This window comes from Oceanococcus sp. HetDA_MAG_MS8, from assembly GCA_019192445.1.
GTDB lineage: Bacteria > Pseudomonadota > Gammaproteobacteria > Nevskiales > Oceanococcaceae > MS8.
Genome location: JAHCMK010000002.1, coordinates 461373 through 518069 on the forward strand (window position 1 = coordinate 461373; position 56697 = coordinate 518069).

The 56697-nt window shown below is 58.9% G+C and carries 55 protein-coding genes (2 of these 55 running past the window's edge); 27 read left to right on the forward strand and 28 right to left on the reverse strand.

What is annotated here, in order from left to right:
* Positions 1-264, forward strand: the 3' end of a protein-coding gene (gene lptA / locus KI787_04910; GenBank protein MBV6629278.1) for a lipopolysaccharide transport periplasmic protein LptA. The gene continues 270 nt to the left of window position 1, outside the view; the window shows 264 of its 534 coding nt (coding positions 271-534); the start codon falls outside the window, past its left edge; the stop codon is at positions 262-264.
* On the forward strand, positions 261-983 hold the full coding sequence (lptB, locus tag KI787_04915) for an LPS export ABC transporter ATP-binding protein (protein MBV6629279.1): 723 nt from the start codon (positions 261-263) through the stop codon (positions 981-983). The genes lptA and lptB overlap by 4 nt, the downstream gene beginning before the upstream one ends.
* A gap of 55 nt (positions 984-1038) precedes the next feature.
* Here the strand turns inward: lptB and KI787_04920 are convergent, their stop codons facing one another.
* The 3 genes from KI787_04920 to KI787_04930 are packed head-to-tail and all read right to left on the reverse strand — an operon-like array spanning position 1039 to position 3006.
* The gene (locus KI787_04920; protein MBV6629280.1) at positions 1039-2031 is read right to left on the reverse strand and encodes an NAD(P)-dependent glycerol-3-phosphate dehydrogenase; all 993 of its coding nucleotides are present in this window, start codon (positions 2029-2031) and stop codon (positions 1039-1041) included.
* A gap of 10 nt (positions 2032-2041) precedes the next feature.
* A complete protein-coding gene (gene secB / locus KI787_04925) occupies positions 2042-2554 on the reverse strand; it encodes a protein-export chaperone SecB (protein MBV6629281.1) in 513 nt (170 codons plus the stop codon).
* Positions 2551-3006, reverse strand: a complete 456-nt coding sequence (locus KI787_04930) for a rhodanese-like domain-containing protein (protein MBV6629282.1) — start codon at positions 3004-3006, stop codon at positions 2551-2553. The genes secB and KI787_04930 overlap by 4 nt, the downstream gene beginning before the upstream one ends.
* Here KI787_04930 and KI787_04935 point away from each other — a divergent pair.
* The 8 genes from KI787_04935 (at position 3005) to KI787_04970 (ending at position 10483) form a co-directional block, all read left to right on the forward strand.
* Positions 3005-4183, forward strand: coding sequence for a peptidoglycan DD-metalloendopeptidase family protein (locus KI787_04935; protein MBV6629283.1), 1179 nt, complete (start codon positions 3005-3007; stop codon positions 4181-4183). The genes KI787_04930 and KI787_04935 overlap by 2 nt on opposite strands.
* Positions 4184-4425: 242 nt before the next feature.
* A complete protein-coding gene (locus tag KI787_04940) occupies positions 4426-5766 on the forward strand; it encodes a S41 family peptidase (protein MBV6629284.1) in 1341 nt (446 codons plus the stop codon).
* Between the two features lie 145 nt (positions 5767-5911).
* A complete protein-coding gene (gene apaG / locus KI787_04945) occupies positions 5912-6295 on the forward strand; it encodes a Co2+/Mg2+ efflux protein ApaG (protein MBV6629285.1) in 384 nt (127 codons plus the stop codon).
* Positions 6296-6698: 403 nt separating this feature from the next.
* Positions 6699-7211: a hypothetical protein gene (locus tag KI787_04950; GenBank protein MBV6629286.1), complete on the forward strand. Its 513-nt coding sequence runs from the start codon at positions 6699-6701 to the stop codon at positions 7209-7211.
* A gap of 79 nt (positions 7212-7290) precedes the next feature.
* Complete coding sequence (locus KI787_04955) at positions 7291-8091, forward strand: hypothetical protein (protein MBV6629287.1); 801 nt, start codon at positions 7291-7293, stop codon at positions 8089-8091.
* 67 nt (positions 8092-8158) lie between these two features.
* Positions 8159-9307 carry a RelA/SpoT domain-containing protein gene (locus KI787_04960; protein ID MBV6629288.1) on the forward strand — a complete coding sequence of 383 codons (1149 nt, stop codon included), beginning with the start codon at positions 8159-8161 and terminating at the stop codon, positions 9305-9307.
* A gap of 548 nt (positions 9308-9855) precedes the next feature.
* A complete protein-coding gene (locus tag KI787_04965) occupies positions 9856-10116 on the forward strand; it encodes an AbrB/MazE/SpoVT family DNA-binding domain-containing protein (protein ID MBV6629289.1) in 261 nt (86 codons plus the stop codon).
* The gene (locus KI787_04970; protein MBV6629290.1) at positions 10103-10483 is read left to right on the forward strand and encodes a type II toxin-antitoxin system VapC family toxin; all 381 of its coding nucleotides are present in this window, start codon (positions 10103-10105) and stop codon (positions 10481-10483) included. Before KI787_04965 ends, KI787_04970 begins: the two co-directional genes overlap by 14 nt.
* 109 nt (positions 10484-10592) lie before the next feature.
* On the opposite strand, the gene KI787_04975 is transcribed toward KI787_04970, so the two are convergent.
* The 7 genes from KI787_04975 to KI787_05005 form a co-directional block, all read right to left on the reverse strand.
* Positions 10593-10814 carry a toxin-antitoxin system HicB family antitoxin gene (locus tag KI787_04975; GenBank protein MBV6629291.1) on the reverse strand — a complete coding sequence of 74 codons (222 nt, stop codon included), beginning with the start codon at positions 10812-10814 and terminating at the stop codon, positions 10593-10595.
* Positions 10815-10958: 144 nt separating this feature from the next.
* Entirely contained in the window at positions 10959-11834 is an 876-nt protein-coding gene (locus tag KI787_04980; GenBank protein ID MBV6629292.1) for a DMT family transporter, read from the reverse strand.
* A gap of 89 nt (positions 11835-11923) precedes the next feature.
* Entirely contained in the window at positions 11924-13555 is a 1632-nt protein-coding gene (gene ubiB / locus KI787_04985; GenBank protein MBV6629293.1) for a ubiquinone biosynthesis regulatory protein kinase UbiB, read from the reverse strand.
* On the reverse strand, positions 13556-14146 hold the full coding sequence (locus KI787_04990; protein ID MBV6629294.1) for a hypothetical protein: 591 nt from the start codon (positions 14144-14146) through the stop codon (positions 13556-13558).
* Complete coding sequence (gene ubiE, locus KI787_04995; GenBank protein MBV6629295.1) at positions 14143-14889, reverse strand: bifunctional demethylmenaquinone methyltransferase/2-methoxy-6-polyprenyl-1,4-benzoquinol methylase UbiE; 747 nt, start codon at positions 14887-14889, stop codon at positions 14143-14145. The genes KI787_04990 and ubiE overlap by 4 nt, the downstream gene beginning before the upstream one ends.
* A 22-nt stretch (positions 14890-14911) precedes the next feature.
* Complete coding sequence (locus tag KI787_05000) at positions 14912-15487, reverse strand: hypothetical protein (protein MBV6629296.1); 576 nt, start codon at positions 15485-15487, stop codon at positions 14912-14914.
* Positions 15488-15559: 72 nt separating this feature from the next.
* Positions 15560-17140 (reverse strand): Ppx/GppA family phosphatase, encoded by a 1581-nt coding sequence (locus tag KI787_05005; GenBank protein ID MBV6629297.1) that lies wholly within the window; start codon positions 17138-17140, stop codon positions 15560-15562.
* A gap of 77 nt (positions 17141-17217) precedes the next feature.
* Here KI787_05005 and KI787_05010 point away from each other — a divergent pair, with 77 nt between their 5' ends.
* From KI787_05010 to KI787_05025, 4 genes are all read left to right on the forward strand, one after another.
* The gene (locus KI787_05010; protein MBV6629298.1) at positions 17218-17535 is read left to right on the forward strand and encodes a cytochrome c; all 318 of its coding nucleotides are present in this window, start codon (positions 17218-17220) and stop codon (positions 17533-17535) included.
* Positions 17536-17552: 17 nt separating this feature from the next.
* Positions 17553-17888: a cytochrome c gene (locus KI787_05015; protein ID MBV6629299.1), complete on the forward strand. Its 336-nt coding sequence runs from the start codon at positions 17553-17555 to the stop codon at positions 17886-17888.
* Between the two features lie 222 nt (positions 17889-18110).
* Complete coding sequence (locus KI787_05020; GenBank protein MBV6629300.1) at positions 18111-21203, forward strand: efflux RND transporter permease subunit; 3093 nt, start codon at positions 18111-18113, stop codon at positions 21201-21203.
* 2 nt (positions 21204-21205) lie between these two features.
* Positions 21206-22297, forward strand: coding sequence for an efflux RND transporter periplasmic adaptor subunit (locus tag KI787_05025; protein ID MBV6629301.1), 1092 nt, complete (start codon positions 21206-21208; stop codon positions 22295-22297).
* Positions 22298-22363: 66 nt separating this feature from the next.
* Here KI787_05025 and KI787_05030 read toward each other — a convergent pair whose 3' ends face one another.
* Both KI787_05030 and KI787_05035 read right to left on the reverse strand, forming a co-directional pair.
* Positions 22364-23515, reverse strand: a complete 1152-nt coding sequence (locus KI787_05030) for an FAD-dependent oxidoreductase (GenBank protein ID MBV6629302.1) — start codon at positions 23513-23515, stop codon at positions 22364-22366.
* Entirely contained in the window at positions 23512-23685 is a 174-nt protein-coding gene (locus KI787_05035) for a rubredoxin (GenBank protein MBV6629303.1), read from the reverse strand. Before KI787_05035 ends, KI787_05030 begins: the two co-directional genes overlap by 4 nt.
* A gap of 166 nt (positions 23686-23851) precedes the next feature.
* Between KI787_05035 and KI787_05040 the strand changes: the two genes are divergently transcribed.
* The 5 genes from KI787_05040 (at position 23852) to KI787_05060 (ending at position 29018) form a co-directional block, all read left to right on the forward strand.
* A complete protein-coding gene (locus KI787_05040; GenBank protein ID MBV6629304.1) occupies positions 23852-24886 on the forward strand; it encodes a homocysteine S-methyltransferase family protein in 1035 nt (344 codons plus the stop codon).
* 89 nt (positions 24887-24975) lie between these two features.
* A complete protein-coding gene (locus KI787_05045; protein MBV6629305.1) occupies positions 24976-25362 on the forward strand; it encodes a GxxExxY protein in 387 nt (128 codons plus the stop codon).
* A 223-nt stretch (positions 25363-25585) separates the two neighbouring features.
* Positions 25586-28240, forward strand: coding sequence for a methionine synthase (metH, locus tag KI787_05050; protein ID MBV6629306.1), 2655 nt, complete (start codon positions 25586-25588; stop codon positions 28238-28240).
* A gap of 100 nt (positions 28241-28340) precedes the next feature.
* Positions 28341-28577, forward strand: coding sequence for a hypothetical protein (locus KI787_05055; GenBank protein ID MBV6629307.1), 237 nt, complete (start codon positions 28341-28343; stop codon positions 28575-28577).
* 6 nt (positions 28578-28583) lie between these two features.
* Positions 28584-29018 carry a hypothetical protein gene (locus KI787_05060; GenBank protein ID MBV6629308.1) on the forward strand — a complete coding sequence of 145 codons (435 nt, stop codon included), beginning with the start codon at positions 28584-28586 and terminating at the stop codon, positions 29016-29018.
* Here the strand turns inward: KI787_05060 and KI787_05065 are convergent.
* The gene (locus KI787_05065; protein ID MBV6629309.1) at positions 28975-30324 is read right to left on the reverse strand and encodes a paraquat-inducible protein A; all 1350 of its coding nucleotides are present in this window, start codon (positions 30322-30324) and stop codon (positions 28975-28977) included. The two genes, KI787_05060 and KI787_05065, sit on opposite strands and share 44 nt — an antisense overlap.
* Before the next feature lie 88 nt (positions 30325-30412).
* Positions 30413-31213, reverse strand: a complete 801-nt coding sequence (locus tag KI787_05070; GenBank protein ID MBV6629310.1) for a crotonase/enoyl-CoA hydratase family protein — start codon at positions 31211-31213, stop codon at positions 30413-30415.
* A gap of 95 nt (positions 31214-31308) precedes the next feature.
* On the opposite strand from KI787_05070, the gene KI787_05075 reads away from it, so the two are divergent.
* The 3 genes from KI787_05075 to KI787_05085 all read left to right on the forward strand — a co-directional run bounded on the left by KI787_05075 (position 31309) and on the right by KI787_05085 (position 34924).
* The gene (locus tag KI787_05075) at positions 31309-32313 is read left to right on the forward strand and encodes a ketoacyl-ACP synthase III (protein ID MBV6629311.1); all 1005 of its coding nucleotides are present in this window, start codon (positions 31309-31311) and stop codon (positions 32311-32313) included.
* Positions 32314-32441: 128 nt separating this feature from the next.
* On the forward strand, positions 32442-33374 hold the full coding sequence (locus tag KI787_05080; GenBank protein ID MBV6629312.1) for an SDR family NAD(P)-dependent oxidoreductase: 933 nt from the start codon (positions 32442-32444) through the stop codon (positions 33372-33374).
* 365 nt (positions 33375-33739) lie between these two features.
* On the forward strand, positions 33740-34924 hold the full coding sequence (locus KI787_05085) for an ATP-binding protein (GenBank protein MBV6629313.1): 1185 nt from the start codon (positions 33740-33742) through the stop codon (positions 34922-34924).
* Positions 34925-35511: 587 nt separating this feature from the next.
* Here KI787_05085 and KI787_05090 read toward each other — a convergent pair.
* The 4 genes from KI787_05090 to glnA all read right to left on the reverse strand — a co-directional run bounded on the left by KI787_05090 (position 35512) and on the right by glnA (position 41703).
* Positions 35512-37269: an acyl-CoA dehydrogenase C-terminal domain-containing protein gene (locus KI787_05090; protein ID MBV6629314.1), complete on the reverse strand. Its 1758-nt coding sequence runs from the start codon at positions 37267-37269 to the stop codon at positions 35512-35514.
* Between the two features lie 373 nt (positions 37270-37642).
* The gene (gene ntrC / locus KI787_05095) at positions 37643-39118 is read right to left on the reverse strand and encodes a nitrogen regulation protein NR(I) (protein MBV6629315.1); all 1476 of its coding nucleotides are present in this window, start codon (positions 39116-39118) and stop codon (positions 37643-37645) included.
* Positions 39115-40188: a PAS domain-containing sensor histidine kinase gene (locus KI787_05100; GenBank protein MBV6629316.1), complete on the reverse strand. Its 1074-nt coding sequence runs from the start codon at positions 40186-40188 to the stop codon at positions 39115-39117. Before KI787_05100 ends, ntrC begins: the two co-directional genes overlap by 4 nt.
* Before the next feature lie 105 nt (positions 40189-40293).
* A complete protein-coding gene (gene glnA / locus KI787_05105; GenBank protein MBV6629317.1) occupies positions 40294-41703 on the reverse strand; it encodes a glutamate--ammonia ligase in 1410 nt (469 codons plus the stop codon).
* 291 nt (positions 41704-41994) lie between these two features.
* Here glnA and glyQ point away from each other — a divergent pair, with 291 nt between their 5' ends.
* The 5 genes from glyQ to KI787_05130 are packed head-to-tail and all read left to right on the forward strand — an operon-like array spanning position 41995 to position 47323.
* Complete coding sequence (gene glyQ, locus KI787_05110; GenBank protein MBV6629318.1) at positions 41995-42894, forward strand: glycine--tRNA ligase subunit alpha; 900 nt, start codon at positions 41995-41997, stop codon at positions 42892-42894.
* Entirely contained in the window at positions 42895-44934 is a 2040-nt protein-coding gene (glyS, locus tag KI787_05115; GenBank protein ID MBV6629319.1) for a glycine--tRNA ligase subunit beta, read from the forward strand. It abuts the gene before it with no gap.
* Between the two features lie 28 nt (positions 44935-44962).
* Positions 44963-45787, forward strand: a complete 825-nt coding sequence (locus KI787_05120; protein MBV6629320.1) for a glutaminyl-peptide cyclotransferase — start codon at positions 44963-44965, stop codon at positions 45785-45787.
* A gap of 60 nt (positions 45788-45847) precedes the next feature.
* The gene (locus KI787_05125; GenBank protein MBV6629321.1) at positions 45848-47023 is read left to right on the forward strand and encodes a Na/Pi symporter; all 1176 of its coding nucleotides are present in this window, start codon (positions 45848-45850) and stop codon (positions 47021-47023) included.
* A 15-nt stretch (positions 47024-47038) separates the two neighbouring features.
* Positions 47039-47323, forward strand: a complete 285-nt coding sequence (locus KI787_05130; GenBank protein MBV6629322.1) for a hypothetical protein — start codon at positions 47039-47041, stop codon at positions 47321-47323.
* Positions 47324-47362: 39 nt separating this feature from the next.
* Here the strand turns inward: KI787_05130 and KI787_05135 are convergent, their stop codons facing one another.
* The 10 genes from KI787_05135 to metK form a co-directional block, all read right to left on the reverse strand.
* The gene (locus KI787_05135) at positions 47363-47767 is read right to left on the reverse strand and encodes a GFA family protein (GenBank protein ID MBV6629323.1); all 405 of its coding nucleotides are present in this window, start codon (positions 47765-47767) and stop codon (positions 47363-47365) included.
* Positions 47764-48171, reverse strand: coding sequence for a hypothetical protein (locus KI787_05140; protein ID MBV6629324.1), 408 nt, complete (start codon positions 48169-48171; stop codon positions 47764-47766). Before KI787_05140 ends, KI787_05135 begins: the two co-directional genes overlap by 4 nt.
* 50 nt (positions 48172-48221) lie before the next feature.
* Positions 48222-48848, reverse strand: coding sequence for a YdeI/OmpD-associated family protein (locus KI787_05145; GenBank protein ID MBV6629325.1), 627 nt, complete (start codon positions 48846-48848; stop codon positions 48222-48224).
* Between the two features lie 136 nt (positions 48849-48984).
* Complete coding sequence (locus KI787_05150) at positions 48985-49329, reverse strand: DUF1428 domain-containing protein (protein MBV6629326.1); 345 nt, start codon at positions 49327-49329, stop codon at positions 48985-48987.
* 201 nt (positions 49330-49530) lie between these two features.
* Positions 49531-50979, reverse strand: a complete 1449-nt coding sequence (locus KI787_05155; GenBank protein ID MBV6629327.1) for an aldehyde dehydrogenase family protein — start codon at positions 50977-50979, stop codon at positions 49531-49533.
* Between the two features lie 118 nt (positions 50980-51097).
* Positions 51098-52090 carry a YhdH/YhfP family quinone oxidoreductase gene (locus tag KI787_05160; GenBank protein MBV6629328.1) on the reverse strand — a complete coding sequence of 331 codons (993 nt, stop codon included), beginning with the start codon at positions 52088-52090 and terminating at the stop codon, positions 51098-51100.
* Positions 52091-52243: 153 nt separating this feature from the next.
* Complete coding sequence (locus tag KI787_05165) at positions 52244-52870, reverse strand: YceI family protein (protein MBV6629329.1); 627 nt, start codon at positions 52868-52870, stop codon at positions 52244-52246.
* A 28-nt stretch (positions 52871-52898) separates the two neighbouring features.
* Positions 52899-53750 carry a methylenetetrahydrofolate reductase [NAD(P)H] gene (gene metF / locus KI787_05170; protein ID MBV6629330.1) on the reverse strand — a complete coding sequence of 284 codons (852 nt, stop codon included), beginning with the start codon at positions 53748-53750 and terminating at the stop codon, positions 52899-52901.
* 292 nt (positions 53751-54042) lie between these two features.
* A complete protein-coding gene (gene ahcY / locus KI787_05175; GenBank protein ID MBV6629331.1) occupies positions 54043-55461 on the reverse strand; it encodes an adenosylhomocysteinase in 1419 nt (472 codons plus the stop codon).
* 192 nt (positions 55462-55653) lie between these two features.
* Positions 55654-56697, reverse strand: partial view of a methionine adenosyltransferase gene (gene metK / locus KI787_05180; protein ID MBV6629332.1) — the 3' portion only. It continues 198 nt past the right edge of the window; 1044 of the gene's 1242 nt are visible here — the last part of the coding sequence; its start codon lies beyond the right edge, outside the window; the stop codon is at positions 55654-55656.

Genomic DNA, 56697 nt, shown 5'->3' on the forward strand with positions numbered 1-56697 from the left:
AGTGGCAGCCCTGCGCGCGCCGACTACCAAGACCCGAATGCCGAGGGCCAACCCGTCGTGGCGACCGCGAGGCGCATTGCCTATGTCACCGGCCAGGAGCTGCTAGAGCTGGAGGGCGCTGCCCAAATTCAACGGGGAGAAGATTCGCTCAAGGGCGAGTCCGTACGCTACGAAATACCGCTGGCCCGTATTCAGGCCGAAGGCGATGCCGACGACCGCGTGCGGATTACCATTCAGGCCCCCAACGACACCCCCACCCCATGAAACTGCGCGCGCATGATTTGCGGAAAACCTACAAGGGACGCACGGTTGTCAACGGCGTCAGCCTGGAACTGGAGGCCGGAGAAACCGTTGGCCTGCTAGGGCCCAATGGGGCCGGCAAAACCACCAGCTTTTATATGATTGTAGGCTTGGTGGCTGCCGATGAAGGTGAGATTACCTTGGGTGAGCACACCATCACCGAGCTGCCACTGTATGCGCGGGCGCGCATGGGCGTGGGCTACTTACCGCAGGAAGCCTCGATCTTTCGCAAGCTCACCGTAGCGCAGAATATCCAGGCCATCTTAGAGCTGCGCAAAGACCTCAGCCGCAAAGACATGTTGGCCGAGCTTGAGAGCCTGCTGGAAGAACTCCACATCACGCATATCCGCGATACCGTGGGTATGGCCTTGTCCGGCGGTGAACGACGCCGCGCTGAAATTGCCCGCGCGCTAGCGGCCAAGCCGCAGTTCATCTTGCTAGATGAACCCTTTGCAGGCGTAGACCCCATTGCCGTTGGCGATATTCAGCAAATCGTCGCCCATTTGCGCCAACGCGGAATTGGGGTGCTGATTACCGACCACAACGTGCGCGAAACCCTGGGCATTTGCTCCCGCGCCTATATTTTGAGCGAAGGCCGGGTGATTGCCGAAGGCCAGCCCCAAGCCATTTTGGATAATGCCGAAGTGCGCCGGGTGTATTTGGGCGAAGACTTCCGCATGTAAGGCCCACGCTGCGAGCCGCTGCGCGCCCGGAGCCTGCACCCCAAGCCCTAGAGAATTATTCCGAGCGCTGCGGCCTGGATGCCAAACGCCAAAAGGCTTCCCGCACCGGCACCCCTTCGTGGAGCACCTTATACACCTCTTCCGCCAAGGGCATATCGACCCCATGGCGCTGGGCCAAGGCGTGCACTTCCACCGCGTTGCGCTTGCCTTCTACCACCTGGCCAATGGCTGCCTCGGCCGCGGCCAAGTCATCCCCCGAGCCCAAGGCCTTGCCGAAGCGCCGGTTGCGGGATTGGTCATCGGTACAGGTCAGCACCAAATCGCCCATGCCGGCCAGCCCCATGAGCGTATCTTTTTCACCGCCCAAGGCGGTGCTGAGGCGCATCATTTCCGACAGCCCCCGCGTAATCAGCAATGCCCGGGTGTTGGCGCCCAGCCCCAGGCCATCGGCTGCGCCTACGGCAATGGCGACAACGTTTTTCACCCCGCCACCAACGGCCACACCAATAACATCGGTGCTGGTGTAGGCCCGCATACCAGGGCCATGTAGCTGTTCTGCCACCTCACGGGCCAAGGCCTCATCGGGGGAAGCAATGGTTACCGCCGAGGGCACGCCGCGACCCACCTCAGCGGCAAAGGTAGGGCCAGAAATAGCCACAAAGGCCGCGCCGGGCATGTGCTGCTGCACAATCTCGTGGGGCATTTGCGCGGTGTGGGGCACAAAGCCCTTGGCCGCACTCAACACTTGCGTGTTTGCCTTGCGCAGTGGTGCCAGCTTGGCCAGCAATGCATCTAGCGCATGGCTGGGCACCGCCACAAGCCAACGCGGCGCCGCTGCGGCCACCGCCAAGTCGGCGGTGGGCTGTACCCGATCTGGCAGAGGACAATCCGGCAAATAGCGGCTGTTCACGCCGCTGTCGCGCATGCCGGCTATAACGGCCTCATCGCGTCCCCACAAAGCCACCGCCTGCCCATTACGAGCCAGCTGAATGGCCAGTGCGGTGCCATAGGAGCCCGCACCGAAGACGCTGATCACCGGATTGTCCATTGCGCGCGGCTTAGTGCGGCTGAGCCGGTGTGCCGGCGCCGGGCTGCGCGGCCGTTTGGTTCTTTTGCAGATGCTCGCGCAGGGCGGCATCAAAATTCACTGGCTGCAGCAAGAAAGGCGGGAAGCCTGCTTTTTGCACCAGATCGTTCACCGCTTCACGCAGGAAGGGGAAGATGTTGTTAGGTGCCCAAGCGCCCAGAATAGCTTGCCGCTCAACATCGCTGCGCACGTCTTGCACGGCCAAAATGCCGGCCATCTGCAGCTCGACCAGGTAGGCCACTTCATCTTCATGCTTAGCGGTCACCGTCACGGCCAGTAACACCTGGTGGGTGTCCTTGCCCAAGGGGCTCACCTCAGTGTTGAGGTTCACATCAATCTTCGGCTGGAAGGCCTTGGTGAAAATTTGCGGTGCGCTGGGCACCTCTACCGACGCATCTTTGAGATAAACCTTTTGCAATTGGATGCGTGGGCCTGCTGGTGCGGCGCCATTGTCGGCGGCTGCGCTGTTGGTATCTGTACTCATGAGGAACGTTTCTTCGCTTTGCTATTCGTTGCTTGTGTGGTGAGCGGCATGCCCGCCCCTTCCCAGGCGTTCAAGCCCCCTGCCAAGGGGAACACCGCTGCATGCCCGGCGCTGCGTAGCTTACGTGCAGCACTGGCCGCATGCGCGCCCAGCGCATCAACCAGCAGCAACGGTTTGTCGGGAGATTTGGCCAACTCCTCCTGCACCTGAGCCCACTTGGCGGGCGGCACATTGTCGGAGCCCATAATGTGGCCACGTTTGAAGTCGGCCGCACTGCGCAAGTCCACAATGCGCGTGGGCTTGTCGTTAATCATGCGCACGGCGGCGGCGGGGCTGAGCCGGGGGCCACTGCGACTGGAGAGCAGCCATTCGTTCACAATGAGCGCCACAATCAAGGCCACGCCCACAGCGACTAGCACGCCCTGGCTGGCCAGAAATTCCATCAGGTTCATGGTGATATTCGTCGAATTAAGACCTTCATTATCGCAAGGCCGGAGCAGTTGGCGCAGCCTGCTCGGTGCCTTGCTGCTGTGGGCCTTGCTATGGCCGGCACAGGGCCTGGCCGCCAATGAAGCCGAGCTGGCTCGCCAGCGCCAGGCGCAACTGCGCCAACAGCTCGAGCGGCTGGCCGATGAGCATGCGCGCAGTAGCGCCGCCTACGGCCACGAACAAGAACAGTTGCAACGTCTGCTGGGTAAGCAAGCTCAGGCCCGCCGCCGTTTGCAAAGCACCCGCGAAGATCTGGAGAACACCGCTCAGCGGCTGGACGAGCTGGAGCAAAACCGCGCTGCCTTGGAGCAGGCGCAGGCCCGCACCCTGGAGCGCCTCCGCCAGGTGTCCAGCCTGTTTCAAATCGCCCGCCAGAACCAAGACCCGGCCACCGACCCCTTAGAGAACGCCCGCCGGCAAGCCTGGTTGCAATATCTCGGGCGCAGCCGGGCCGAGCTGTTACAACAACTGGGGCATGATGCCGAGGAGCTCGCGGCGCTGCAGCGCACCGTGGATGCAACGCTGAAGACGCAGCAAGCACAAAAAGCCCAGCGCGAGAAGCAGCTGGCCAGCCTGGAAGGCCTGGCCGCCGAACACAGCGCCATGATTCGTGACCTGGAGCGCCAGCTAGCCCGCGACCAACGCCAACAAAACGCCCTGGAAGAGCAGCTGGCCGCGGTAGATGCCCTGCTTCAGCGCCTGGAGCAAGCCCGCACCTGGGCCGGCAAACAGCCCAAGGGCTTAGCGCCCTCGCGTGGGCAACTAGTCTTTCCCGTGCAGGGCAAAGTGCGCCGGGCGTATGGGCAGCGCACTGGCAGCGGCCAACGCAGCCGAGGCGTAGTCATCGACCTGCCAGGCGGCCAGCCGGTGGGTGCTATCGCGCCTGGCGTGGCGGTATGGGTGGGCTGGCTATCGCGTTTAGGGCTGACCATGATCGTGGATCATGGCGCCGACTACTTCAGTATTTACGCCCATGCCCAGCAAGCCTTAGTCGGAGTGGGCGATGCCGTAGGCAGTGGGCAGCCCCTCATCCTCAGCGGCCAAACCGGCGGTTTAAGCCAACCTGGGCTTTACTTGGAAATTCGCCGAGGGCGCCGCGCCTTAAACCCCAAAGATTGGTTTAAGAATCCACCAAGCTGATCGCCACGTACTAACAAGCGTTGGTATGGGTAGCGACAAAGCTCACTTGAATGTGTAGCCATCGTCGACACATGTATGACATGGCTGAGCGACTTCCACTCTTGCATAAGCAAGCCCAAAAACCGCTGAGCAAAGCCCACGACAACGGCAACTGGTGCTAAAGGCCAGAAAATTGCAACTGCTGTGCTAATGTCAGCGACGAATGGCTGTCTAAAGCGGCATAACTGCTGGAATTCTTGATGATGAAATTTTCCCCTCGCGCATTTGGACTGGTTGCTACTGGCGCCCTGGTCGGCATTTTGCTGGCCCTAGGCCAAGGAGCAACCGCAAATCGTGCGCACGACATGCTGGACGTCCCTCTAGACGACCTCCAGGCCTTTGCCGAGATCCTGAACCAGGTGAAATCGTCTTATGTAGAAGACATAGATGACTCGGAGCTCATCGAAAATGCCATCCGCGGCATGCTCAGCGGCCTAGACCCGCACTCAGCCTACCTCGACCCCGACGACTTCAAAGACATGCAGGTGTCCACCTCCGGCAAGTTCGGCGGCCTGGGCATTGAAGTGCAGATGGCCGACGGCTTTGTGCGCGTGGTGGCCCCCATCGACGACACCCCCGCCAGCCGCGCCGGCATGCAGCCCGGCGACCTGATCATTCGTATCGACGACAAGCCGGTTAAAGGCATGACCCTCACCGATGCCGTGAAAATGATGCGCGGCAAGCCCGGTACCGACATCAAATTGCTGGTGATGCGCGAAGGCGAGCGCAAACCCCTGGATATTGAGCTCACCCGCGACATCATCCGCGTGGCCAGCGTGCGCACCCGCACCTTGGATGAGCAATATGGCTACATTCGCGTATCCACCTTCACCGGCTCCACCGGCAGCGCGCTCAGCGATGAGCTGCGCAAACTGCAAAAAGAGCAAAAGAACCTCAAAGGCTACGTGCTGGATTTACGCAACAACCCCGGCGGCGTACTCACCGCTGCGGTAGAAGTGGCCGATGCCTTCTTGCAAGACGGCAACATTGTTTCCATTCGTGGCCGCGAAGCCGGTGAAGAACGCGAGTTCACGGCCCGCCCAGGCGACAGCGTGAACCAGCGCCCCGTGGTTGTACTGGTGAATGCCGGCTCGGCCTCGGCTTCGGAAATTGTCGCGGGCGCCCTGCAGGACCAAGGCCGCGCCGTCATTGTTGGCGAGCGCACCTTCGGTAAAGGCTCGGTGCAAACCATTGTGCCCATCCGCAACAATGCCGCCATCAAGCTCACCACCGCCCGCTACTACACCCCCAGCGGACGCAGCATTCAGGCCGAAGGCATTAAGCCCGACATTGAAATTGCGGCCCTGAACGTGACCGAGCGTGAACGCGCCTTCACCCCCGTCACCGAAGCCGACTTGGATAACCGCCTGGATAACGACACCGCCGAGGACGACGACACTGCCGGTGCCGACCCCTCCAAAGCGCAAAGCACCGTAGAGCTGGCACAAACCGACTTCGCCCTGTACGAAGCCCTTAACGTGCTCAAAGGCTTGGTGATTGCCGACGCTGCGCGCAACCCCGAGCGCAACCTCGTCCAGCGTTAAACCATACTGCCGCTCCCGGCCACCGCCGGGAGCGCGCCTTGCCCCAAGCGGTCAACAAGGTGCACAAAGCCGCAAGCAGGCTCGCCATCAAGCACCCAGCAGGGCACACTGCAGCACTGACCTCGCTGCCTAAAGCACCAGCCCCATGTCTACAACGACAACTCGCGGAATTCGTATAGTCGCTCAGCCCCGCTTCCTTGAGGCCGAGTCCAAACCCGAAGCTAACCGCTACGTATTCGCCTACGACATCACCATTACCAATGTCGGCACCACCGGCGCCAAACTCGACTCCCGCCACTGGATCATCACCAACGCCAACGGCGATGCCGAAAACGTGCGCGGCCCAGGCGTAGTCGGCGAACAACCCTACCTCGCCCCCGGCGAAAGCTTTGAATACACCAGCTTTTGCCCCCTAGACACCCCCGTAGGCACCATGGAAGGCAGCTTCCAAATGGTTGACGACACCGGCGAACATTTCGATGCCGAAATTGCCCCGTTTCGCTTATCCCTGCCGGGCGCCGTCAACTAAGCCCCGCCTGCCGCGATAATCACTCTTTCCCGGACCAATCGCCCACTCGGTTATCTACGCCCTAGCTCCCAGACCAAAATAGTGCTTTAATCCTCAGCAGACCAATCAAGCACGTATAGCCGTGCATTATTTGCGGTTTGTGGGAGGGGAGCTTGACCTGCTTTTTCCAACGTGACGCACACACCGAGAGCCTGAACGACCACTCGCCTGCGTTTAGTCGGCCTAAGGATGCAAGGTATACAGACATTCGCCGCCTAATTCCCTCGGCACGCCCTGTATGTCCAAGCGGCACCAAAACTCCCCCTGCATTATCGAGCAGACTGCTGTGATTAGATTGGTTCGCTTCAGGCAACTAAAGGGCCGTCCTTCCTCCAACAGTAGCTGGGCACATAGGTAATTGCTAATGGCAGAATACAGCATAGGGTTCGCTGAGAAGCTTATCGAGGCAGCTCAATCAATCACGCTAGGCTGCGAGCAATCCATAGATGCGGGGCGTACTGTGCTCTACCTAAGTCTCCTTTCGTCGGAGATTTCGCTGAAGGCACTTCTCGAGCATGCAGGCAAGCCAATTCCAGACATCATTCGATGTCAGCATCGATTGGCAGACTTACTGAAAGAAACCGATAAGTGTTTCGTTCATACCGTTATTGTCGCTGGTGGAACCCAGCGCCGTTGGATTCCCGCTACAAGCATACGTGCGCTGACCTTTGAAGATAGAGGTGCAAAATCTACGGTTGGAGCATTCCTCAACTCAGAAAATCGGGGCGCCTCGAAATATCCCAACGAAGTCAGGTACGGCGACCGTCTTATGCACTTTCCCCCCACTGCGGCCTTAAGCGCTGCAACGCTGATCGTAGATTGGGCTCGTCGGCACTGGGAGCACTTTCGCCTCGCTCCCTTGATGGAGAGCCCGTGAGGTTGCGCCCAACGATGCGCTGCTCGCACCCTTGCAAGCAGGCTCCACTGAGGTAGGGTAGACGGCGTCAAGAAACCCCATGGATAAACGCATCCCCAGAAAGAAAAGAATGAGGGCCAGCGATAGCCCGTTAGCGAGCAAGTTCGAGGCGGAACTATTGCGTGTAATGGCAGAGTTTAAGGAGACCCACGAGTTTCGACACGCTCAAACTAAAGGCAATGAGCGCGAAAAGCCCGTTAGAAGATTATTTGAAAGACTCCTGCCTGAACCATACACAGCCGTCGGCGCGGAAATTATTGACGTAAGTGGCGCGCGGAGTCACCAGCACGATGTTGTTATCTTTAATTCCCACAAAAATCCTGCATTTATTGATGGGGAATCGGCGCTGCTCCCAGCAGAAGCTGCACTTATCGTCGTGGAGGTGAAGTCGACGCTAACCTCAGAAGAACTGAGAAAATCTTTCGTTTCTGCAAACCAATTGAAACGATTGAGGCCATTAGGCAGGCCTGTGGAACGCAAGCTTATCCTCCGTGGCAATGACCCAAAGGGCTTCAGGTACTTCTATAGTGTTTTTGGATTCGGTTCCGATCTAACTGCGGATAGATGGCTGGAAAAGGAGTACCAACGTATTGAGAGAATTCGAACTGCCAATAGGTATAAGAGCCATCCTATAGATCGCGTATACGTTGCTGACCGAGGCGTAATCATGCCTGGGGAAGCTCGAGGTCGAGCAGAAACAGACTGTTCTGGGGGCGCATTAATGGATTTCGTAATCCATTCGATTAACTTCTGTTTGCGCGAAGACACCCGGCGCCCTCCAGTTGACTATGTGAATTACACAAAGGCCAGTAGAGGCGCGTGGCGAGACCTCTCATCGTGAAGACAGTGCCATCGGCGCCGAACAAGCCGTCGCAGGTGCGTTTGACCCGAATCCCAAGGGGAATGTCGTGATCAAAACTTACTCCGGTAAGCAAATTTCCCGTGCAGGAGATGTGCTTCGCTGTGGATACTTCAACGATGGCGATGAGCAGCTGTCACAAGCAATGGATGTCCTGTCGTTCTGGCGGCTGTGCCATGAAAAGCCGCTCGAGAAGGCTTTTAGGATCGTTCAGAAGGTTGCAAAGAAGCGTGATAAGAATGCACTCTTTGCGAAAAGATTGAAACGGTACGTATCCATATCGCGGAAGCTGCAACGGTTCGACCGTATGAGCCTAAAGAATATGCAAGACATCGGAGGGTGTCGTGCGATCGTTGCAACTGAAAAAAAACTTGACCAAACCGTTCGGGATTTACGAAAACAACCTGAGTTTAAAACCGCATTGGGTACCGTTCGTTCAAAGGATTACGTCTCCAAGCCTAAACCTGATGGATATCGAAGTTATCATCTTATTGGGCGTTTCCCAGACGAACATGGAATTGAGAGGAACATTGAGGTCCAGATAAGGACTCGAATCCAACACTACTGGGCTACAGCGCTTGAAATTGTCGACCTCTTCACGAATCAGGCTTTGAAATCGAACCAAGGTGACGAAGACTGGAAGTTGTTTTTTGTGAACGTGAGTCGCCAGTTCCACCTGATGGAGCAGGTGCCACTGTTTGACCAGATGAGCCCTGACGAGAAGTTCAGAGCGTACTGCACAAGGCTACATTCGAAGAGAGAGGCATACCTTGAGTCTTGCAGGGAGGCACAAATATATCTAGATGCCCTGCAAGTTCACGAGCGATTGCGGGCTTACGCTGAGTCGCTTAAGGTTATTGAGCAAGGGCTACGTGAGTTCGAGGGATCCGGGTACGCCTTGCTTGAGGTTGATACGCTCAAGGGAGAGCTGAAGTGGACCCTCTTCACCAACGACAATAATCAAGGAGCTGAGGAGGCTTACATCAAGGCGGAAAAAAAAGCTTTGGAGCAACCCGGTATGGTGGTGGCACTTGTCTCTGCAGCGGCGGCTGGTGGCATTAAAGAGGCCTATCCAAACTTCTTCGCGGACTCTAATATGTTCGTAAATCACGTTACTTTAATCGCTAAGGCTCCATTAGATATCCGTCCGAATATGCTTGAGCGTGCGTTGGCAAGTGCGGGCTTTAGAGGTGGCTAGGGCGTAGCCACTGTTTCTGACACACCCCAACGCGCTGCAAACGGAGCAACCGGGGACGAAGCAGCTCGGGACGTTCCCCTTTTTACCCAGCCACCCGCAAGCGCCGCTAATCTCGGGTGTTAGGCGCCAAGCGCGTTGTCGAGCTTGTCCAGCACCTCTAAACCTTTGCGCGCAGAGCCTTTGGCTGCCATAACAAATGGGGACGGGTAACAAATGGGGACGTATCCCATTTCCTCTTGGTAAGGAGGGGCGAAATGCTGACCGCAGAGTAGCAACCTGGAACGTACCCCTTTCTACTCCCCTCAGCGAGGTCGAATGCGATGCCCGTTGATCATTGATGTCCGCCGCTAGGGCCGAAACCGCATGTGCTGGGACAGCAAACCCAACGTGAAGGCAGAAGAGCCGGAAGCCTAAAAAAGTGGCCAGAACTGCCAAGGCAAGCCCAAAGAGAAAAGCCTTGCGGTTCATTGGCATCGAAAGCGACAGACTTGAGCGCTCGTTGGGCTTTGGATATTCTCCTCCTTACCATGGTAAGGAAAAGGCGTGTCATGGACTCTGTAGAATCCAAAATTACCTCAAAAGGGCAGATTTCCGTGCCAGCGGCAGTTCGTCGGCATCTTGCTTTGGAGCCAGGAGCTCGAATCGAGTGGGTTGAGAAGGATGGTGAGATTGTGGTGCGGCGTGCATCGCGGTTTACATCACAAGAGATCCATAATGCGGTTTTTGGCCACGAGCCAGCCGCCGTCACCGTCCCCGATATGGACGTAGGGATTCGGGCGCACCTGAAGAAAAAGCATGCGGGCCGTTGATACAAATGTCGTTGTTCGGCTGATTGCAAGAGACGATCCTAGGCAAACCCGAGAGGCTGAAGAGTTCATCTCCGAAGGTGCGTGGGTTTCCAATCTGGTGTTGGCCGAAAGTGTCTGGGTTCTTGAGTCTGTCTATGAACTGACAAGGGCTCAGGTTCGTACAGCCATATCCATGTTGCTTGAGCATCGGCAGCTGGTCCTACAGGAAGCCGATACAGTTCGTGAGGCCTTGGCGGACTTCTCTGCCAAAAGAGGAGTTGGATTCACCGACTGCCTTGTGGTCGCCATTGCTAGAAAAAATGGCTATGTCCCCATCGGAACCTTTGACAAGAAGTTGTCGAAACTTAGCGACGCTCAGGCGTTATAGCGGTGTTCGTGGTACGCGCACTAGAGAACTGCGTAGCAACCGGGGACGAAGCAGCTCGGGACGTTCCCCTTTTTACCCAGCCACCCGCAAGCGCCGCTAATCTCGGGTGTTAGGCGCCAAGCGCGTTGTCGAGCTTGTCCAGCACCTCTAAACCTTTGCGCACAGAGCCTTTGGCTGCCATTGCTCGGAATCGAGTCTCGGCATCAAATTCCGCAATTGCCTGAGTTGAGAGCTCTTCCATCAGTTCATTCACGCTTACGTTTTTTCGTTCAGCCAGTGCCTTAAGCCGAGCGTGCTTATCATCAGGGAGTCGTACAGTTAAGGTTGCCATATCAGTGCTCCTGCAAAAGTTGATCCGGCGGAAAAATGGGAACGTATCCCTTTTCACTGCAGGCGTTGTAACGGTACTCCTAGTGCGCCCACCAGGAAACTAGAGCTGAGGCGAGGGCCAAGTCAGTTAGGTCCATGTATCGCCTCAGCGCCCAGCTCCACGCGAAGCCCAATACGTGAGCCCCAGCAACATCACTACACCCGCATAGAAGCCAGGCTGTAAGGCCTCGCCTTCGCCGAGCAGCAAGGCGGCGAGGATGATGGCGTAGACCGGCTCGAGGTTGACGATGAGTTGGGCGCTCCAGGCCGATAAGGTGCGCAGGGCGACGAAGGCCATGGCGAAGGGGGCCAGCGTGCAGCCGGCGCTGAGGATGATGAGCCAGAGCCAGTCTTGGGGGGTGGGCCAGAGATGATCCGGGCGGAGGATGAGCAGGCCCAGTAGCAGAATGCCCAGGCCGGCGGTGAATTCGACGGCGGTGAGGGCGAAGGGCGGAGCTTCGCGGGCCAGGGTTTTGTTCAGGGCGGCGAAGATGGCTACGAGCAGGGCCGAGAGAATGCCCACGGCAATGCCCAGGTTCATGCTGGGCGGGGTGCCGCCCATGACCAGCCAGACGGCGGGTACGGCGGCCACGCCCAGGAGCAGTTCGCGGCGGGCGAAGGGGCGGCGCACAATCAGCGGCTCCAGCCAGGACACAAACACGGGGGTGGTGGCCAAACAGGCGACGGTGACCGAGGCACTGCTGAGTTTGATGGAGGCGTAAAAGGTCCACCAATGCAGGGCCACGAATACCCCAGCCAATGCGGCGCGCCAGCGCAGCGCCGGGCGCATGGCTTGCAGGCCGCGCCAGGTAGCTGGCCAAAGGGCCAGCAGGAGTAACACGATGCTCAGCCGCCAGGCCACCAATACCAGAGCGGGCAGGCTGATCAAGGCGCCCAGAATCGCGGTGACGCCCCACAGCAGCACGCACACATGCATGATGGCGTAGGCGCGAGGGGTGGAGACAGCTTGCTGGGAACTCATGAGGGTTAAAGCGGCAATGCTTTTGGGCAGGGGGAGGCGCTGCTGGCCTCAAACATCGCAGAGGGCCTAGGCAGGCTTGGCGGCGTTGGCTACTTACGCTGCGGCCGAGCCCGCCACAAGCCCCAGACGCCCATGCCGCCGAAGATCCAAGCCGCAGCGGGCCAGCCAGCCCAGCGCTCTGGGGCGACGTTATCCAAACCTAGGCTGATAGCCGCGGCGATGAGGCCGGCACAGCCCAGCATCCACCAGCGGTTGCGTTGCTGTTCGCGGCGCCAGTCGGCCGGGAGCGAGCCAGCGCCGGATTGGTCATCCGCCGTTTGCTGGCTAGCCATCGCCGGGTATTGCGCCAGGCGCGTGGCGAGGTTAGGCAGGGCATCAAACAAGGCCGGAATTTGGGGCCGCAGGCGCTCGAAGGCATAACGCGGCGACAGCCGCTCGCGCATCCAGCGTTCCAGAATGGGTTTGGCGGTTTTCATCAGATCCAGCTCGGGGTAGAGCTGGCGGCCAAGGCCTTCGATGTTGAGCAGGGTTTTCTGCAGCAGCACCAGTTGGGGCTGCACGCGCATGTCGTAACGGCGGGCCACGGCAAACAGCCGCATCAGCACCAGGCCGAAGGAAATGTCTTTGAGCGGCTTGTCGAAAATGGGCTCGCAGACGGAGCGAATGGCACCCTCAAACTCATCCAGGCGGGTATGCGCGGGCACCCAGCCCGACTGAATATGCAGCTCGGCCACGCGCTTGTAATCCTGGTTGAAAAAGGCCAGGAAGTTTTCGGCCAAGTAGCGCTGGTCGTCGGGGGTGAGCGAGCCCACAATGCCGAAATCCAGAGCCAGGTAGCGAGGGTGCTCGGGATTGGAGGGGTCCACATACACATTGCCGGGGTGCATGTCGGCGTGGAAGAAGTTGTGCACAAAGGTTTGGGTGAAGAAAATCTCCACGCCGTGCTCGGCCAGCACTTCAAAGTTCACGCCCTTGTCGCGCAGGGTTTGCACCTCGTCCACGGGCAGGCCATAGAGCCGCTCCATCACGAACACTGAAGGCCGGGTGAGCTCCCAGACCACCAGCGGGTGGTAAATCAGTTCGGAGCCCAACCAGTTGCGCCGTAGCTGGCTGGCATTGGCAGCTTCCCGCACCAGGTCTAGCTCGTCGGTGATGACCTTTTCGTATTCGCTAACCACCTCGCGGGGGCGCAGGCGTTGAGCCAGGTCGCCCAGAACGCGCTCGGCGATGGCCGCTAGAAAGTGCAGCAGAGCCACATCGCGGGCCACGCGCTCATGAATGCCGGGGCGCAACACTTTGACCACCACATCCATGCCGGGCTGGCCATCATCGCCATACAACTTGGCGGTATGCACCTGCGCCACTGAGGCCGCAGCCATGGGCTCGGGATCGAACTCGGCAAACAGCTCAGTGATGGGCTTGCCCAGCTCTTTCTCCACTAACTCCACCGCGGCCTCGCCCGCAAAAGGCGTGACGGCGTCCTGGAGTTTGGCCAGCTCCGAGGCCAACTCGGGCGGGAGCAGGTCAGGCCGGGTAGACAGCGCCTGGCCAAACTTAATGAACACTGGGCCGAGTTCTTCCAGAGCCACACGCAAGCGAGCACCTAGAGGCTGCTCAAAAGCTTTGCCTTCGCGCCAGCCCCAGAGTTGGTCCAGGCCATGACGGCGAATGACGCGCCAAATGCGCCATAAGCGCCAGCTTTGGCTGAGTGCTTTGCTCATTTAGCGGCGCTCCAGTCGTTGCAAGCGCGCCTGCAGGCGGTCCACATCCATGGCCAGGTCATCCACTTGCTGCATCCAGTCCTCGAGTTCCAACAGGGGCACCACATCACGAGATTCCTCGGATAAGAACTCCACTGTTTGCGTTTCCAGTTGCTGCAGACCGCGCTTTACGAAGGCGCCCAAACGCTGCAAACCCACGGCGGCCGGCGCCGCACTGGTACCCAGCCAGGGCTCTAGTAAACCCGCAAGATCTAGTTCTAATCCCTGCACGATATCGGCTATTTCCTGCAAGAAGCCGGCATCTCCCTCGATTTGCATACCGGCCACAGCGCGCCCGGCACTGGGGTTGCGCAGCAAGGCCATGATGGCCTGGTTACTCAGCGACACTTTGGCTCTGGGAGCCTCTTCAGGCTCACTCAGAAGCAGGCCTTGCGCCACCGGAATCACACCCAGCTCCCAACCCCAGTCGCTGTGGCGCAAATGCAAAGAGCCGCGCAAGGCGGCCAGCCGCCGCAGGCTATGGGGGTCGGCTGCCAAAGCCCGATTGAGCATTTGCTCGGCGGCGCCAAGCAGCACAGCCGGGGGCGTCACAACTTAAAGCCTCGATGCAGGGCTACGATGCCGCCGCTGAGGTTGTAGACCTGGTTACGGACAAAGCCGGCCTCGGCGAACATCTTTTTGAGCGTGTCTTGGTCGGGGTGTTTGCGAATGGATTCCGCCAGGTATTGGTAGCTTTCGGCATCGTTGGCCACCAACTCACCCATGCGCGGCAATACATTGAAGGAATAGAGGTCGTAGAGCTTGTTCAGCCAGCCAAAGCGGGGCTTGGAAAACTCCAGCACCAACAGCCGCCCGCCTGGGCGCAGCACGCGGAAGATGGAGCGCAGGGCCGCATCTTTATCGCGCACATTGCGCAGACCAAAAGAAATGGTGACCAAATCAAAACTGTTGTCGGCAAAGGGCAAGCATTCGGCGTCGCCTTGGGCGCATACGCTGCGGGTATGGCCCGCATCTAGCATGCGGTCCCGGCCCAGGCTGAGCATGCTGCCGTTGTAGTCCGACATCACCAATCGGCCCTGGGGACCAAGTTTGGGCGCCATGGCCAGGGCCAAATCGCCAGTGCCGCAGGCCAAGTCCAGCACCGAGTCGGTGGGTTGCACGGCGGCCAAGTCAATGGCAAACCGCTTCCAGGCCCGGTGAATCCCCATAGACATGAGGTCGTTCATCACGTCATACCGGCTGGCCACCGAGTGGAAGACTTTTTCCACCTTCTTGGGCTTGTCCTCCCAGGACACATCTTGATACCCGAAGTGGGTGGTCTTACGTTCGCTCATCGCAGCAACCTCTAGGCGGCCATTACAGCTGGGTTGGAGAGGGCCGAGCCACTCGTGGACGAATCATCAGGGCCAGCACTATGGCGCCCAACAGCCAAGCCACAATCTCATAGGTGAATTGGGTACTGGCGTAGCTCCAGGGTTGATACCACCATACCGGCTCGCCCAGGCGCGAGAACACGCTACCGGCCACACCGGCGCCGAAGGCCACGATGAAGCGGGCGGCAAAACCTTGGGAGCTCACACTGAGCACCAGCACCAAGGCCATGACCAGCATGGATACAAAGCCATGAATCCAGCCGCGCAAGAGCACTCCGGGCGCCATGGGCTCAGCCCCGGCCTTGCGGAAGTGCACCAAAGCCAAAGGGCCTTGGCTATGGGCCTTGTGATAAGCCGTATCGGAATCGGGGTTATCGCTAAACGGCACCACATAGCTGCCAGATTCGGGCAGCAGCTGATCCAAAGACTGCTGCAGGGCTGTGCCATTGGGTGCGCCGCGCACCGCAGACTCACCTATGGGCAGCACTGCCCAGTACAAAAATCCCCAAACAAAAACCGCAGTAGCCGCAATCGCGGCTGCGAGCAATGTACGCAACATGCAACAGATTTCCTTCAGCCGGCACTCTGGCGCATAAGCGCCGCAGGCCCTCAGTCTAACGCGCCTCGGTGGCTAAGGCGGTGATTCGCTTGTGCTGTCGGGGGCATCCCATTGCAAAGACCAGCCCGCTTTTAGCCAGCGCTCGGCCTCGGCTTCTAGGTCGGCGGCCACTAATGGGTGGGTGCGCAACCAATGCGGGCTCAGGCGCAGGTGCACTTGCTGCTCTTGCGCCATTAACTTCACGTCCTCAGGGCCGGGAGCATCTTGGCGCGCGCGGCAGAGCAACACCGCTAGGCGGAGCAGTACGGCCAGTTTCAGTAGGCGCTGGTCCCAGGGGGGCGGTAAATCCGCAGTAACCTCCCGCGCCAACCGGCCCCGGTGTAGCCGCACCAAGGATGCCAATAGCCATTGGTCACGCCGGGAAAAACCATGCATGTCGGCCTTGGCCAACACGTACGCGCCATGCTTATGAAAGCCCGCATGGGAAATCGCAAGACCCAGCTCGTGCAGGCTAGACGCCCAGCGCAGGTAGAGCAGGTCGCGGGTGGCATCTAAATCCCAATCCGGCGCTGCGGCTGCAAACAGGTGCTGAACCACTCCCCACACGCGGCCCGCTTGAGCGGCACCAACGGTAAACCGCTCACAGAGCTGACGCACCGACTGCTCGCGCACATCGTCATCACTCAGGCGGCCGAGCAAGTCGTAGATGATGCCCTCACGCAGGGCCCGATCCGATATTTCCAGCTGCTCCAGGCCTAGGGCATCAAATAACCCAGCCAACACCGCAAAAGAGCCTGCGAAGACCGCCCGTCGATCTTCGCGCAAACCTTCATAGCGGATTTTGTCGATGTGTTTGACCTTGGCTAACTCCGCGGCCACCGCCTCCAAGCCTTCGCGGCTGAGGTGGTCTTGGCTGAAGCCCAGTTCACTGGCCACCCGCCATACCGAACGCACGCTGCCGGAGGCGCCCATAGCCACATCCCAGCCGGCTTGGCGATAAACCCCTTCCAAAAACTCTACCTCGGCGGCGGCGGCCAGTCGGGCGCGCTGCAAGCGGCGGGGACTGATTTTGCCGTCGGCAAAATACTTTTGGGTGAAAGACACGCAGCCCATGTGCACGCTTTCCATCAGCTGCGGCCGGCTTCCGGTGCCCACAATCAGCTCGGTGCTGCCACCACCAATATCCATCACCAACCGGCGTTCGTCGGGGCTACCCAGCCCATGCGTCACGCCGCCGTAGATCAGGCGGGCTTCCTCCACTCCGGAAATCACTTCTAAGGGACGGCCCAAAGCCGCTTCGGCTTCGCGCAAAAACTTCGACGATGAGCCCAATCTGCGCAGGGTATTTGTGCCCAGCACGCGGCTTTGTTCCAGAGGAATTCCGCGCAGCACACTGCCAAAACGGCGCAAACACTCCAGGGCGCGCTCGCGAGTCTCAGAGGTTAATGATTTATCGGAGCGCAGTCCTGCGGCGAGACGCACAGGCTCGCGCACGCGATCCACCACCTGTAGCCCCGCATCAGATTGGCGCATGACCACCATGTGAAAAGAGTTTGAGCCCAGATCCACGGCGGCTAAGGTCAATGGCGAACCCTCTGGGCGCGCACTCGCTGTGTTGTCTTGCATGGGCGGAATATAACGACCTTGGTCCATACAAGAACACCCCGCGTTGACGAGATTGGCCCAAGGTTGCGAAAATTCTAGGGATTTTCCCAATACAGGCTGTACAGATGCGAGCTGCTGCTCTCGTTTTGATGGCGAGCTGCGCCATCACCCCTGCTTTCGCCGGCGACGCCGAAGCAGGCAAAGTGAAGTTTGATACCTGCATGGGCTGCCATGGCATCCCGAGCTACTCCAACGCTTATCCGACCTACGATGTGCCCAAACTCGGCGGTCAACATGCGGCGTACTTGGAGGCGGCGCTGAAGGCGTACCGCAGCGGCGAGCGCAGTCACCCCACCATGCGTGCCTTGGCCGGCAGCCTGACCGATGAAGACATCGCCGACCTGGCTGCCTACATCAGCCAAGCCCCGCGCCCCGCGCAATAATTACTGGAGCTGATTGGATGAAACTCTTTGCCCAACTGCTAGTCGTTGCCGCAATGGCCCCCATGTCGGCTCTGGCCGCTGGTGATGCCGAAGCTGGAAAAGCCAAATCGGCAACCTGCGCGGCTTGCCATGGCGCCGAAGGCGTGAGCATGACCCCGACCTTCCCCAACCTGGCAGGGCAGCACTACACCTACTTGGTGCAAGCGCTGAAGCAATACCGGGAAGGCGGTCGTAAGAACGCCATCATGAGCGGCCAAGCGGCCAACTTAAGCGACCAGGACATCAAAGACCTCGCCGCTTATTACGCAGGCCAAGACGGCCCGCTGTACGTTCCGGAATACAACGCCGAATAAGATTTGGTCCCAGGGACTGATTGATATCACGCGGGCGGCGCCACTGGGGCCGCCCGCGTTTTTTGTGCACGCTGCGAAAGCCAGCCTGGCCTACGCCACAGCCTCTGCGGGAACTTTCGCGCGCCATTTGGGTCGACAACGCTATCTTTATAGCGCGGATTTACCGCGCTGCAAGCTATTTACGTGGCCGGCGACCTGGGGCCGGGACGGGGGAGCACAGTCATGAATTTTACTCGGCTGGCCTTTGCCAACCCTGCCGCCACCGTGGTGCTTACACTGTTGTTGCTGGTCGCAGGTGGCGTCAGCCTGTTGCAGCTGCCCATCCAGCTGTTGCCGCCCATCGAAGAGCCAGAAATTGGGGTGTGGACCAACTGGCGCGGGGCCGCTCCCGCCGACATGGAGTCGGTCATCATCGAGCAGCAGGAACGTGTGCTAGCCACCATTCCTGGCCTGGAGCGCATTCAAAGCAATATTCGCCAAGGCAATGGCGGGCTCAACCTGCAATTTGCCATGGGCGCCGATATGCAACGCGCCTACCTAGATGTGATTAACCGCCTGCAACAGGTGCCACCGCTGCCCGACGACGCGGAAGGGCCTTGGGTGCGCATGGGTGGCGATGACTTCTCCGGCGGTAACGCGGCCTCCTTGCTCATTCGCACGCTCGATGCCGATGACGCCCGTGACCCGGCCGACTTTCACCCCATGATTGAACGCGAGGTAGAGCCGCTTCTGGCGCGGATTCCTGGAGTCGCTCAGGTGCGCCTGGAAAGCGAGCGACCGGAAGAAGTGGATGTACGGCTGGATAGCCTGCGCACCGCGGCCCTGGGCATTCCCCTAGACCAAGTGGTTGCTGCCGTAAATTCTGCGGTGGATGTCTCCGGCGGCTTTGCCGATGTGGGCCGGCGCCAATACACCGTGCGCATGTTGGGGCAAGTCAGTGTGGAGCAGCTGGGTGAGCTGGTGGTGGCCTACCGCGAGGGCCGCGCCATTCGGCTGGGCGATATTGCCCGCATCAGTATCCAACGCCAGGAGGCGCAGGGTTTCACACTGCGCAATGGCTTTCCCGCTTATTACCTCACCCTGGCACGAGAAAGCGGCTCCAACACCATCGCCATTTTGGACGAGGTGAATAAGGTCATTGATGAGATCAATGCCGGGCCTTTGGCGCAGGAGGGTTTGGCCATTGAGCTGAGCTACGACGCCTCCATTCATATCCGCAGGGCCATCAATCTGGTGCAAGGCAACCTCGTGCTGGGCAGTCTGCTCGCCACCCTGGTTTTGTTCGCCTTTTTGCGCCATTGGCGGGCGACCGTCTTGGTCGGTTTGGCCATTCCAGTGTGCTTATTCAGCGCCTTCATTGCCCTACAAGTCACCGGGCGCAGCCTGAATGTGATTTCTCTGGCGGGGCTGGCCTTTGCCGTAGGCCTGGTTTTGGATGCGGCGATTATCGTGCTGGAGAACATTGTGCGCCTGCGCCAGGGCGGCGCCGATTGGACTACCGCCGCGCGCGATGGCGCCACCGAAGTGGCCCCTGCACTGCTGGCCTCCACGGCTACCAGTATTGCAATCTTCCTCCCCATCTTGTTTATGACCGGGCCCGAAGGCCAACTCTTCGCCGACTTAGCCTTAACCCTGTCGGTCGCCGTGGTGGCCTCTTTACTTACGGCTTTGGGCTTACTGCCGGTGATGGCGCACTGGGCACTGCGCGAAAAAGGCGAGGTGGTCGACCGCTTGGCTCCGCTGTGGGACCGGCTGACCGAACTCACCATGCGCCTCACGGCGAACCCACGTACCCGGCTGGGCATTATTGGCGCGTGCACCGTGGGCGCTGCGGGACTGGCCTGGGCCTTACTGCCCTCGGCCGACTACCTGCCCCAAGCCCGTTCAGACAATGTATGGGCGAATTTTTCCTTGCCCCCTGGCGCCTCCAAAGCCGCCGTCCGCGAAGATTTAGCCAACATCGTGGTGGAGCGCCTTAAGCCCTATATGAGCGGCGAGAAAACGCCGAAAGTGGCGTACTACAACCTCTCTTCGTGGAACCGGGCCTGGACCGGTATGGCCTTGTACCCGGCCGATCCTCAGGAGGCCGATGCCATGATGCAGGCCATGCGTGAGGATATTTTGGTGGGCCTTCCTGACACCCGCGCCTTTGTGGTGCCCGGCTCATTACTCAACTTCAGCGGGGGTGGCAATCGCCAGATTGAACTGGCTATTCAAGGTGCCGACCTGGACACCCTTATTGCTGCCGCCCGCGTAGCCCAGGCCAAACTGCAGGAGGTACTACCCGGTGTGCCCGTGCAGCCGAGGCCGGAGCTAGACCTGGCCGAGCCGGAACTTCGCATCATTCCCGATGCTATGCGCCTGGCACAGGCAGGTTTAAGCCGGCGCGCTCTAGGCAATGCTGTGCGCGCTTATACCGATGGTTTGTATGTGGGCGAATACTTCGACGGCAGTCGGCGTATGAATATTTGGTTGCGCGGTGAAACCTGGCCAGACCCGGAAACACTGGCTGCCATGCCCATCGCCACGCCTGGCGCGGGCGTGCAACAACTCGGCGCCCTGGCCAGCTTAGAACGCAGTGTTGGCCCCAGCGAGCTGCTGCGGGTTGATGGGGAGCGCACCCTCAGCCTGCGCATCTTCCCGCCCGAAGACCGCACCTTGGAAGATTTGATTGCCCTGCTGCGTAGCGAGGTGGAGCCGGCCGTGCTGGAGGTCTTAGACGGCACAGGCCGCGTACGCTACCAAGGCAGCGCGGATGGACTAGATGAGGCTTTGCGCGCCATGGGCATGAACCTGCTCTGGGCTTTGATGATTTTGCTGCTGATCCTCACCGCCATGTATCGCTCTTTGCGCGACGCTCTCATGGTGGTGTCGGTGATGCCTTTGGCCTGTGCCGGCGGTGTTGTCGCCCTGAGCCTATTCAACCTCTTCAGCTATCAGTCCATGGATTTGCTGACCATGAGCGGCTTTGTGATTTTGCTGGGCTTGGTGGTGAACAACGCCATCTTATTGGTCGACCGCACGCGCACTGGTGAACTGGCTGGACTGGCACGCACAGATGCGGTTCGTCAGGCGGTGCGAGAGCGAGCTCGCCCCATTTTCATGAGCACCACTACCAGCTTGTTCGGCATGTTGCCCCTGATGCTCATGCCCGGTACTGGCGCGGAGATTTATCGGGGCTTGGCCACCATTATTGTGGGCGGGCTGTTCGTCTCGGCCTTGTTCACCTTGCTACTACTTCCCAGCCTGCTGCGGCTTGGAGCCGCTCAGGCCCATGTCGCCACCGGCGCCCAGCTTAAGCCGGAAGGAGCCTAGGCTTGAAATACTCTTTGATTGCGCTTGGTGTTTCGGCACTACTGGCATTTTCCGCCGCGGCACAACCCGGCGCGGCCCCTGTGGTGGTCGATGCGGTGCGTGCGGCCCAGGATCAAACCACACCGCGGAACCAATCGGGCTACATCCAGCCTCGCAATAGCCTGCGCCTGACTGCCGCACAGGGCGGACAAGTGCTGTCCATTGCCGAGCCTGGCAGTCGGGTAGCCGCGGGTGAGCTGTTGGTAGAGCTGGATGCCACGCCATTGCAGTTAGACCGCCAAGAACTCGAGGCTAGGCTTCGCCGCAATGCGGTCAGCGTGCAGCAAGCGGAGCGGCGGATAGAGCGCATACAAGCCCTGCAGGGGCGCGACTTGGTGTCGTTAACAGAGCTGGATGACTTACGGGAGCAGCGTGATTTGGCGCGCGCCGACCAGGCCATTACCCGCGCCCAGATTGCGCAGCTGGATGACCGCATCGCGCGAATGCGCATTGCCGCTCCCTATGCCGGCGTGATGAGTACGCGTTTGGTGCAGCAGGGCGAAGAAGTGCAGGCCGGAACGGCACTGGGCGACTTCATTGGCACCGAGCAGTGGGAACTGCGCGCCCTGTTGCCGTTGAGCTGGATGGCCGCTCTGCGCAGCGGAGATCAGTTACAAGTCCACAGTCTCAACAAGCAAAGCCCCGCTATTGTGCGGGCCTTAATTCCCAGTGCAGACCGCGAATCTCAAACATTCACCCTGCTGGCGGACATTCCCGCGCAGCCCGCTCAGCGCTGGGCTGCCCAAGAACTGGTGACGGTGGTCCTTCCGGCCCAAGCTCAGCAAACACGCCTGCTGGTGCCTCGTGATGCCGTAGTGCTGCGTCGGGAGGGCCACCGCGTGGTCCGAATCAACGCTGAGAGCCAGGCCGAATGGGTTAGTGTGCGTATCGGCCAAGGGCGTGGCGATTGGCTGGAGGTTGAAGGACAACTGAAGGCGGGTCAGCGGGTCGCGACTCGCGGCGTGGAGCGCTTACAACCCGGCCAGGAGGTCAGCATTCTGCGCGATCTGGCCGCCGAAAGACTAAGCCAAACTCGCGGCGCAGACGCTGGCTAAGCCTGGGCTCAGGCAAGGGGCCGGCGCATGCGCAGCCTGCTTACCTGAGCCCATTGCAGCGCTTGCTTAGCTCAGCTCCAAAGGCTGTGTTTCAGCAGCCAGTTTGCCGCGCTCTTTGGTGGCGGTGCCGGTAAGCACAAAGCCTAAGGTTTCGCCACTTTGGGCCTTGTACCGCGCAACCCGGTTGGGCGCCTCGCCTTCCAATTCCCAGTCGCCCTCGGCATCTCGCGGGGGTGCACACACAATGGTGGGCAGAACCGGCGTCTTGACGATGACCGGCATCACCGGCCAGCTCACGGGAGTGGCTTCGCCGGCCAAAGTTTTGGCCAAGGCGCGTGCGCACTGGGTGATCGGCAAGATATACGGCAGTACATGGCCGCACACTTCAGCCACATCACCGAGTGCGTAGATATCGTTGGCTGAGGTTTGCAGCATGCGGTTCACGCGAATACCGCGTCCACAGTCCAGGCCTGCGGCTTGCGCGGGAGCCGTGTTGGGCACCAAGCCCACGGCCGAAAGCACCAGATCGGTATGCAGCTCTTGGCCATTATCCAAACGCACGGTGAAGCCGTCATCGTCGCGCGACACGCTCGCCACGGTGCGCCCAAAATGAAAGCGGGCTCCGGCCTTTTCCAGGGCCGCTTGTAGATCTTGCGCGGGCTGCTCGGGGAGCAAGGTGCCCAGCGGATGCTGGAGCGGGTCGATCAAAGTCACCCGATGGCTGCTCGCCAGCAAATCGTTGGCGTACTCGCAGCCAATGAGCCCGGCGCCAATAATTAGCACATGTCCGCCGCCGGGAAGCTGCTCACGAAAGCGGGCGTAGTCCAGGCGGTTGTTGACGTGCAGCACGGCGTCTACAGCATCACCCTCTAGAGGCAGTTCGCGGCAGGATGCACCATTGGCCAAGACCAATTGGCTGTAAGACAACTCGGAGCCATCATCCAAAAACAGCGTGTGCGCAGCCGGGTCGATGCTGCGGATACGCACCTGGGTACGCAGCGTGGCTTGGTAATCCGCGGCGACCTTGTCTGGCGCCGCCATCACCAACTCATCGGCCGACTTATTCGCGGTGAGCGACTTTGACAGGTTGGGCTTATAGTAGGCCGCACCGTCGTCCGCTGTAATGAGGGTGAGCGGCGTGTCGGCGTCTAGTTTGCGCCACTCACGTGCCAGCGTGAGGCCAGCATGGCCGGTGCCGACAATGACCAGGCCGCTCAAATCTCAACCATTTCAAAGTCGGACTTCGGAGCGCCACAATCGGGGCAGGTCCAATCATCGGGAACGTCGTCCCATGCTGTACCCGGCGGAATACCTTCGTCTGGCATACCCAGGGCTTCTTCGTAAACGAAGTCACAGACCAAACAACGCCACTTGCGCTGACCACTCATGATGCGCTCCTTTATAGGGAGGGGAATTGATTTGCAGCATGGCCGAGATGGAAGGCATTGAGCAACCATGTCATCAGCCGCTGGCAAAGTATAGCCGGAGCACCTGCGGAGTGTTCTCACACAAGGTATCATCCGCATATCCGGATACACGGATGGAGTCCGTCATATGTCCCTCAACGAAACCCTCGCGCAACGCATTTTGATACTGGATGGGGCCATGGGCACCCAAATTCAGGAGCACAACCTGAGCGAGGCCGATTATCGCGGCAAGGAGTTTGCCGACTGGCCTTCCGACCTCAAGGGCAACAACGATCTGCTGTCCTTAACGCAGCCAGACCTCATCCGCGATATTCACACCACCTACCTGCAGGCGGGTGCGGACATTGTGGAGACTAACACCTTTAACTCCACCTCCATTGCTCAGGCGGATTACGCTATGGAGGAGCAGGTGACCGCGCTGAATGAGGCCTCAGCGCGGCTGGCGCGTGAAGCCTGCGATGCCGTGGCGACCCCGGACAAGCCGCGCTTCGTGGCTGGCGTGCTCGGCCCTACCAACCGCACCGCATCGATTTCACCAGACGTGAACGACCCCGGTAAGCGCAATGTGAGCTTTGCCGAGCTGGTGCAAAGCTACACCGAGGCTTTAGCCGGGCTGATCAAGGGCGGCGCGGACCTGATTCTCATCGAAACCATTTTCGACACGCTCAACGCTAAAGCCGCCGTCTATGCGGTGGAGGATTACTTCGGCAGTCATGCACGTCTGCCGGTGATGATCTCCGGCACCATCACCGATGACTCGGGGCGCACCCTCACTGGGCAAACCACGGAAGCCTTTTATAACTCGCTGCGTCATGCAAAGCCGCTGAGCTTCGGCCTGAACTGTGCTTTGGGGCCAGATAAGCTGCGCGCTTATGTGTCCGAGCTGTCGCGGATTTCCGAAGCCTATGTCTCAGCGCACCCCAATGCCGGACTGCCGAATGAGTTCGGCGAGTACGACCTTGGCCCCGAGGAAATGGCGGCCCAGATCCGCGAATGGGCCCAAGCCGGCCTGCTGAACATCGTGGGCGGGTGCTGCGGCACCTCGCCAGACCATATCCGCGCCATCGCCGCTGCCGTCGCCGACTGCCCTCCCCGCCAACGCCCCCAGCTCCCTCCAGCCATGCGCCTGTCCGGCCTTGAGCCCTTTGTCGTAGCTGCCTAGAGCGAAGATGAGCCGCAGATTGACGCAGATTGGCGCAGATTGGGGTAGAGAAAGTCCGCTACTCCACCCAGATGCCGTAGCTCTGCTGCATGAGCAAGCCACACAAAGACTGGCAGACCCATGCAGTGATTGGCGCGGCTATGGAAGTGCATCGCCAGCTCGGAGGCGGTCTTTTGGAACGGGTGTACCAACAAGCCCTAGCCGTCGAATGCGAAATGCGCGATATCCCCTTTCGCACCGAAGTCCCGCTCAGAGTGCATTACAAAGGGCGTCCGCTTCCTGCTCAGTATCGAGCGGATCTGCTTTGCTTTGGTCGGGTGATCGTCGAGTGCAAAGCCAAACAGGCCATTCTGGCCGAACACATCGCACAGGCACTGCATTATCTGCATCTCACGCGGATGCCCATCGCGCTCGTACTCAACTTTGGCACTCGCTCCCTCGAGTGGCAGAGAGTTGTGCTCTCGAGCCAGCGCTAAGCGCAAGCGCGGGGTTTCATCAGTCACTGCGGGTATCAGGCTCTGCAAAAAGGGCCTTCGTGATTCGAGTCCCCATCAAAGGCTTTGATCAGGCTGGTCCCCATGGCTTCGCGCTGCAACGCCACGCCCTAATCTGCGGAAATCTGCGCCAATCTGCGGCCCCTGCTTTCCGCTGTCTTGAGGAACAGCCCTTCTGCGCATCCTCGCACCCACCCCACAAAGTATGTCTGTTATGAGCCAAACACCTATCCAATTCGTCAATGTTGGTGAGCGGACCAATGTCACGGGCTCGGCGCGTTTTCGGCGGCTGATCAAGGATGGTGATTACGACACCGCTTTGGAGGTGGCCAAGCAGCAGGTGGAAGCCGGTGCTCAGGTGATTGACGTGAACATGGACGAGGGCATGCTTGATGCCAAGGCGGCCATGGTGCGCTTTTTGAACCTGGTGGCGGCGGAGCCGGATATATCCCGCGTGCCCATCATGATTGACTCCTCCAAGTGGGAGGTGATCGAAGCCGGGCTGCAGTGCATCCAGGGCAAGGGCATCGTCAACTCCATTTCGCTCAAAGAAGGCGAAGAGCAGTTTTTAGAGCACGCCCGCAAAATCCGCCTGTATGGCGCCGCCGTGGTGGTGATGGCTTTTGACGAAGACGGCCAGGCCGATACCTGCGCCCGCAAGGTGGAGATTTGCCAGCGTAGCTACAAGCTGCTTACCGAAAAAGCCGATTTCCCGGCGGAAGACATCATCTTTGACCCGAATATCTTCGCTATTGCCACCGGCATCGAAGAACACAACAACTACGCCGTGGACTTTATTGAGGCCACCAAGGAAATCCGCGCTACCTGCCCTGGCTGCCATATCTCCGGCGGCGTCTCCAATGTGAGCTTCTCCTTCCGGGGTAACGAGCCCGTCCGCCAGGCCATCCACTCGGTGTTTCTGTACCACGCGGTGCGTGCGGGTATGGACATGGGCATCGTCAATGCCGGGCAGCTGGCTGTGTATGACGACCTGGATGCCGAGCTGCGGGAGCGTGTGGAGGATGTGGTGCTCAACCGCCGCGACGACGCCACCGAACGCCTGCTGGAAACCGCCGAGCAATACCGCGGCCAGGCCGCTACCGAGAAAACGGTAGACAACATGGCCTGGCGGGAAAAGCCCGTTGCTGAGCGCATTACCCATGCGCTGGTCAAAGGTATTGATCAGTTCATCGTGGATGACACTGAAGAGATTCGCCTAGAGATCGCGGCCCGTGATGGCAAGCCCCTAGAGGTGATCGAAGGCCCCCTCATGGACGGCATGAACGTGGTGGGCGATCTGTTTGGCGCCGGCAAAATGTTCTTGCCACAGGTGGTGAAGTCGGCACGGGTGATGAAAAAGGCGGTGGGTCATCTCATCCCCTTCATTGAGGCCGAGAAATCGGGCGACGCCCAAAGCAACGGCAAGATTTTGATGGCCACCGTCAAAGGCGATGTACATGACATCGGCAAAAACATTGTGGGCGTGGTGCTCCAATGCAATAACTTCGAAGTGATCGACCTGGGCGTGATGGTGCCGGCCGACAAAATCATCAGTGCCGCCCAAGAACACAATGTGGACATCATCGGTTTGTCTGGACTGATTACGCCCTCACTGGACGAAATGGTGTTCTTGGCCAGCGAAATGGAACGCCTTGGCATGGACATCCCGCTGCTCATTGGTGGTGCCACTACCTCTAGAGCCCATACCGCGGTGAAGATTGACCCGGCTTACTCCGGCCCCGTGGTTTGGGTGAAAGATGCCTCCCGCTCGGTGCCTGTAGCCGCCAATCTGCTCTCGAAAACTGGTCGGGCCAAGCTCATGGACCAAACCCAGTTGGAATATGACGGCATTCGCGAGCGCCATGCGGCTAAGCGGGGACGCGAGAAGTTTGTGAGCTTGCTGCAGGCCCGCGCCAACGCCGATGCTTTGGACCATGCGCGTATTCCCCAGGCTCCGGCCACCTTAGAGCGCCAGATTCTCAAGCCTTATCCCATTGCCGAGCTGCGCCAGACCATCGACTGGACGCCATTTTTTATTACCTGGGAGATGAAAGGCCGTTACCCCGACATTCTGAACAACCCCAACTATGGTCCGGAGGCGCGCAAGCTATTCGCCGATGCCCAAGCCATGCTGGATCAGATTGAGGCCGAAAACTGGCTGGAAGCGCGCGCCGTATGCCAAATGTTCCCGGCCCAGCGCCAGGGCACCGACGACATCCAGATTCAGACCGCAGACGGGCCGGTGGTGTTGCATAACCTGCGCCAGCAATCCGAGCACCGCCCCGGTGTACCGCACCATTGTCTGGCCGATTACATCGCCCCTTCCGATGGCACGCCAAAGGACCACATGGGCGCCTTTGCGGTGGGCATTTTCGGCGCCGCCGAACGTTCCAGGGCCTACAAAGAGGCCGGAGACGATTACAACGCCATCATGATCGAAGCCTTGGCCGACCGTCTGGCTGAAGCCTTTGCCGAGCATCTGCACCAAAAGGTGCGCCAGGAAATTTGGGGTTATGTCCCTAATGAAGGCCTGGATAATGCCGAGCTGATCGCCGAGAAGTACCAGGGAATTCGCCCCGCACCCGGCTACCCCGCCTGCCCTGAACACACGGAAAAAGACACCTTGTGGCAGGTGCTGGATGTAGAAGGCAGCATTGGTATGCAGCTCACCGATTCCTACGCCATGTGGCCTGCGGCAGCGGTGAGCGGCTGGTATTTCGCGCATCCACAGTCGCAATACTTCGTGCTGGGCCGCATTGATAAAGACCAAGTCGAAGACTATGCCCAGCGTAAAGGTTGGACTCTGGAAACCGCCGAGCGCTGGCTGGCTCCGTATCTGGGCTACGACCCCGAAGACTAACCCGGCTCTGCACCGTCGCCGTGTTGGTTAATGTGGCGGTAGATGCGGTGAGGCGGCGCAGTCGTAATACACTGGGCCGGGTTTCACGCACGCCAGCAGCATGGATTTCGGGCCAATTGCCAACTACTTGCCCCATCGGGTGATCAAGCGTCGTATTCGTGCGGCCGCTGTGCGCCGGGTCCGCAAAGACTTAGTTCTGGCCGGGCGCAAGGAAGAAGATCTGCCTAGCCAAGACTTGGAATACCTCTTGGCCGATGCGGAAAAAGATGTGATTGCCGAGCTCCAACGCACCGGCTTGCTGGGCGCGCTGGCCCTGCTTGGCATTAACCTTTTTTAAACGGTTATGTCTTGGTATCGCCTAGCACGGGCAACGGTGCTGCTACAGCTGGGGCGCAAGTACCGCCGTCGCCTGCTACGGATGATGTTTGCCCTGGGCTTGGCACTGACCACCAGTTGGGCCTACCCCGATGTAGCAGCCTTACTGGCCGCCCAAGCGCCGCAGTGGGCGGTAGCCGCTTTGGTGGTAAAGACGGCGGTGATCTTCGGCGGCTTCGTCGCGGTTTTCTGGGAGCTGAGCCAAATACTCGCAGGCCGTGACGGCCAACCGCTGGCAAAACCCAAGCCGGAGGAGTCTGACGCACCCGCTAAAAATGCTAGGCTGCACAGCGCTGCCACGCTTGGCAATAAGGGCGAGACTCAAGCCCCGCGCCCCTTAGATGCGCTGGCGAAGAAACCTAGGCTACGTTCGCGGCGAGAGAAGATTTTGCAGCGCGACTAAGGCGGCGCTCAAGCAAGGTCGATGACCACAACCCAGCCATGCAAAAGGCAAAGAACAGCAAGAACCCTGGCTGCAGTTCCGTCCCGTTGGTTGTAAGCACTTCGGCACCGCTCATCGGTTGATTCAACCGCCCCAGCTGACTGTCCATAAGGCCATCAAAACCTAGGTAGGCCATGATGATGGCCACCACCATCACATCCGCCATGGACCATTTGGCGGACTTCAAGGCAAAGAAGCGCCGCACCGGGGCATGCGCTGGCGGCTGCGGCCCTAGCAAACTCAGCGCGGCGAGGAGTTTTGTGAGGGGGAACAGAACGCTGAAGGTCATCACCGCCACGCCGACCAGCGCCGCACCCAGGTCACCGTCTTGCAGCATCAGCCACACAATATCCAGCACGCTTTTGCTCTGGAAGTACAAGACCTGGTCGCTGAAGACGATGCGCTCACCCAGCAGCTCCAGCTTGAGCTCACTAATTCGGGCTTCTACATTCAGCATCGGGCAGAGCACCCCCGCAGCCATCACTGCGGAAATCCCCAATAAGGTCAGCGCCCAGCCCAGGCGCCCCTGATCTAGGCCCTGCCAAATCCCCTGCCGGCTGGCCAGCGTCATCTGCAACAGCATCACAAAAAGAGCGCCTAGCAGTACCGCCATCTGCCATTGGGCATGCTGCTGATGCTGCTTCACTTTGGCCAGCAGAACACCGCGGCAATAGGCCCACTCTACGCAGTCGTGCTCCAGCTCAATGGCCTCGATGCGCGTACGGTCTACTGCAGTGAAGGTAGATTGCGAGACATCCTCCAGAGCGGTGCGCAAGAAGGCGCTGAGCTCAGCCCTGGCCTCAGGCTTATCCAGCTCAATTAAGATTTGCTCTGCGTAGTAGGGCGCTTTGTCGCGAATATCTTCAAAGTCGACCAACAAGTCTTGCAAGCCCTGGCGGAACTTGCCCTGGACGCGTTGCCACCAGTCCCCCTGGGCGTTGCGCTGCCGAATATAGCTATCAATTTCGCGCAATAGGGTGTCCAACACCCGGCTGAAACTGGCCTTAATGGCGGCGCGGTTTTCTGGCCCTAAATCCAAGGTTTGCACCTTGTGCTCGAGGATGCGGCTAATTTCGTCCACCCAGACGCTGGCATCCAAAAGGCCGTATTGAATGTTCTCCAGTTCTGCCTTCTGCTCGCGCAGATGCTGAGCGGCGCGCAGACTGTGAACGACCTCATAGGTGCTGAGCAGCACCACCAGGAGCAGCAAGGCCTGAACCACCACTGGCCATAGTGGCGGCTTCGACGCTACTGAAGCCTCAGGCATGCCGCACCATTAATGCCCACCACCACCGCCGCATGATGCAGCCATCGCGATTGAGGTCCGGGTGCTCCCGAGCGGGCAGCGGTGCGCTTTAAAATCGCGAGTCATCAAAATCCGGTAGAGTTTTGGTGAGCGCGGCTTTAGCTGCTTCCTGTTGGTTTTTACTGCCTAGCAACTTCAGTTGCAGCTCTTGCTCTCGCGCCAATACCGTGGAGGCATCTGGCTCATTCCAGTTGGCATCTAAGAGCTGTTTTCCTAAGCGCAGGGCTTCCGGGTTCTTCTGGCACAGGTCTGCCGCATAAGCACGTGCTGCCGCCAAAGGGTCGGTTTCAAGGCGGGTCACCAGACCTAGGGTCAGGGCCTCTTCGCCGCTGACAATGCGTCCGCTGTAAGTGAGGTCTTTGGCAACATCTAAACGTACCAGCTCGCGCAGGGTCGCCGTTCCCGTCACATCCGGAATCAACCCCCATTTAATTTCCATGACTGATAAACGCGCATCAGGCGTAGCAAAACGCAGGTCGGCCGCGAGCGCGATTTGAATACCGCCGCCAAAGCAGGCTCCATGGATGGCACACAGCACCGGCACCGGCATCTGCTTCCACACCCAGGCGGCCTCCTGCACAAAATTGGCCTGCGCACCTTCAGCCCGAGAAAAGCCCTGCTTAAAGGCATCTGGCTGCTGCATCATCGCCGGATAATCTAGGCCCGAGCAAAAGCTGGGCCCATCGCCACATAGCACCACAGCGCGCAGGCTGCGGTCGGCCGCAAGCTCGCGCCCGGTATGTACCAAGGCCTCAAACAGGGGCCAATCCAGGGCATTGTGTTTGTCTGGCCGGTGCAAGTGCACTTCAGCCACAGCGCCATCACGCTGGACCACTAAAGGCTCGCTCAAAGGGCTATCTCCGCAAGGTCTTTGGTCGCAGTATGCCAAGGTTTTAGGGCCGGGCGATGTAACATGACACTCTGGGATAAATCTGGAATGTTGTAATGAGTCTGCAAGCAGCCTGCATCAAGGGCTTAGGCACCTATGTGCCACCTAAGGTCGTCACCAACCACGACTTAGAAAAGTTCATGGAAACCAGCCATGACTGGATTGTGGAACGCTCCGGCATCGAACAACGGCATTGGGTTGAGGGCGGTGTGCAGGGCAATTACGACCTGGCGCTGGAAGCGGCACGGGCTGCACTCAACGATGCACAGATGCAAGCCAGCGACATTGACTGCATCATCTACGCCACACTTTCTCCTGATCACTATTTCCCTGGCAGCGGCGTGTTCCTGGGCCGTGAGCTCGGCATTATCGGCGTGCCCGCCTACGACATTCGCCAACAATGCTCTGGGTTTGTCTACGGACTAGAAATGGCCAACGCGCTGGTTGCCAGTGGGCAATATCAGAACATTCTGTTGGTAGGCTCAGAAACCCACTCGCCAGGCCTGGATAAAACCACCCGCGGCCGCACCATTTCCGTATTGTTTGGCGATGGTGCCGGCGCCGCCATCATTGGCCGCGCCACCGATGACCAACATAAAATTTTGGCCAGCGAAGTCCATGCCGATGGCTCTGGCGCGGAAGATTTGTGGATGCCTTATCCCACTTTCCGCAAGCCCGAAATCATGACCCATGAAGACCTGGACGCAGGTCGCCAGTACCCCACCATGGAAGGGCAAAAGGTGTTTAAAAACGCCGTCAAACGTATGCCCGAAGTGGTGCATTCCGTGCTCAGCAAGGCTGGCTACACCCTGGATGATCTGGACATGCTCATCCCCCACCAAGCCAACCTGCGCATTAACGAAATGGTGGCCAAGCTACTGCGTCTGCCCCCCGAAAAGGTGCATAACAACATCCAGAAATACGGCAACACCACTGCCGCCACCATCCCCATCTGCCTCAACGAAGCCCGCGAAATGGGCAAGGTCAAGTCCGGCGACTTGGTCTGCTGCGTCGCCTTTGGCGCCGGCTTCACCTGGGGTGCGGTGCTGCTGAGACTGTAGAGCAGTCCTGCGAGGCTGCTGTCCATGCAGGCCAGCACCAGAGCCATCTCGATCACGACCTTCCTCCAGGCGAGGCATGAGGCCTCGTCCACCTTACGCCGTGGCGAAGAATTCGCCTGAGAAAGCTGATGAAACATTGGACCGTGGCAGACATACCCGATCAAAGCGGCAAAACAGCGATTGTCACTGGCGCCAACATCGGCTTGGGTTTCGAAACTGCCAAAGCCCTCGCGGATAAGGGCGCCAAAGTCATTCTGGCCTGCCGCAACCAAGACAAAGCCCTAGCCGCAGCCAACCAAATCGCAGGGGCAACGGAGGTTCGTCAGCTCGATGTGTCCGACCTAGAGTCGGTGCGCCACTTTGCCGCTGAGCTTCAGCAGGACTACCCGCATATCGATCTGCTCATCAACAATGCCGGCGTGATGGCCTGCCCACAGGCTGAGTCAGCTCAAGGCTTCGAACTGCAGTGGGCCACGAACCATTTGGGCCACTTTCTGTTGACGGGCTTACTGTTGGATCAACTGGAAGCCGCTCCTGCAGCGCGGGTTGTGGCCTTGGCGAGCATCGCCCATCGCGACGGGCGCTTTCATTGGCAGGACTTGCAGCATCGCGACAACTACAAAGCCATGCGGGTTTATTGTCAGAGCAAGCTTGCAAACTTGGTCTTCGCGTTAGAACTGGACCGACGGCTAAAAGCCAAAGGCAGTTCGGTGATCTCGGTGGCGGCCCACCCAGGCGTCGCCAATACCAACCTGGGATATGCCGGCCCAGGTTTCGCCCAAAGCCTGCCCGGCAAAGCGTTGGTGTGGATGGTTGGACATTTGCTGCACAGTGCAGCCCAAGGCGCACTACCCAGCCTGATGGCCGCCACCATACCGGAAGTTCATGGCGGCGAGTATTTTGGTCCGCAAAACAACGGACCACGCGGCGTCAAAGACAAGGAATGGAAGGGCCCTCCTGGCCCAGCCGTGATCAGCCAACATGCTCTCAATGCAGAGGACGGGCAGCGCTTGTGGCGTGAGTCCGAAGCCATGGCGGGCATCCAATACTTGAGTAATTAAGCCACTTTCAAGCGCCCCCGAACCCTAGTCAATGACCCTAAGACCTCTGCTTTTACTTTCGGCTGCATTGGGCCTGGGCCTCATTGGCCTAGGCTACTAGATCGCACCGCAAGTGATGTATGGCCTCTACGGCATAGGCCTTGAGACGGTGAACGAGGCCAACTAAACGCGGCATGATGGCGACAGCAACGAAAATGGGCAGCCAACCCTCCGTTATTGATCAACGGAGTGTGGAACAGCTGAGCTGCCCAGCATGGTCCGTTTGGGGCGCAGAGCCGACGTTTCTGAAACTAGGCGAGGTGTCAGGTCAGCAGACATTAGGCAACATCCTTGCATATCAGGAACAGTGATCCATAATTGCAAGGATGATTGAACGCAATCTACGACAACAAATTGACGTCGCGTTGAGCGAGTCACCAGCGGTAGCAATCTTGGGGCCTCGACAGGTGGGCAAGACCACTCTCGCTCGCCGCATTGCGGAGAGCCGAGATTCGATCTACTTGGATCTTGAATCCGAGCGCGACCTCGCCAAGCTTACTGATCCTGAATCATACCTTCGTAATCACTCTGAAAAATTGGTGATCATTGATGAGATTCAGAGATCGCCAGGCTTGTTTCAGTGCCTTCGCGGTTTGATTGATGAATCAAGAGCACGGGGCAGAAAGTCTGGCCTGTACTTACTGCTGGGTTCCGCCTCCATGGAGCTCCTGCGGCAGTCGGGAGAATCTCTCGCTGGCCGTATCAGATACCTTGAACTACCAATCCTTCATGCCGGCGAGGTGCAACCTGAACAGCAAGATTTGCTGTGGGTCAGAGGTGGATTTCCGGACAGTTTGCTTGCTTCTTCCGACGGCGCAAGCCTGCGCTGGAGACAGGACTTTATACGTACATATCTGGAACGAGATATTCCGCAACTCGGGCCGCGCATTCCCGCCGAATCACTGCGACGCCTTTGGACTATGCTCGCACATCAGCAAGGAGGCCTTTTGAATGCGGCTTCTCTCGCACGGTCATTGGCTGTTGATGGCAAGACCGTGGCTTCCTACATCGACCTACTTGTAGATCTTTTGCTCGTTCGCAGACTGGAGCCGTGGCATGCCAACGTGAAGAAAAGGCTCGTGAAATCGCCAAAAGTCTACGTAAGAGATTGTGGCCTCACCCACGCGCTGCTTGGCATACGGGACCAAGAGGCCTTATTGGGTCACCCCATAGCGGGCGATAGTTGGGAAGGGCATGTGATCGAATCTATCTTGGCAGCTTCACCATATGACACCAGAGCGTACTTTTATCGAACTGCTGCTGGCGCAGAACTGGATTTGATACTCCAGGTTCCGAATGAACAGGAGCCTTGGGCTGTGGAGATAAAAAGATCCAGCGCTCCAAGCCTCGGCAAAGGCTTTCACAACGCTCGCGAGGACGTAAAGCCAAGCCGTAGCATTGTGGTGTACGGAGGGTGCGAGACATATTCAATAGGCAATGGCATCGAAGCCATGTCGCTTAAAGCCCTGTGTAGCGAGTTGATGACCCTGACAGAATCTCAGTTGGTTTGAACTTCCTCTTTATGAAGGCCCTGACTGACCGCTGCAGGCACTGTTTAGCCGGTGGCTAGAAACGCTCACTCTACGTTGCTATAACTGGTCAAATGCGGCGATGGGGTATCCAATTTCAATGCTGTCGCCAGCGTGATCGCCACGGCAGAAACAATGGCCATGGATTGATCTGCGAGCGATGAGAGGTGAGTCGCCGCCGCAGCACAGAAGCCGCAACATATTCGATATATGTGAGGACTCCGACAAATCGGCAGGACAGCCGATTTGGACGGCGCAGCCGTCGCCGGAGGCGATGCGGTACACGGATGTACCGCATCAATACCGCCGGCGGCTCAGATCTCGAATGCAGCTACTTGACCCAACTAGACGTGCCGGCGCTGAGTTGATCTGCGAGCGAAGCAAGGTGGGGGGCCGCCGAAACGCAGAGGCCGCAGCGCTCTCAATGTACGTGAGGACTCCGACAAATCGGCAGGACAGCCGATTTGGACGGCGTAGCCGTCGCCGAAGGCGATGCGGTACACGGATGTACCGCATCAATACCGCCGGCGCCCCAGATTGCAAGCGCAGCAATCAAGTCGGTGCTTTCATTAAGCGCAGAGTGCGTCTAGGGACAACTCCATCATCTCCCCAGCACCCACATCCACGCGCTCCAGCAGGCCTTTGACCTCCGGCAGAATACGCGCCGCGAAGAACTTGGCGGTGGCGAGCTTGGCAGCCTTGAAGTCGGCATCAGGGTGGTTTTCAGCCGCGTCCAAGATGCGTAGCCAGTAATAACCAATGGCCGTCAAAGAGAAGGCCCGCTGGAATTCCACAGCGCCAGCACCGGCGTCGTTGGGGTCGGAGTTAAAGCGTTCCCGCAGTTGCTGGGTGGAGGTTTTCAGCGCAGCTAAGGCGGCTTTGAGCGGCTCGCTCAGGAAGGCTTGTGCAGGTTTGGCAGCAGCAACGGCAGCTTCCACACGGTTGAAGAAGGTATCGGCCATAGCGCCGCCCTTGAGTTGCAGCTTACGGCGAACCAAATCCATGGCCTGAATGCCGTTGGTGCCCTCATAGAGGCACAGGATCTTAGAGTCGCGCACCACCTGCTCCACGCCATGCTCGGCAATGAAGCCGTGACCACCGTATACCTGGACCGCTTCCAAGCCGTTTTCTACGGCCAGGTCCGTGCAGAAGGACTTCACCACAGGAGTGAACAAATCCACCCAGTCGGTGGCTTCTTCGCGGACTTTGGCATCTGGGTGTGCGGCGGCTAAATCGACGTGGATAGCGGTGTCGTAAGCCATGGCCCGCGAGCCTTCGGTTAATGCGCGCATCTTCAGCAGCATGCGGCGCACATCTGGGTGATCGGCGATAGGGCCGCCACCGCCGGTAAGGGTTTTGCCCTGAACCCGATCCTTGGCGTAGGAGAGGGCGCTTTGCAGAGCAAAGTCGGCCTGACCCAGGCCTTGGAAGCCCACCATGATGCGCGCTAGGTTCATCATGGTGAACATGTTCATGATGCCGCGGTTTTGCTCGCCTACCAGGTAGCCTTCGGCCTCTTCAAACACCATCACGCAGGTGCATGAGCCATGCATACCCATTTTGTGTTCGATGGCTTGGCAGTGAACGGGGTTGCGTTCACCCAAAGAGCCGTCGGCATTCACCTTGTACTTGGGCACGATGAAGGTGGATAAGCCTTTGACGCCATCTGGGCTATCGGTGCAGCGGGCTAGCACGTAGTGGACGATGTTATCGGCCATTTGGTGCTCACCAGAGGTAATGAAGATTTTCATTCCGCTGATCTTGTAGCTGCCATCAGCCTGCTTTTCGGCCTTGGTTTTCACTGCGCCCAAATCAGAGCCTGCCTGTGGCTCGGTCAGGCACATTGTTCCGGTCCATTCCCCGGTCGCCAACTTGGGCAGATAGGTTTGCTTTTGGTCATCCGAAGCGTGGGCATGCAGGGCCTCGAAACAACCCGTGGTCAGGCCGGGATACAAGGCAAAGGCGACGTTCGCGGCGCAGACCATCTCTTCCACAGCCTTGCCCAATGTATAAGGCAAGCCTTGACCACCCCAGTCTGGACTGTTCGCCAGACCCACCCAGCCCGACTCCCAATATTCGCGATAAGCCTCAGCGAAACCCGGCGGAACTGTTACTTCACCAGACTCTAGCTTGCAGCCCTCGTGGTCGCCGGTTTCTCGCAGCGGCAACAGCTTTTCTTCTGTGAAGCGAGCTGCCTCGTCGAGCACACCCTCAACGATATCGTCGGTGCAATCTTGAAAGGGCTCCAATTCACTGAGTTGCTGGATGCCCAGCACATCATTCAAAACAAAGCGGAGTTCACGTAGGGGGACTTTGTAGTAGGCCATGTGGGGGACGTTCTCAAACTTTAGAAGAGGTGGATGTTACCAAACACATACGCTACGGCCGCGCGGAGTAGATGACATCCAGCGCCATGCCATGGCCTGTTGTCGCCACTTGGACTGCGCCAAAATCTGCGGCGCTACAACCATTCCCAATGGACCAGATACCCTACTTTGCCGACAAAACATTAGGCTGCGCCTGAGCCAACTTGGCCGGGTACTCACAGCCTTTCCAGCTCACTCACAGAGTTTCGACGCCGCAGGAGCAGCCGCCCCAAGGTTTATAGCCCGCACTGCAGGCAGACCGCCACATTAAGAACCAAGCCGCAGGGATGCTGAGCACAGCCGCCCGAGAATTCATCCGAGCAGCACAGCCGGCTTAGGCGTTGTGTTCGCCTGAGCCCCAGCCGAAGTCTTTGAGTTTACGGGTGAGCGTATTCCGCCCCCAGCCTAGGCGGCGCGCCGCCTCTTGGCGATGGTCCTCGCAGGCATCCAGGGCGAACCTCGCCAGCGTTTTCTCCATCTCCAAGGTTGCAGCCGGCACCAAATCGCAATCACCGTCTTTCCATTTGTGCTCCGCCCAACGCAGTAGCGGGGCAATCCAGTCTTCGGTCCCTGCCTCTGCAGGGACAACAGTTTGCGTCGCGGGCTTGGGCACTTCGGTTGGCGATGAGATCGCTGACTTGACCGCGGAGCCCGCTGCGGAGCGTAGATCTTCAGGTAGATCCTCTACGTGCACCTGATGACCAGGAGCCATTACGGTGATCCAGCGACAAAAATTTTCCAACTGGCGTACGTTGCCGGGCCAGTCATGGGCCTGCAGCAGCTCGGTTGTGTCGGGCAGCAGTTGTTTAACTTCGGTTTCCAATTCCGCGGCGCTGCGTTGCAGGAAATGCCGCAGGAGCAGGGGGATGTCTTCGCGACGCTCGCGCAGCGAGGGCGTGCGCACCCGAATAACATTTAAGCGATGGAATAGGTCCTCACGAAAGCGGCCTTCGGTCACGGCCTCTTCCAGGTTCTGGTTGGTAGCCGCCACAATGCGAACATCCACCTGCACGGGCACATGCCCGCCAACTCGGTAGAACTGGCCGTCGGCCAGCACGCGGAGTAGGCGGGTTTGCAAATCGGGGGGCATTTCCCCGATTTCGTCCAGGAACAGGGTGCCCCCGTCGGCTTGTTCAAAGCGCCCAGCCCGCTGGGTGGTCGCCCCCGTGAAGGCGCCACGCTCATGGCCGAAAAACTCCGACTCCATGAGATCTTTGGGAATAGCCGCGGTGTTAATGGCAATAAAGGGCTTCTTGGCGCGGGGGCTGTGCGCATGTAGAGCTCGCGCAACCAGCTCTTTACCGGTTCCAGATTCACCCGTAATCAGTACGGTGATTTGCGATTTGGCCAAGCGGCCAATGGCGCGAAACACCTCCTGCATGGCAGGTGCCTCACCAACAATGTGCGCCGTGGTGGGGGGCGTGTCGGACACAGCCGCCTCGCGCTCACGCGAGCGCGCGGCTCGCTGCACCAATTCCACCGCCTCATCCACATCGAAGGGCTTGGGCAAATACTCAAAGGCCCCGCCTTTGTAGGCTGCTACCGCCGCGTCCAGGTCGGAGTGGGCCGTCATCACAATCACGGGCAACTCGGCGTTTACAGCATGCACGCGCGATAAGAGCTCTAAACCGTCAATGCCGCGCATGCGGATGTCGGTGATCACCACATCCGGCTGATCCTCTTCCAAGGCATCCAACATTTCGATGCCGCCGGCAAAGGCCTGTACATCGAGGCCAGAACTTTGCAGCGCGCGCTCGAGCACCCAGCGAATCGAATCGTCGTCATCGACCACCCAGACTTTTAAGCTCATGCGGTTGTCCTCTGGATTGGTAAGTACAACGAAAACACCGTGTCCCCTGGCCGGCTCTCGCATTCGATCAAACCACCGTGATTGCGAATCAATGTTTGAGCGATAGCAAGTCCTAGGCCACTTCCCTCGGCGCGCGAACTGACCATGGGATAGAAGATTTTTTCCATCATGTCACTGGGGATACCCGGCCCTGTGTCACAAATGTCTACGCGTAACACCAAGCGATGGCGCACTCCACCAATGGTGAACTGACGCATGGCCCGGGTGCGCAATATCAGCCGACCGGTTTCCTGTTCACGCATGGCGTCCAAGGCATTAACGCCAATGTTTAAAACCGCCTGAATAAGCTGCTCGGGGTCGGCGGGTACATCAGGAAGACTGGGGTCGTAATCGCGCTCGATGCTAATCGCAGCAGGCGCCTGTGCCTCCAGCAAAGTGCGTACATGCTCGACGACCACGTGGATATTGGTGGGTTTGAAGGGCACCGGCCGACTGGGGCCAAGCAGGCGATCAACCAGATCTTGAAGGCGATCGGCCTCGCGAATAATGATGCCGGTAAAGTCACGTAGATCTTCAGAGGGCAGTTCTCGTTCGAGTAACTGGGCCGCGCCACGCAGGCCGCCCAGCGGGTTTTTAATTTCGTGGGCCAGGCCACGAATCATTTCGTGGTTGACCTCTTGTTGCTGCCACTGAGCATCTTCACGAAAGATGCGGTGAGGACGGTCGCGAGTCGAGAACTCCATCGCCAGCATGCCGTCGCGCTGGGGGCTGAGGCTCACATCGGCAACAAAGCGGTCTTCACTGCCATTGCTACGGCGCAGACGAAGGTCGCGCGCCATATACGCCTCTTGTTCTTCCAAGGCCTTGAGGATGGGTTCGCGCAAAACGCTCAGCGCCGGCAGCACGGTAAACAGCTTGGCGCCACAAGCAAAGCCATCGGAGACCCCAAACATCATTTCAGCAGCACTGTTGAGACGATCTACGGTTTGGTCAGCGTGAATGGCGATGACGGCCGTGGCAAGGCCATCTAACAACTCATCACCGCGAATCTTATGTTTATGTTTTGCCATAGCGCTCAAACAAGTGCGCCCCCTAAAAAGGGGGCGCGCCGAAGTCGACGGCACAGCTCGGAATCAGCGCCCGAGCCGCGCCCAAATAGTCTGCAGCAGACCTGATTAGAGGCTGTAGTACATGTCGAATTCGACCGGGTGCGTGGTCATCTTCAGACGTGTGGTGTCTTCACGCTTCAGCGCGATGTAGCCATCAATCATGTCGTCGGTGAAAACGCCGCCGCGGGTAAGGAACTCGCGATCTGCATCCAGAGCATCCAGCGCCTCATCCAAAGACTCACAAACCTGTGGGATTTCCTTCTCTTCTTCTGGCGGCAGGTCGTACAGATCCTTATCCATGGGGTCGCCAGGGTGGATCTTGTTTTGAATGCCGTCCAGGCCAGCCATCATCAAGGCTGCGAAAGCCAGGTAAGGGTTGGCGGTGGAATCCGGGAAGCGCACCTCAATACGGCGAGCCTTAGGATTGGAAATAAACGGAATACGGATCGACGCGGAGCGGTTACGCGCCGAGTAAGCCAACATGGTTGGGGCTTCGAAACCTTTGACCAAACGCTTGTAGCTGTTGGTAGAAGCGTTGGTGAAAGCGTTCAGAGCACGCGCGTGCTTAATCACGCCGCCAATGTAGTACAGCGCGGTTTCGGACAAGCCGCCAACGCCGTCGCCGGAGAACAGGTTCTCGCCGTCTTTGCCCAGCGACATATGCACGTGCATGCCGTTGCCGTTATCACCAACCAGCGGCTTGGGCATGAAGGTGGCGGTTTTGCCGTAGCCAGCAGCCACGTTTTGGATGGCGTACTTGAGAATCAAGACTTCATCGGCCTTCTTCACCAAGGTGTTGAATTTCACGCCGATTTCGCACTGACCGGCGGTGGCCACCTCGTGGTGATGCACTTCGGTTTCTACGCCCATCTCTTCGATGGCCAAGCACATGGCCGAACGCAGGTCATGCAGCGAATCCACCGGAGGAACAGGGAAGTAGCCGCCCTTAACACCGGGGCGGTGCCCCATGTTGCCGTCTTCGTAGACTTTTTCGGTGTTCCAAGAAGCCTCTTCGGAGTCGATCTTGTAGAAAGCACCGGAAATGTCGGCGCCCCACTTGATGTCGTCGAGCACGAAGAACTCGTTCTCAGGACCGAAGAAGGCCGTATCGGCGATCCCGGTGGAGTTCATGTAAGCCTCGGCGCGCTTGGCCACCGAACGTGGGTCACGCTCGTAACCCTGCATGGTCGCAGGCTCAACTACGTCACAGCGCAGGATCAGCGTGGTTTCTTCCGAGAAGGGGTCGATAACGGCCGTTTCCGGGTCCGGCATCAGAATCATGTCGGACTCGTTGATGCCCTTCCAACCGGCAATGGAGGAACCGTCGAACATCTTGCCGTCTTCGAACACATCTTCGTCGATGGTGTGAGCGGGAACGGTGACGTGTTGTTCTTTACCGCGGGTATCGGCGAAGCGGAAGTCCACGAACTGGACCTCTTGGTCGCCAATCATCTTGAGTACGTCGCTAGCCGACATGCGAATCTCCCTCGCTGGGTACAAATGAATTATTGAAAGCAGGCACCAAAGGGCGCCTTGCAGCACACTACAAGAGTCCTCCCCTGTAGCGAACGCGGAGTGATTCAGCAGGAAACATGCCAGTTTCTATGCGGCATAAGCACTGAATGCACCGACGATGTGCGCAGTCTGCACCATTTATGCGCACCATGAAAGCGCACCACTCTTGTGCGCTACGAATGCCCTGCAGTTGGGGCCGAGTCCCAAGGACGATTAGAATGGGCGCCTTTTCATCCCTCGGACAAATGCCATATGGCTGTGCCCGCCACCTTTTCGGAGCTAATTGCCACCCTGCAAGACTTTTGGGCTCGGCAAGGCTGCGTGATTCTGCAACCTCTGGATAAAGAAGTTGGGGCTGGAACCTTCCATCCAGCAACATTCTTGCGCTCATTAGGCCCAGAGCCTTGGAAAAGCGCTTATGTACAGCCTTCGCGCAGACCGACGGATGGTCGCTACGGCGACAACCCCAACCGCCTCCAGCATTACTATCAATTCCAGGTGCTGCTGAAGCCCTCGCCGCCAGATATTCAAAACCTGTATTTGGAGTCGCTCAAAGCGCTGGGATTAGACCCATTGGTGCACGACATCCGCTTTGTAGAAGACAACTGGGAATCGCCGACCTTGGGCGCTTGGGGCCTGGGCTGGGAAGTGTGGCTGAACGGCATGGAGGTCACTCAGTTCACCTACTTCCAACAAGTAGGCGGCCTGGAGTGCAAGCCTGTGTCCGGCGAGCTCACCTACGGCCTAGAACGGCTTGCCATGTATTTGCAGGGCGTGGAGTCGGTCTATGACTTGGTTTGGGCGCGTGACGGGGAGCGCGTGGTGACCTATGGCGATGTGTTCCACCAAAACGAAGTGGAGCAGTCACGCTACAACTTTGAAGAAGCCGAAGTTGAGGATTTGTTCGCCGCCTTCGCCAAAGCCGAAGCCGCCTGCAACAAGTTGGTTGAGCGCGGCTTACCACTGCCCGCCTATGAACGGGTACTGGATGCCTCGCATGCCTTCAACATGCTGGATGCCCGCCAAGCCATTTCTGTCTCCGAGCGCCAGGCTTATATTTTGCGGGTGCGCAATTTGGCCCGCGCCTGCGCCGAGTCCTATTACGCCGCACGCGAAGCCCTGGGCTTCCCCCTGTGCACCGAGGATCGCTAAATGTCCGCGCCCCTGCTTATCGAAATCGGCTGCGAAGATCTTCCTGCCCGCTACCAACAGCCCTTAGCCACAGCTCTTGCCGATAGCATTAGCCAAGGTCTTGATAAAGCGAATGTTCCACGTGGATCAGCACGTTGGTTCGCCACGCCACGGCGGCTGGCCGTATGCGTTGACGAGACGGCCGCGCAGCAGCCAACACAACACATCAAACGCCAAGGCCCTGCGCTCAGCGCTGCACTCAAAGATGGGCAGCCCACGCCCGCCGGGCTGGGCTTTGCCCGTTCTTGCGGCGTGGATTTTGACGACCTGGAGCAGATAGAGACGCCGAAGGGCACCTATCTGATGTACGTCGCTGAGCAAGCCGGCAAAGCGCTGCAAGACTTGCTGCCTGAGTTATTTGCCCAGGCCCTCAAAGCCATGGACCAAAAAGCTCCAAAGCGCATGCGCTGGGGCTCGGGCAGCGCCACTTTTGTACGCCCGGTGCAGTGGCTAGTCGCCCTGCATGGGAGCAGCCCGGTTGCTTTGGAAGCGTTTGGTTTACAAAGCAGCAACCGCAGCTTCGGCCACCGTTTCCATGCGCCCGAGGCCGTGCCTTTAAGCCACGCCGCAGATTACGAGCAAACCCTGCGCGAGGCCAAAGTCTGGGCGGACTTTGACACCCGCCGCGCCGCTATTGAAGAGCAAGTACAAGCTGCAGCTGCCGATATCGGTGGCGAAGTCGTCATTGAGGCCGAGCTTCTGGATGAGGTTACGGCGCTCGTCGAATGGCCCAGCACCATTCACGGCCGCTTTGATGAGAGGTTTTTAGCCGTGCCTGATGAGGCTGTAGTGCTGACCATTCAGGAGCATCAACGCTATTTCCCGGTGTTCGATGCGGCCGGGGCATTGCTACCCGTCTTTATCACCGTGGCCAACATTGAGTCGCGCGACCCTAGTCAAGTGATTGCCGGCAACGAACGCGTTGTCCGCCCCCGCCTCGAGGATGCTCTGTTCTTTTGGGAACAGGATCGAAAGCGACCTTTGGCGGAGCGGTTGGACGATTTGGCCCGCGTCACTTGGGCTAAAGGCCTGGGCGACCTCAAAGCCAAGGCCGAGCGTATCGCACACCTGGCCGCTCACTTGGCGGAACCCTTTGGCGCCGACCCCGCTGCGGCACGCCAAGCCGGGCTCTTAGCCAAGTGTGACTTAACCACTCAATGCGTATTCGAGATGCCCGAACTCCAGGGCATTATGGGTGGGCACCTGCTGCGCGCCGAAGGCAGCGCAGAGGCCGTGGCTACAGCGGTCGCCGAGCACTACCAACCTCTGGGCCCGCAAGCCGCAGTCCCGGAATCTACATTGGGCCGGGTGGTTGCGGCGGCTGACAAACTAGATACCCTGGCAGGATATTTCTCCATCGATGCCATTCCCACGGCCAGTAAAGACCCCTACGGTCTGCGTCGGGCCGCACTGGGCCTACTACGCATTCTGCTGGAATCTGGCGCCGCACTGAGCTGGGAGGAGCTGCTGGATGCCGCTAGCTTCAGCCTCAGCCCCGCTCAAGCCCAAAGCCTGCGGGAGTTCTTGCAGGACCGCCTACGTGGCGTACTGGCAGACCAAGGTGCCCCCGCTGCGGTGGTGGCTGGAATTTTGGACCAAGCCCTAGGCCCTGTCGACGCTCAGGCGCGCGGAGCCGCTGTCACCAGCTTTATCGACAGCGAGGCTGGCGACGCACTGGTGCAGAGCTCCAAGCGGGTGCGCAACATTCTGCGTAGCGCGCAGGAGGCCGACCGCAACGCCACGCTGAGCGAAGCCGACTGTGTAGAGCCGGCCGAGCAGGCTTTGTTCCAAGCGCTGCAAAGCCTGGATGACAACCACACAAACTACGCCCAAAGCCTGACTCAGCTCGCCACCTTGCAGGCCCCCATTGCCGGCTTTTTTGAGTCGGTCATGGTGCAGGTCGATGATCAGCGCCTGCGGCGTAATCGCCTGGCATTGTTGGAGGCCTTCGACACAGCCTGCAATCGCATTGCCGACTTTGAGCGTATTGCAGGCGGCTAGGTCGCGCCGGCTACCCATGTCTGGCTGGATGTTGCGATTGCGCCGCCTCGTGTGCATGTCGGGCTTGCTATGGCTCTGCACCAGCGCGGCTCTGGCCAAGGAGGACTGCGCCAAGCCTACCTCCATGGGCTGGGCGGTTGCCGACATCCGGGAGCTCCCAGCCGAGCTTTACGTACAAGGCTTTGCGATCCGCGGCGGGCGTTGGTATCTCAGCGGAGGTGGCTATGGCCAATCCCAAGTGCAGGTGTTACCCGCACCCGGACAGCCCTGGCGCAGCCTCAAGCAGTCCTTGCATCCACGGCTCTTCGCCGAGGGGCTAGGGCTCTATGAGGACAGCTTATGGCTGCTCACCTGGCGGGCTGGCCGTGTGTTGGTGCTCGACGCCAACACCCTGGAATTGCAGCATCAACACCGCTATTCCGGCCAGGGCTGGGGCTTAGACTGGGATCCAGACGAGCAAGCATGGGTGATGAGCGACGGCAGCAATACTCTTCGCTGGAGATCCGCCGCCGACTTCTCTGTGCGCAAAGAGCTCAAGGTGTTCAACCAACGCAGGCCTGTCACCCGGCTGAACGAGCTAGAACACACGGCGCAAGGGCTTTGGGCCAACCAATGGCAGGAAGACCAGCTGCTGTTGATTGATACCAACACCGGCTGCGTGCGCTCGCGTCTGGATCTAAGCACTTTATGGCCGTCCGCCGAACGCCCACCGCGCGCCGAGGTACTCAATGGCATCGCCCTCGATCGCTCTTCTGGCCTGCTGTGGGTCACCGGGAAGTTCTGGGGGCGCGCCTTCGGACTCAACCTGACACAGCCGAGCAGCCCCGAGCCGGATGGGATTTCACGCAAATGACCCACAAAACGTGTACCGTTCGCCGGCGGCAATAGATATGCACACGGGACCCTCATTTCTATGACCAATCTTTCCGGATCCGAGGTCGCGGACGCGACCCCTAACCGGTCGGCCGGAACCTGGCTACAGGTTGCGGTCTTTATTTATCTGTTGCTGGTTGCCGTAGCCATGATTGGAAGCGGCTTCAAAACCGCGGCCGGCGACGAAGCTGAGTCCCTCTTCGCTTTTGCCACCAACCCCTTTTTGGCGCTGCTTATTGGGGCCTTGGCGACGGCATTGATCCAATCCTCCTCCACCGTGACCTCGATCATCGTGGGCTTGGTGGCGGGCGGCATGCCGGTGAGTATTGCCATCCCCATGGTCATGGGCGCCAATATCGGCACCACTATCACCAACACCATTGTGAGCCTGGGCCACATTGGGAACAAAGACGAGTTTAGGCGCGCGTTTTCCGCGGCTACGGTGCACGACTTTTTCAATGTGTTTGCGGTGGTGATCTTCCTGCCATTGGAGATCATGACGGGCTTTTTAGAGACCGCGGCCTCTAGCCTGCTTGGGCTGTTCATGAGTGACGCCGATCTGTCGATCAAGGGCCTGAACTTCATGAAGCCCCTCACCAAGCCCGGCGTGACCCTCGCTAAAGACCTGCTGCACGGCATGGGTGCGAATGACCTGATCACCGGCGTGGTGATGATTGTGGCCGGCGTGGGCTTGATCTTGTACGCGGTCATCCGCGTTGGCCAACTCTTACGCCGCGCCCTGGTCGGGCGTGCCAAGCAGATTCTGCACTCGGCTATTGGTGGTGGCCCCCTGTCTGGCATTGGCTCGGGCATGCTGGTGACGGTATTGGTGCAGAGCTCCTCCACCACCACCAGCTTAATGGTGCCCTTGGCCGGCTCGGGCGTATTCCAGACCCGCGATATTTACCCCTTTACGCTGGGCGCCAACATCGGCACCACCATCACCGCCTTGCTGGCAGCCACGGCAGTAGTTGGCGACCAAGCTGCAGCGGCCATGCAAATTGCGCTGGTGCACCTGATCTACAACAGTTTAGCGGTAGCTATGCTGTACCTTGGCCCTACTGCCCTGCGGCTACGCCAGGTGGCCGAGTTTCCCGTCCGCTGCTCTTATTGGCTGGCCGACTTGGCAACTCAGCACAAGTCTTTGGCCTTGGCCTATGTGTTGGGTTTGTTCTTCGTGCTACCCGGCGTCATGGTGTTTGTGTTTGGCGGCTAATAGGAGGCCCAAGCAATGACAAAGCAGGATTATTTGGGCGACCTTGAGAGCCGTATTGCAGCGGCCAAATCCACTTTGGCCGAGCTTGAGGCCCAACGCGCCGAACTCAGCGCCCAACAGCAGCATGCCGCCATTGACCAGCTCGAATCCAGCATTACCTCCACAGAGCACCAAATCGAAGACCTGAAACGGGCCGGAGAAGGGGCTTGGCAAGACATACGTCAAACCATCGAAGCTCTGTGGGATGAGCTGGATGAGTGGGTCCGCGACCACCTGCAGCGCAAGCAGAACAACGAATAGGCTTTGGCAGACACACGGCCTTCAATGCCGCAGCCTCACTTACTCCGTTGGCGGATATCGGTCGAAAACTGGTAGCTCATGCGCATTTTCCATCCAGCTGATTCTCTCGGCGACCTGAATGTGCGCCCTTGCTGACAATGCGCCGGGATCATCGTAGGTCCCACTCTGGATATCGACAAGGCCGGGCAAGGTCTGAGCATTGGAATAGAAAAGGCCCGTTCCGCAATCTGGGCAGAATTGTCTTCGCCCGTGTTCAGATGAGGCATACACTTTGGGCTTTCCCTGGGTAATGGTCAGGGCGGATTCGGCATACATCGTCCATCCCACCATTGGGGCGCCAGCATGACGCCGACAATCCGAACAGTGACATAAGGCGTGCGTGTATGGCTCGCCGATAACGGTGTAACGAATGGCCCCGCAATGACAACCTTCATCAAGTTTCATAAATCATCTCTTTGTCGGTGACGGGTTCCACGACCTGCGGTAATAAACAACGCGGTCGCCTTATCCGGCACATCAGCCGTATGCCAGGTTCCCCGTGGGTTAATGACATACTCTCCTGGCCCAATGGCCACAAGGTCGGTGGAGTTATCGGCGTGTTCCTGGTAGATCGTCATATTGCCGGCAATGCACAGCACGACTTCTTCGCCTTCAGGGTGCATTTCCCAAGTGTCCCAATCTTCCGAAAATTCGTAAATCGACACAATGCGAGCGTCTGCGCCGTCATCCGCGTGTCGCTGAAGATAGGCTTCATACCATTCCATCCCGCTAAACTCTGGCTCAGGCAAGGCTGTTGCGCCCAGCCCCAGGTGGATAGGAAAACGGCGAAGATCAATTGGGTCTGACATCAATGCCCTCCAATATTAGCCTCTGGCGATCAGACAGCTCTCGCGCTCACTCATCGTTCCAAAGCGCCCTTTCCGGCCAAAATATGGTCGCGAAATTTGGCAATCCTAGCGACTCGAGTTTGGGGCTTCTTAGCGGAATTGAGATTGAACAAATAGCTTTTCTGGCGTCCCGGCGTCAGCTTGCGAAACCCTGCCGCTAGTTCAGGATCGGCAGCCAATGCCTCAGTGAGCTCGGTCGGCCACGCAACCGTAGCTTCGACATTCGGCGCTTTCAGGCCTTTTTCGGCATAGCCCATGGCCTCGCTAAGGTAGCTCCTAATCACATGGCCCAGTGCGGTGACCTGCCCGCTGGAGGTGAAACGAAACATATCGGGATACTGGGTATTCGGACCCTGCCTTTGCAGGATATTGTCATGGTCTTTCAGCAGGCCTGCGTTAAAGAAGCTCAAGCGGAAATCTTCGCGAAAGGCACCGATCAAGACAATGTTGCGCCCAGCGTGCATGTAGCAGGGGTGTCCCCATTTCACCGTTTCGGACAAACCAACTTCTAGGCACATCTGGCGAAGTTCGCCTAAGCCGCTGTTCCATTTTTTAGTGGAGCAGTCATCTGTCGCAAACCTCTCACAGCGGCCGCAGCCCTGGTCGAAGTACTCTTCGATGCTCTTCACCATGGCCATACTGACTCTCCTCCATAGGGCTGTGCATAGGCCGTCGGCCACGGCCGATTTGGCGGCTCAAACTCGCCCCACACAGAGTATTGCTATCTCCTAAAGGGTGGTTTTCAACGACGAGCACGAGGTATTGGCGGAAGAACTACGCTTCGAGAAGCTTCTGGAAACCGCCATAAATAATGCGTTTGCCGTCAAATGGCATGTTCTGCGGCATATCTGGGTCATCCATGATATTTCCCCACCCGCTGTCGCGTGCCTCTTTGGACTCCCAAACGACCCAGGAAAAAACCACGGCTTCGTCAGGCTTGCGCATGACGGCAGAATTCAGCGAATTTAACTCGCCGTCCGGAACATCGTCACCCCAACACTCGACGACCGATAGTGCACCGTGCTTCTTGAAAATTTCGGCGGCGATTTGCGCATGCTCTAGATAGGCTTGCTTATTGTTCACGGGTACTGCTGCCACGAAGCCATCGACATAACTCATCTCAATCTCCTCAACAGGTGTTATCCCTAAGATAAACCCAATACCGCGTCAGCACGAAGCCCACATCCTGAGAGTACAGCCATGCAGCCTCGTCAAACGACTCGATACCAAGTCAGCTGCGCTAAACACAGCGGGCGCGACCACAAAAAAAGCCGCAGCCACTTCGCATGGCTACGGCTTTTTTGATTGGCTTGGCCCGACTTACTTCAGCGTGAGCTTGATGAAGTGAATGAGGCGCTTCACAAAGCTTGTGTAGGGCGGTGCCATAAGCAGGCTGGCCGAGAATTTGTTATCGACCACGGTGCGCTCATGGGAGAAGGCTTTGAAACCCCATTTGCCGTGCGAGTTGCCGATGCCGGAGTTATTCACGCCGCCAAAGGGGGCATTCATATGCAGGTATTGGTTGGTGCAGGTGTTGATGCAGGTCCCGCCGGCCGAGGTTTCACCAATAGTTTTGTCGACCACCCGGCGGTCATTGGCGTACACGTACAGGGCCAAGGGCTTGGGCTTGCCGTTGATGTAAGCGATGGCCTCATTCAAATCTTTGTAGGGCACCACGGGCAGCAGCGGCCCGAAGATTTCCTCATCCATCACCCGTGAGTCCATCGGCACCGAGTCCAAAATGGTGGGCGCAATGCTTTGGGTGTCTTCGCGAGTGGTGCCGCCACAAGCCGCCACCGCGCCCTTAGCACGCGCCTCAGCCAGCAGGCCGCTGACTCGCTCGTAGTGCCGGCCATTCACAATGCGGCAGTAGTCCGGGCTTTGGGTGGCGTCCTCACCATAGGTGGCTTTGAGGTGGTCCGCGCAGGCCTTGATGAAGCTGTCTTTAATGTCTTCATGCACCAGCACGTAATCAGGTGCAATACAGGTTTGGCCGGCATTAAGAAACTTGCCGAACATAATGCCCTTGGCGGCGCGTTCCACATCAGCCGAGGCATCGACGATGGTGGGCGATTTACCACCTAGCTCCAAGGTCACCGAGGTCAGATTCTTGGCGGCCGCAGCCATGATGATCTTGCCCACAGCTGGGCTGCCGGTGAAAAAGATATGGTCGAAGGGCATTTCCAGCAGGGCGGTGGTTTCTTCCACGGCGCCCTCAACCACTGCGACTTCACTTTCATCAAAGGTTGCGGCGATGAGTTCCCGCGTCACTTTGGATGTCGCAGGCGTGAGCTCAGAGGGCTTCAGAATGGCCGTGCAGCCAGCGGCAAGCGCCGACACCAAAGGCATCAGCGACAAGTTCACCGGGTAATTCCAGGGCGCAATAATCAGGCTGACACCCTTAGGCTCGTAGCGAACGCGGGTCTTGGTGCCAAACATCAGCGCCGTCGGCCAAACTCGCTCACCTTTCATCCAGCGTTTGAGATGGGCCTTGGTGGATTTAATTTCCGCCAATATGGGAATCAGCTCACCAATATCCACCTCTGTTTCGGGCTTACCAAAGTCTTCAGCGCAGGCTTGTTTAATCTCGCCCTCGCGGGCCAGAACCGCGTCCCGCAGCCGATTCAGTCTTGCAATTCGCTCCTGGGCCGTGCTGGTTCGCCATTGCAAAGCCGTGCGCTGCTGCGCGGCAAAAATACGTTTCATGTCCGCAATGGCGGCGTTTTCGAAGCGGGGGTCCGCGCTAGGCGCGGGAGCGGCTGCACTCATTTGTAGTCCTCATGTACGGGCGTGTGCGAGGTGTCTCCTCAAAATGACACGTCCGGTCTAATGTATTTCTCCACTGTAAGGAAAATTGCGCGAGCCGTCATCGCGCCAGCGTCCGAGCTTATGTCGCGTGAGCCGTGCACAGCACCACAGCGCGTCCGTCATGCGTCCCGGCAAGCATGGCTTCGCACACCGGCATGATCTCGGCTAAGGGGACTTGGTGGCGCAACCACAGGCTGTGATCTAGCTGCCAATCCCCGAAAATCTTCTCCCAAATTTGTCGGCGCGGCGCCATGGGCCATTCCACCGAATGCACGCCCAGCAGGTTTACGCCGCGCAAAATAAAGGGCAGAACCGTCGCCGGTAGTTTGGCCGACCCGGCCAGCCCAATACTGGCCACATTGCCCCACAAATTGGTTTGGGCAATGAGCTGGGCCAGCAGCGCACCGCCCACGTTGTCGATCACACCACCCCACTGGGTTTTCTGCAGTGGCGGGGCCTGCTCGTCGACGTCGGCAGCGTGAATATCCACCGCCCCAAGCTGCTTCAAGTAATCCGCATGGTCGGCGCCGCGACGGGTAACAGCCACAGGCGCAAACCCCAGCTTCGCCAACAAGGCAATGGCGATAGAGCCCACACCCCCGGTAGCGCCGGTAACGGCAATAGGCCCCATATCTGGCCGCTGCCCATTGTCGAGCATGCGCTGCACAGCCAGCGCCGCCGTGAAACCGGCTGTGCCCCAGGCCATGGCCTGCACACTGGATACGCCTTGCGGCCGAGCAATGACATTCTCGGCAGCCATCACCACTTCGGTGGCCAGCCCACCATCGACCTGCTCACCCAGAAAACAGCCTGTGGCCAACACCGGCGCGCCCACCGACCATTGCGGGCTGGAAGACTCGATAACCTCTCCCGCAAGGTCAATACCTGCGACGCAGGGGAAGCGACGCATGATGCGCCCCTTGCCGGTCACAGCCAGGGCGTCCTTGTAGTTCAGGCTTGAGGCCTCAATGCGAATGCGAACCTGATCTTCCGTCAGGGGCAGGGGTGCCTTTTGTACCCATTGCGCAGGGGAATCTTTGGCCTCAACTTGCCACGCGAATATGCTGCTCATGCTGTCTCCTCCTTCAAGCCGGAGCAGGCATCCTAGCGCGAACCGCCTGTTCCAGCCGCATTAGCGCCCTGGCACAGACATGGCTGCGTTCAGCCACAAGGACCGGTTTCCAATGAGCCGGACGGCAGCAGAACCCAGCAGATCTACGCTGGGCTATCGGGTGTATTCCAGCAACACCGTTACCGGAACGGTGGGATTAATCGCATTGAGCCCGGCCACTTCGCGCAGGGCCTGCACGCCGTCGAGCAGATCAAAATCGGCGGCTGCGAGTAACACCGGGGCCTCCGAGCTCACCTGCAGGCGGTCATCGGCCAAGCGGGCCACACGTAGCTGGGTGGGCAAGGTGTGGGTATGACCATGTAGGTCTAGCTCCAGCTTGGTCTCCAAAGTTTGAGTGCTACCGGGCGCAAGCTGGGCAATGAACTGAGGCGGAAGAGCAATGCGCGCCGTGGCCAAAGGAAAATCCGCCACCTCGAACAGCATCTGCTGCATGCGGGTGTTACGGATGTCGATGCCGGTTTGCACGCTGGCTAGGTCCACCACCAAGCTGGCGCGGCCATCGTCGTTGATCTCGCCATCGAGCTTAGAGAAGCGGTGGGTTTCGGTGATCTGGCCGTTCTTGGTGGACAGGAAGTGCAGGCTGGACTGCGTGCTATCCAAAGCCCAATCCCCTCCGGCGCTGGGCGTGGGCTGGGAGTTATTGCACGCCGCAAACACAGACACACAGAGCAACAAACACATACGCCAGATGGCTGCGGCTGGTGAGAAGGTCTTAGGCATAGTCATCTCCAAACCTGAGGGCGGAGCTTCAGTCTGCCACGGGACGCGGTAGCTGCAAGCGATCCCATAAGGCCAGCGTGGGCGCGGTTTTGTTCAGGGTGTAGAAGTGCAGTCCGGGGGCACCACCCTCCATGAGGGTGTCGCACAGGCGGCTGACCACATCCAAACCAAAATCGCGGATGGACTCGAGGTCATCACCATACTGCTCTAAGCGCAGCCGGATCCAGCGCGGAATCTCGGCGCCGCAAATTTGCGAAAAGCGGCTGAGTTGGCGGTGATTGGTGATGGGCATGATCCCCGGAGTGATGGGCAGATCATAGCCCGCGGCCCGCACCTGTTCGCAAAAATCGAAGTACGCGTCGGCGTTGAAAAAGTACTGGGTGATGGCGGCGTTGGCACCACAATCCACTTTGGCCAGAAAGTGCTTGAAGTCAGTCGCCGGTGAGCGGGCCTGCGGGTGCATTTCGGGGTAGGCCGCCACTTCAATGTGAAACTCATCGCCGGTTTCCTGGCGAATGAAGCGCACCAGGTCGGCGGCATAGCGGAACTCGCCTGCCGGCAGCCCTGCCCCGGAAGGCAAGTCCCCGCGCAGTACCACGAGCTTACGCACTCCTACCTCTCGGTAGCGCGCCAACAAATCGCGGATGAGGGCCGGGTCGGTATTCACGCAGGAAATATGCGGCGCGGTATCCAGCTGCAACTTTTCACGCAGCATGGTCACCGCTTCGAGGGTGCCGCCTTGCACCGAGCCGCCAGCACCGAAGGTCACCGACACATACGCTGGGCCCAGGGCAGCCAGCTCAGCCGCCGTTTGGCCAAAGCTGGCCCAGGCGTCCGCAGCACGCGGCGGGAAAAATTCCAAACTGTACTGCGCGGTCATGGTGCGAGCTCCGAAAATGACATTCTCTGTAATGTTGTCGGCAGTTTTGCAGGGTGCCCTCAGCTTAGAAGGCTAACGCCACGAAGCTTAGGGCTCAAAAGCACTTTGGCCCGCATGGCCCTTGGGCGCAAACGCTAAAGGTTTGGCTTCTACCGACAAGGTAATAAGGGCCAGCATCAGGGCCACCAAAGACGGCCCTGATGCTGGCTGCTGCGAAGAGCCATGGGTGACACACCCACGAGCTCCTTGCGGCTGATCCCACTGTAAGCACAGCGCTTACAGCGCAGGGACCTTAGTAGCGGTAGTGCTCAGGCTTGTAAGGGCCTGCTACCGGCACGCCAATGTAATTGGCTTGGTTGTCGCTCATTTCGGTGAGCTGGGCGCCAATGCGGGCCAGGTGCAAGCGAGCGACTTTTTCGTCCAGGTGCTTGGGCAGCACATAAACGCCTGGCTCGTAATCGCCTTCCTTGGTGAACAGCTCGATTTGTGCCAGCGTTTGGTTGGTGAAGCTGGAGCTCATGACGAAGCTGGGGTGGCCGGTGGCGCAGCCCAAGTTCACCAAGCGACCCTTGGCCAACAAAATAATGCGCTTGCCATCCGGGAAAATCACATGATCAACCTGGGGCTTGATGTTTTCCCACTCGCATTCGCGCTCGAGTTCGGCAACCTGAATTTCGTTATCGAAGTGACCGATGTTGCACACGATGGCCTCGTTCTTCATGGCCTTCATGTGATCCATGGTGATCACTTGGTAATTACCGGTGGCCGTGACGAAGATGTCGGCTTTGTCGGCCGCGTAATCCATGGTGACCACTTTGTAGCCTTCCATCGCGGCCTGCAGCGCACAGATGGGGTCGACTTCGGTGACCCACACCTGGGCCGAGAGGGCACGCAGGGCCTGGGCGGAGCCTTTACCCACGTCGCCGTAACCAGCGACCACGGCGATTTTGCCAGCGATCATCACATCGGTAGCGCGCTTGATGCCGTCCACCAAGGACTCACGGCAGCCGTAGAGGTTGTCGAACTTGGACTTGGTGACCGAATCGTTCACGTTGATGGCCGGGAAGGGCAGACGGCCTTCCTTGTGCATTTGGTACAGACGATTCACGCCCGTGGTGGTTTCTTCGGTCACGCCCTTGATGTTCTCGCGAACACGGGCATAAAAGCCACGGTCTTCAGCCAACTTGCGACGAATGGAAGCGAACAGGGCCACTTCTTCTTCGCTGCCTGGGTTGTCCAGAACGCTTTCGTCATCGGCAGCGCGGGCCCCCAGCAATACCAGACCAGTAGCGTCACCACCATCGTCCAGAATCATGTTGGGTGTGCCACCGTCGTGCCATTCCAAAATGCGGTGGGTGTACTCCCAGTACTCATCCAGAGTTTCGCCTTTATAAGCAAACACTGGAGTGCCGTTCGCAGCGATGGCAGCCGCGGCATGATCCTGCGTGGAGTAGATGTTGCAGGAGGCCCAGCGCACTTCAGCGCCCAAGGCTTCCAGGGTTTGAATGAGCACAGCCGTTTGAATGGTCATGTGCAAGGAGCCAGCAATGCGGGCACCTTTGAGCGGCTGATCAGCGGCAAACTCTTCGCGCACCTGCATCAAACCGGGCATTTCGGTTTCGGCAATGGCGATTTCCTTGCGTCCGTAATCGGCAAGGTTGATATCAGCAATGGTGTAGTCGGGCTCGACTTTAGCTGCGGGTAAATTCACGTTGTGTTGCTCCGAAAAGTGAGAGAAATTGAGGGCGGGGTCCCTCCCGTCCGGGTTATCTGACGTGGGCCGGATAACCAGTCCGGCACTGTCACAGCACCGGAGCGGTCGGCCTGATTACGGCCGACCTTCAAAACTGCGGCCTGGAGCCACACCATGGCCACTCCAAGCTCGTCCAAGGACAGCCTTGGCTTAGAGGCCAGCGTCATCACGCAGGGCATCAGCCTTGTCGGTCTTCTCCCAGGGGAAGGCCGTGAAGCTATCTTCGTGATCGACCAACTGGCCGTTCTCGCGGGTTTGCCAGCGGTAGCTGCGCTGTTCGGGCTCGCGTCCGAAGTGGCCATAGGCCGCGGTGGACTGATACATGGGGTGCAGCAAGTCCAGCATGGTCGTAATGGCGTAGGGGCGTAGGTCGAAGTGTTTACGCACCAGCGCCACAATCTTGTCGTCGCTGATCTTTCCGGTACCGAAGGTGGTCACCGAAATGGAGGTGGGCTCGGCCACGCCAATGGCGTAGCTCACCTGGATCTCGCATTTTTCGGCGAGCCCAGCGGCGACGATGTTCTTGGCCACATAGCGCCCAGCATAGGCCGCGCTGCGGTCAACCTTGGACGGATCTTTGCCGGAAAAGGCGCCGCCACCATGGCGGGCCATACCGCCATAAGTGTCCACAATGATTTTGCGCCCGGTGAGTCCGCAATCCCCCACCGGGCCGCCGATGACGAATTTGCCGGTGGGGTTGATGTGGAATTGGGTGTCTTTGGTCAGTAGCTCAGCTGGCAGCACCTGCTTGATCACCAGCTCCATCACCGCTTCCTGAAGCTTGGACTGGCTCACCTCGGGATGGTGCTGGGTGGACAGCACTACGGCATCAATGGCCACAGGTTGGCCGTCGCGATAACGCAAGGTCACCTGGCTCTTCGCATCCGGGCGCAGCCAAGGCAGCTGCCCAGACTTACGCGCCTCAGCTTGGCGTTCGACGAGGCGGTGCGCATATTGGATCGGAGCCGGCATTAAAGCCGGGGTTTCATTACAGGCATAACCAAACATCAGGCCCTGGTCGCCCGCACCCTGGTCTTCAGGCTTCTTACGCTCGTCGGCGTTGCCATCCACGCCCATGGCGATATCGACGGACTGCTTACCGATGAGGTTCAGCACGCCGCAGGTTGCGCCATCAAAGCCCACTTCAGAGCTGGTGTAGCCAATATCCGCAATCACTCCACGAACTAAGTCTTC

What these genes read in the sequence shown, in the direction of transcription:
- lptB (MBV6629279.1), top strand. Translation starts at nt 261, where the DNA reads ATGAAACTGCGCGCGCATGATTTGCGGAAAACCTACAAGGGACGCACG.
- KI787_04920 (MBV6629280.1), bottom strand. Translation starts at nt 2,031, where the DNA reads ATGGACAATCCGGTGATCAGCGTCTTCGGTGCGGGCTCCTATGGCACC.
- secB (MBV6629281.1), bottom strand. Translation starts at nt 2,554, where the DNA reads ATGAGTACAGATACCAACAGCGCAGCCGCCGACAATGGCGCCGCACCA.
- KI787_04935 (MBV6629283.1), top strand. Translation starts at nt 3,005, where the DNA reads ATGGTGATATTCGTCGAATTAAGACCTTCATTATCGCAAGGCCGGAGC.
- KI787_04930 (MBV6629282.1), bottom strand. Translation starts at nt 3,006, where the DNA reads ATGAACCTGATGGAATTTCTGGCCAGCCAGGGCGTGCTAGTCGCTGTG.
- KI787_04940 (MBV6629284.1), top strand. Translation starts at nt 4,426, where the DNA reads ATGAAATTTTCCCCTCGCGCATTTGGACTGGTTGCTACTGGCGCCCTG.
- apaG (MBV6629285.1), top strand. Translation starts at nt 5,912, where the DNA reads ATGTCTACAACGACAACTCGCGGAATTCGTATAGTCGCTCAGCCCCGC.
- KI787_04950 (MBV6629286.1), top strand. Translation starts at nt 6,699, where the DNA reads ATGGCAGAATACAGCATAGGGTTCGCTGAGAAGCTTATCGAGGCAGCT.
- KI787_04955 (MBV6629287.1), top strand. Translation starts at nt 7,291, where the DNA reads ATGGATAAACGCATCCCCAGAAAGAAAAGAATGAGGGCCAGCGATAGC.
- KI787_04965 (MBV6629289.1), top strand. Translation starts at nt 9,856, where the DNA reads ATGGACTCTGTAGAATCCAAAATTACCTCAAAAGGGCAGATTTCCGTG.
- KI787_04970 (MBV6629290.1), top strand. Translation starts at nt 10,103, where the DNA reads ATGCGGGCCGTTGATACAAATGTCGTTGTTCGGCTGATTGCAAGAGAC.
- KI787_04975 (MBV6629291.1), bottom strand. Translation starts at nt 10,814, where the DNA reads ATGGCAACCTTAACTGTACGACTCCCTGATGATAAGCACGCTCGGCTT.
- KI787_04980 (MBV6629292.1), bottom strand. Translation starts at nt 11,834, where the DNA reads ATGAGTTCCCAGCAAGCTGTCTCCACCCCTCGCGCCTACGCCATCATG.
- ubiB (MBV6629293.1), bottom strand. Translation starts at nt 13,555, where the DNA reads ATGAGCAAAGCACTCAGCCAAAGCTGGCGCTTATGGCGCATTTGGCGC.
- ubiE (MBV6629295.1), bottom strand. Translation starts at nt 14,889, where the DNA reads ATGAGCGAACGTAAGACCACCCACTTCGGGTATCAAGATGTGTCCTGG.
- KI787_05000 (MBV6629296.1), bottom strand. Translation starts at nt 15,487, where the DNA reads ATGTTGCGTACATTGCTCGCAGCCGCGATTGCGGCTACTGCGGTTTTT.
- KI787_05005 (MBV6629297.1), bottom strand. Translation starts at nt 17,140, where the DNA reads ATGGACCAAGGTCGTTATATTCCGCCCATGCAAGACAACACAGCGAGT.
- KI787_05010 (MBV6629298.1), top strand. Translation starts at nt 17,218, where the DNA reads ATGCGAGCTGCTGCTCTCGTTTTGATGGCGAGCTGCGCCATCACCCCT.
- KI787_05015 (MBV6629299.1), top strand. Translation starts at nt 17,553, where the DNA reads ATGAAACTCTTTGCCCAACTGCTAGTCGTTGCCGCAATGGCCCCCATG.
- KI787_05020 (MBV6629300.1), top strand. Translation starts at nt 18,111, where the DNA reads ATGAATTTTACTCGGCTGGCCTTTGCCAACCCTGCCGCCACCGTGGTG.
- KI787_05035 (MBV6629303.1), bottom strand. Translation starts at nt 23,685, where the DNA reads ATGAGTGGTCAGCGCAAGTGGCGTTGTTTGGTCTGTGACTTCGTTTAC.
- KI787_05040 (MBV6629304.1), top strand. Translation starts at nt 23,852, where the DNA reads ATGTCCCTCAACGAAACCCTCGCGCAACGCATTTTGATACTGGATGGG.
- KI787_05045 (MBV6629305.1), top strand. Translation starts at nt 24,976, where the DNA reads ATGAGCAAGCCACACAAAGACTGGCAGACCCATGCAGTGATTGGCGCG.
- metH (MBV6629306.1), top strand. Translation starts at nt 25,586, where the DNA reads ATGTCTGTTATGAGCCAAACACCTATCCAATTCGTCAATGTTGGTGAG.
- KI787_05055 (MBV6629307.1), top strand. Translation starts at nt 28,341, where the DNA reads ATGGATTTCGGGCCAATTGCCAACTACTTGCCCCATCGGGTGATCAAG.
- KI787_05060 (MBV6629308.1), top strand. Translation starts at nt 28,584, where the DNA reads ATGTCTTGGTATCGCCTAGCACGGGCAACGGTGCTGCTACAGCTGGGG.
- KI787_05065 (MBV6629309.1), bottom strand. Translation starts at nt 30,324, where the DNA reads ATGCCTGAGGCTTCAGTAGCGTCGAAGCCGCCACTATGGCCAGTGGTG.
- KI787_05075 (MBV6629311.1), top strand. Translation starts at nt 31,309, where the DNA reads ATGAGTCTGCAAGCAGCCTGCATCAAGGGCTTAGGCACCTATGTGCCA.
- KI787_05080 (MBV6629312.1), top strand. Translation starts at nt 32,442, where the DNA reads ATGAAACATTGGACCGTGGCAGACATACCCGATCAAAGCGGCAAAACA.
- KI787_05085 (MBV6629313.1), top strand. Translation starts at nt 33,740, where the DNA reads ATGATTGAACGCAATCTACGACAACAAATTGACGTCGCGTTGAGCGAG.
- KI787_05090 (MBV6629314.1), bottom strand. Translation starts at nt 37,269, where the DNA reads ATGGCCTACTACAAAGTCCCCCTACGTGAACTCCGCTTTGTTTTGAAT.
- ntrC (MBV6629315.1), bottom strand. Translation starts at nt 39,118, where the DNA reads ATGAGCTTAAAAGTCTGGGTGGTCGATGACGACGATTCGATTCGCTGG.
- KI787_05100 (MBV6629316.1), bottom strand. Translation starts at nt 40,188, where the DNA reads ATGGCAAAACATAAACATAAGATTCGCGGTGATGAGTTGTTAGATGGC.
- glnA (MBV6629317.1), bottom strand. Translation starts at nt 41,703, where the DNA reads ATGTCGGCTAGCGACGTACTCAAGATGATTGGCGACCAAGAGGTCCAG.
- glyQ (MBV6629318.1), top strand. Translation starts at nt 41,995, where the DNA reads ATGGCTGTGCCCGCCACCTTTTCGGAGCTAATTGCCACCCTGCAAGAC.
- glyS (MBV6629319.1), top strand. Translation starts at nt 42,895, where the DNA reads ATGTCCGCGCCCCTGCTTATCGAAATCGGCTGCGAAGATCTTCCTGCC.
- KI787_05120 (MBV6629320.1), top strand. Translation starts at nt 44,963, where the DNA reads ATGTTGCGATTGCGCCGCCTCGTGTGCATGTCGGGCTTGCTATGGCTC.
- KI787_05125 (MBV6629321.1), top strand. Translation starts at nt 45,848, where the DNA reads ATGACCAATCTTTCCGGATCCGAGGTCGCGGACGCGACCCCTAACCGG.
- KI787_05130 (MBV6629322.1), top strand. Translation starts at nt 47,039, where the DNA reads ATGACAAAGCAGGATTATTTGGGCGACCTTGAGAGCCGTATTGCAGCG.
- KI787_05135 (MBV6629323.1), bottom strand. Translation starts at nt 47,767, where the DNA reads ATGAAACTTGATGAAGGTTGTCATTGCGGGGCCATTCGTTACACCGTT.
- KI787_05140 (MBV6629324.1), bottom strand. Translation starts at nt 48,171, where the DNA reads ATGTCAGACCCAATTGATCTTCGCCGTTTTCCTATCCACCTGGGGCTG.
- KI787_05145 (MBV6629325.1), bottom strand. Translation starts at nt 48,848, where the DNA reads ATGGCCATGGTGAAGAGCATCGAAGAGTACTTCGACCAGGGCTGCGGC.
- KI787_05150 (MBV6629326.1), bottom strand. Translation starts at nt 49,329, where the DNA reads ATGAGTTATGTCGATGGCTTCGTGGCAGCAGTACCCGTGAACAATAAG.
- KI787_05155 (MBV6629327.1), bottom strand. Translation starts at nt 50,979, where the DNA reads ATGAGTGCAGCCGCTCCCGCGCCTAGCGCGGACCCCCGCTTCGAAAAC.
- KI787_05160 (MBV6629328.1), bottom strand. Translation starts at nt 52,090, where the DNA reads ATGAGCAGCATATTCGCGTGGCAAGTTGAGGCCAAAGATTCCCCTGCG.
- KI787_05165 (MBV6629329.1), bottom strand. Translation starts at nt 52,870, where the DNA reads ATGCCTAAGACCTTCTCACCAGCCGCAGCCATCTGGCGTATGTGTTTG.
- metF (MBV6629330.1), bottom strand. Translation starts at nt 53,750, where the DNA reads ATGACCGCGCAGTACAGTTTGGAATTTTTCCCGCCGCGTGCTGCGGAC.